The 48,735-nt window shown below is 73.5% G+C and carries 47 protein-coding genes (1 of these 47 cut by a window edge); 32 read left to right on the top strand and 15 right to left on the bottom strand.

The features are described 5' to 3' along the window. The first annotated feature begins 244 nt into the window (after positions 1–244). The 9 genes from ACIBQZ_RS36900 (at position 245) to ACIBQZ_RS36860 (ending at position 11,340) form a co-directional block, all read left to right on the top strand. Positions 245–1,231, top strand: coding sequence for a hypothetical protein (locus ACIBQZ_RS36900; RefSeq protein WP_396093532.1), 987 nt, complete (start codon positions 245–247; stop codon positions 1,229–1,231). An 85-nt stretch (positions 1,232–1,316) separates the two neighbouring features. Continuing rightward, positions 1,317–2,177: a dolichyl-phosphate beta-glucosyltransferase gene (locus ACIBQZ_RS36895; protein ID WP_396093531.1), complete on the top strand. Its 861-nt coding sequence runs from the start codon at positions 1,317–1,319 to the stop codon at positions 2,175–2,177. Continuing rightward, positions 2,140–3,522, top strand: a complete 1,383-nt coding sequence (locus ACIBQZ_RS36890) for a glycosyltransferase family 4 protein (RefSeq protein ID WP_396093530.1) — start codon at positions 2,140–2,142, stop codon at positions 3,520–3,522. The genes ACIBQZ_RS36895 and ACIBQZ_RS36890 overlap by 38 nt, the downstream gene beginning before the upstream one ends. Next, positions 3,519–4,991, top strand: coding sequence for a glycosyltransferase family 39 protein (locus tag ACIBQZ_RS36885; protein ID WP_396093529.1), 1,473 nt, complete (start codon positions 3,519–3,521; stop codon positions 4,989–4,991). The genes ACIBQZ_RS36890 and ACIBQZ_RS36885 overlap by 4 nt, the downstream gene beginning before the upstream one ends. Beyond that, complete coding sequence (locus ACIBQZ_RS36880; RefSeq protein WP_396093528.1) at positions 4,988–6,595, top strand: glycosyltransferase family 2 protein; 1,608 nt, start codon at positions 4,988–4,990, stop codon at positions 6,593–6,595. The genes ACIBQZ_RS36885 and ACIBQZ_RS36880 overlap by 4 nt, the downstream gene beginning before the upstream one ends. Continuing rightward, the gene (locus ACIBQZ_RS36875) at positions 6,592–8,823 is read left to right on the top strand and encodes a PIG-L family deacetylase (RefSeq protein ID WP_396093527.1); all 2,232 of its coding nucleotides are present in this window, start codon (positions 6,592–6,594) and stop codon (positions 8,821–8,823) included. The genes ACIBQZ_RS36880 and ACIBQZ_RS36875 overlap by 4 nt, the downstream gene beginning before the upstream one ends. Next, entirely contained in the window at positions 8,820–9,938 is a 1,119-nt protein-coding gene (locus tag ACIBQZ_RS36870) for a glycosyltransferase family 4 protein (protein WP_396093526.1), read from the top strand. Before ACIBQZ_RS36875 ends, ACIBQZ_RS36870 begins: the two co-directional genes overlap by 4 nt. Positions 9,939–10,016: 78 nt before the next feature. Then, a complete protein-coding gene (locus ACIBQZ_RS36865; protein WP_396093525.1) occupies positions 10,017–10,550 on the top strand; it encodes a serine hydrolase domain-containing protein in 534 nt (177 codons plus the stop codon). A gap of 187 nt (positions 10,551–10,737) precedes the next feature. Then, the gene (locus ACIBQZ_RS36860; RefSeq protein WP_396093524.1) at positions 10,738–11,340 is read left to right on the top strand and encodes a PAS domain S-box protein; all 603 of its coding nucleotides are present in this window, start codon (positions 10,738–10,740) and stop codon (positions 11,338–11,340) included. A gap of 878 nt (positions 11,341–12,218) precedes the next feature. Here ACIBQZ_RS36860 and ACIBQZ_RS36855 read toward each other — a convergent pair. Then, a complete protein-coding gene (locus ACIBQZ_RS36855) occupies positions 12,219–13,403 on the bottom strand; it encodes a hypothetical protein (RefSeq protein WP_396093522.1) in 1,185 nt (394 codons plus the stop codon). A gap of 218 nt (positions 13,404–13,621) precedes the next feature. Here ACIBQZ_RS36855 and ACIBQZ_RS36850 point away from each other — a divergent pair, with 218 nt between their 5' ends. The 10 genes from ACIBQZ_RS36850 (at position 13,622) to ACIBQZ_RS36805 (ending at position 21,645) form a co-directional block, all read left to right on the top strand. Further along, a complete protein-coding gene (locus tag ACIBQZ_RS36850; RefSeq protein ID WP_396093521.1) occupies positions 13,622–13,894 on the top strand; it encodes a DUF1876 domain-containing protein in 273 nt (90 codons plus the stop codon). An 84-nt stretch (positions 13,895–13,978) separates the two neighbouring features. Continuing rightward, the gene (locus ACIBQZ_RS36845) at positions 13,979–14,440 is read left to right on the top strand and encodes a hypothetical protein (protein ID WP_396093520.1); all 462 of its coding nucleotides are present in this window, start codon (positions 13,979–13,981) and stop codon (positions 14,438–14,440) included. Beyond that, a complete protein-coding gene (locus ACIBQZ_RS36840) occupies positions 14,437–15,369 on the top strand; it encodes a hypothetical protein (RefSeq protein ID WP_396093519.1) in 933 nt (310 codons plus the stop codon). The genes ACIBQZ_RS36845 and ACIBQZ_RS36840 overlap by 4 nt, the downstream gene beginning before the upstream one ends. Then, entirely contained in the window at positions 15,356–16,771 is a 1,416-nt protein-coding gene (locus ACIBQZ_RS36835; RefSeq protein ID WP_396093518.1) for a V-type ATPase 116kDa subunit family protein, read from the top strand. The genes ACIBQZ_RS36840 and ACIBQZ_RS36835 overlap by 14 nt, the downstream gene beginning before the upstream one ends. Next, a complete protein-coding gene (locus ACIBQZ_RS36830) occupies positions 16,756–17,166 on the top strand; it encodes an ATP synthase subunit C (RefSeq protein WP_396093517.1) in 411 nt (136 codons plus the stop codon). The genes ACIBQZ_RS36835 and ACIBQZ_RS36830 overlap by 16 nt, the downstream gene beginning before the upstream one ends. A gap of 2 nt (positions 17,167–17,168) precedes the next feature. Continuing rightward, positions 17,169–17,387, top strand: coding sequence for a hypothetical protein (locus ACIBQZ_RS36825; protein WP_396093516.1), 219 nt, complete (start codon positions 17,169–17,171; stop codon positions 17,385–17,387). Beyond that, a complete protein-coding gene (locus ACIBQZ_RS36820) occupies positions 17,384–17,902 on the top strand; it encodes a hypothetical protein (protein WP_396093515.1) in 519 nt (172 codons plus the stop codon). The genes ACIBQZ_RS36825 and ACIBQZ_RS36820 overlap by 4 nt, the downstream gene beginning before the upstream one ends. Next, the gene (locus ACIBQZ_RS36815; protein ID WP_396093514.1) at positions 17,899–19,635 is read left to right on the top strand and encodes a V-type ATP synthase subunit A; all 1,737 of its coding nucleotides are present in this window, start codon (positions 17,899–17,901) and stop codon (positions 19,633–19,635) included. Before ACIBQZ_RS36820 ends, ACIBQZ_RS36815 begins: the two co-directional genes overlap by 4 nt. Next, entirely contained in the window at positions 19,632–21,026 is a 1,395-nt protein-coding gene (locus ACIBQZ_RS36810) for a V-type ATP synthase subunit B (RefSeq protein WP_396093513.1), read from the top strand. Before ACIBQZ_RS36815 ends, ACIBQZ_RS36810 begins: the two co-directional genes overlap by 4 nt. After that, the gene (locus ACIBQZ_RS36805) at positions 21,019–21,645 is read left to right on the top strand and encodes a V-type ATP synthase subunit D (RefSeq protein WP_396093512.1); all 627 of its coding nucleotides are present in this window, start codon (positions 21,019–21,021) and stop codon (positions 21,643–21,645) included. The genes ACIBQZ_RS36810 and ACIBQZ_RS36805 overlap by 8 nt, the downstream gene beginning before the upstream one ends. Before the next feature lie 27 nt (positions 21,646–21,672). Here the strand turns inward: ACIBQZ_RS36805 and ACIBQZ_RS36800 are convergent, their stop codons facing one another. From ACIBQZ_RS36800 to ACIBQZ_RS36780, 5 genes are all read right to left on the bottom strand, one after another. Next, positions 21,673–21,927 (bottom strand): hypothetical protein, encoded by a 255-nt coding sequence (locus ACIBQZ_RS36800; protein ID WP_396093511.1) that lies wholly within the window; start codon positions 21,925–21,927, stop codon positions 21,673–21,675. Positions 21,928–22,054: 127 nt separating this feature from the next. Beyond that, on the bottom strand, positions 22,055–22,936 hold the full coding sequence (locus ACIBQZ_RS36795; RefSeq protein WP_396093510.1) for a universal stress protein: 882 nt from the start codon (positions 22,934–22,936) through the stop codon (positions 22,055–22,057). Continuing rightward, positions 22,933–23,151, bottom strand: coding sequence for a DUF1918 domain-containing protein (locus ACIBQZ_RS36790; RefSeq protein ID WP_396093509.1), 219 nt, complete (start codon positions 23,149–23,151; stop codon positions 22,933–22,935). Before ACIBQZ_RS36790 ends, ACIBQZ_RS36795 begins: the two co-directional genes overlap by 4 nt. A gap of 294 nt (positions 23,152–23,445) precedes the next feature. After that, entirely contained in the window at positions 23,446–25,329 is a 1,884-nt protein-coding gene (locus tag ACIBQZ_RS36785) for a DUF6345 domain-containing protein (protein WP_396093508.1), read from the bottom strand. A gap of 82 nt (positions 25,330–25,411) precedes the next feature. Next, a complete protein-coding gene (locus ACIBQZ_RS36780) occupies positions 25,412–28,045 on the bottom strand; it encodes a CHAT domain-containing protein (RefSeq protein WP_396093506.1) in 2,634 nt (877 codons plus the stop codon). Positions 28,046–28,171: 126 nt separating this feature from the next. Between ACIBQZ_RS36780 and ACIBQZ_RS36775 the strand changes: the two genes are divergently transcribed. Genes ACIBQZ_RS36775 through ACIBQZ_RS36765 form a run of 3 tightly spaced genes read left to right on the top strand, consistent with a single transcriptional unit; the run spans position 28,172 to position 30,523 of the window. Continuing rightward, entirely contained in the window at positions 28,172–29,458 is a 1,287-nt protein-coding gene (locus tag ACIBQZ_RS36775) for a S8 family peptidase (protein ID WP_396093505.1), read from the top strand. Then, positions 29,455–30,063 carry an RNA polymerase sigma factor gene (locus tag ACIBQZ_RS36770; RefSeq protein WP_396093504.1) on the top strand — a complete coding sequence of 203 codons (609 nt, stop codon included), beginning with the start codon at positions 29,455–29,457 and terminating at the stop codon, positions 30,061–30,063. The genes ACIBQZ_RS36775 and ACIBQZ_RS36770 overlap by 4 nt, the downstream gene beginning before the upstream one ends. Continuing rightward, a complete protein-coding gene (locus ACIBQZ_RS36765; RefSeq protein WP_396093503.1) occupies positions 30,041–30,523 on the top strand; it encodes a hypothetical protein in 483 nt (160 codons plus the stop codon). Before ACIBQZ_RS36770 ends, ACIBQZ_RS36765 begins: the two co-directional genes overlap by 23 nt. 96 nt (positions 30,524–30,619) lie before the next feature. On the opposite strand, the gene ACIBQZ_RS36760 is transcribed toward ACIBQZ_RS36765, so the two are convergent. Then, positions 30,620–31,663, bottom strand: coding sequence for a LacI family DNA-binding transcriptional regulator (locus ACIBQZ_RS36760; protein WP_396093502.1), 1,044 nt, complete (start codon positions 31,661–31,663; stop codon positions 30,620–30,622). A gap of 281 nt (positions 31,664–31,944) precedes the next feature. Here ACIBQZ_RS36760 and ACIBQZ_RS36755 point away from each other — a divergent pair, with 281 nt between their 5' ends. From ACIBQZ_RS36755 to ACIBQZ_RS36740, 4 genes are all read left to right on the top strand, one after another. Then, positions 31,945–33,306: an extracellular solute-binding protein gene (locus ACIBQZ_RS36755; RefSeq protein ID WP_396093501.1), complete on the top strand. Its 1,362-nt coding sequence runs from the start codon at positions 31,945–31,947 to the stop codon at positions 33,304–33,306. A gap of 66 nt (positions 33,307–33,372) precedes the next feature. Further along, positions 33,373–34,332, top strand: a complete 960-nt coding sequence (locus ACIBQZ_RS36750) for a carbohydrate ABC transporter permease (RefSeq protein ID WP_396093500.1) — start codon at positions 33,373–33,375, stop codon at positions 34,330–34,332. Next, a complete protein-coding gene (locus ACIBQZ_RS36745) occupies positions 34,329–35,189 on the top strand; it encodes a carbohydrate ABC transporter permease (protein ID WP_396093499.1) in 861 nt (286 codons plus the stop codon). Before ACIBQZ_RS36750 ends, ACIBQZ_RS36745 begins: the two co-directional genes overlap by 4 nt. A 23-nt stretch (positions 35,190–35,212) precedes the next feature. Next, complete coding sequence (locus ACIBQZ_RS36740) at positions 35,213–36,730, top strand: alpha-N-arabinofuranosidase (protein ID WP_396093498.1); 1,518 nt, start codon at positions 35,213–35,215, stop codon at positions 36,728–36,730. Positions 36,731–36,745: 15 nt separating this feature from the next. Here the strand turns inward: ACIBQZ_RS36740 and ACIBQZ_RS36735 are convergent, their stop codons facing one another. The 4 genes from ACIBQZ_RS36735 to ACIBQZ_RS36720 are packed head-to-tail and all read right to left on the bottom strand — an operon-like array spanning position 36,746 to position 40,579. After that, positions 36,746–37,210 (bottom strand): DUF3237 family protein, encoded by a 465-nt coding sequence (locus tag ACIBQZ_RS36735; protein WP_396093497.1) that lies wholly within the window; start codon positions 37,208–37,210, stop codon positions 36,746–36,748. Next, the gene (locus tag ACIBQZ_RS36730) at positions 37,207–38,904 is read right to left on the bottom strand and encodes a CocE/NonD family hydrolase (RefSeq protein WP_396093496.1); all 1,698 of its coding nucleotides are present in this window, start codon (positions 38,902–38,904) and stop codon (positions 37,207–37,209) included. The genes ACIBQZ_RS36735 and ACIBQZ_RS36730 overlap by 4 nt, the downstream gene beginning before the upstream one ends. Next, the gene (locus tag ACIBQZ_RS36725) at positions 38,901–39,353 is read right to left on the bottom strand and encodes a MarR family winged helix-turn-helix transcriptional regulator (protein WP_396093495.1); all 453 of its coding nucleotides are present in this window, start codon (positions 39,351–39,353) and stop codon (positions 38,901–38,903) included. Before ACIBQZ_RS36725 ends, ACIBQZ_RS36730 begins: the two co-directional genes overlap by 4 nt. Beyond that, positions 39,350–40,579, bottom strand: coding sequence for a flavin-dependent oxidoreductase (locus ACIBQZ_RS36720; RefSeq protein ID WP_396093533.1), 1,230 nt, complete (start codon positions 40,577–40,579; stop codon positions 39,350–39,352). The genes ACIBQZ_RS36725 and ACIBQZ_RS36720 overlap by 4 nt, the downstream gene beginning before the upstream one ends. A 123-nt stretch (positions 40,580–40,702) precedes the next feature. On the opposite strand from ACIBQZ_RS36720, the gene ACIBQZ_RS36715 reads away from it, so the two are divergent. Together ACIBQZ_RS36715 and ACIBQZ_RS36710 are read left to right on the top strand one after the other, a co-directional pair. Next, the gene (locus ACIBQZ_RS36715; protein ID WP_396093494.1) at positions 40,703–41,662 is read left to right on the top strand and encodes a sulfotransferase family protein; all 960 of its coding nucleotides are present in this window, start codon (positions 40,703–40,705) and stop codon (positions 41,660–41,662) included. A gap of 118 nt (positions 41,663–41,780) precedes the next feature. Then, a complete protein-coding gene (locus tag ACIBQZ_RS36710) occupies positions 41,781–42,221 on the top strand; it encodes a hypothetical protein (RefSeq protein ID WP_396093493.1) in 441 nt (146 codons plus the stop codon). A 103-nt stretch (positions 42,222–42,324) separates the two neighbouring features. On the opposite strand, the gene ACIBQZ_RS36705 is transcribed toward ACIBQZ_RS36710, so the two are convergent. Further along, positions 42,325–43,563, bottom strand: coding sequence for an NAD(P)/FAD-dependent oxidoreductase (locus ACIBQZ_RS36705; protein WP_396093492.1), 1,239 nt, complete (start codon positions 43,561–43,563; stop codon positions 42,325–42,327). Continuing rightward, positions 43,563–44,159: a GTP cyclohydrolase I FolE gene (folE, locus tag ACIBQZ_RS36700; protein ID WP_396093491.1), complete on the bottom strand. Its 597-nt coding sequence runs from the start codon at positions 44,157–44,159 to the stop codon at positions 43,563–43,565. Before folE ends, ACIBQZ_RS36705 begins: the two co-directional genes overlap by 1 nt. A gap of 103 nt (positions 44,160–44,262) precedes the next feature. Here folE and ACIBQZ_RS36695 point away from each other — a divergent pair, with 103 nt between their 5' ends. Beyond that, a complete protein-coding gene (locus tag ACIBQZ_RS36695; RefSeq protein WP_396093490.1) occupies positions 44,263–44,892 on the top strand; it encodes a helix-turn-helix transcriptional regulator in 630 nt (209 codons plus the stop codon). Positions 44,893–44,906: 14 nt separating this feature from the next. Here the strand turns inward: ACIBQZ_RS36695 and ACIBQZ_RS36690 are convergent, their stop codons facing one another. Further along, positions 44,907–45,623: an adenylate kinase gene (locus tag ACIBQZ_RS36690; protein ID WP_396093489.1), complete on the bottom strand. Its 717-nt coding sequence runs from the start codon at positions 45,621–45,623 to the stop codon at positions 44,907–44,909. A 322-nt stretch (positions 45,624–45,945) separates the two neighbouring features. Here ACIBQZ_RS36690 and ACIBQZ_RS36685 point away from each other — a divergent pair, with 322 nt between their 5' ends. From ACIBQZ_RS36685 to ACIBQZ_RS36675, 3 genes are all read left to right on the top strand, one after another. Next, positions 45,946–46,149: a cold-shock protein gene (locus tag ACIBQZ_RS36685; protein WP_203840614.1), complete on the top strand. Its 204-nt coding sequence runs from the start codon at positions 45,946–45,948 to the stop codon at positions 46,147–46,149. A gap of 154 nt (positions 46,150–46,303) precedes the next feature. Next, positions 46,304–46,585, top strand: coding sequence for a hypothetical protein (locus tag ACIBQZ_RS36680; RefSeq protein ID WP_396093488.1), 282 nt, complete (start codon positions 46,304–46,306; stop codon positions 46,583–46,585). An 85-nt stretch (positions 46,586–46,670) separates the two neighbouring features. Next, positions 46,671–47,528, top strand: coding sequence for a hypothetical protein (locus ACIBQZ_RS36675; RefSeq protein ID WP_396093486.1), 858 nt, complete (start codon positions 46,671–46,673; stop codon positions 47,526–47,528). 4 nt (positions 47,529–47,532) lie between these two features. Here the strand turns inward: ACIBQZ_RS36675 and ACIBQZ_RS36670 are convergent, their stop codons facing one another. Next, a protein-coding gene (locus ACIBQZ_RS36670) for a cellulose binding domain-containing protein (RefSeq protein ID WP_396093485.1) crosses the window boundary here: on the bottom strand, positions 47,533–48,735 show its 3' portion. Its footprint extends 486 nt past the window's final position; 1,203 of the gene's 1,689 nt are visible here — the last part of the coding sequence; its start codon lies beyond the right edge, outside the window — the gene reads right to left on this strand; it ends in the stop codon at positions 47,533–47,535.

The following is a 48,735-nucleotide window of genomic DNA, read 5'->3' as shown; positions in this document are numbered from 1 at the left end:
CACCCCCGCCGGAGGGAACTGCTCTTTCTGGTTGGGTTGACCTCTACCCCTGCTTTTCCCCGCCGGACGCCCCGGTCTGCTCCCCCGCCCCGGCCCCCCCCCCCCGGCGCCGGTGCGCCCGGGACCCGGCGCACCGCGAACGTGTCCTATGTAGGTGTTGCTCGGGACTGCCGGCTCTGTCGCTGCGGCCCGCCCGGGCATGTGCTGGAGGCAGGTGACGAGCGTCCCGGGGGGAGGATGGCCGATGCGATTCCCCGCCCTCCGGCACGTGGCGGCGGTGTGCCTGGTGCTGGTGCTGACGATCGTCCTGGGCGCGGTCACCGTGCCCGGGGACGACCCGGGGGTCACCGGCCCGTCGTCCCGGCCGCGGATCCTGTGGGGCATCGGCGATCAACTCGGGCCGGCGCTCGGCAGCTTCTTCTTCCGCGACGGCGTGGCCGGGATGGTCACGGCGTGGTTCAACGGACCGGCCGACCTGGACTGGATGCGGCAGGTCGAGGGCCCGGCGGTGGCCGAGGTGTACGCCGCGGGCGCGGCCGTCGAGCTGGTGGTCTGGCTGGCCGACGAGCCGCAGTACGCGATCAGTGATCGTTTCCAGTCCGACATCCGCCTGCTGACCCGGCTGCACAAAGGCCCCGGACCGCACTACGGTCCGCTGTACGTCGTGCTGTTCTCCGAGTTCGAGACCTACCGCGACGGTGACCCGGCCTACCGCGACGCCCTGATGACCGCCTATCAACGGGCGGTCGCGGCGATTCACGACGAGTACGACAGGGCGCGCGTGGCGCTCGGCTTCGGCGGCTACGCCTGGGACGGGGTGCACGACCGGGACATCGCGCGGTTCCGCGACGAGATCGCCGTCAGTGACTTTGTCGCGGTCCAGCAGATGCAGCCGTGCGACGACGAGGTCGGCGGCCGCAACATCGCGGTCGCCAAGGTCCGCGGCGCGGTGCGTCAGCTCGGCGGCTTCGGCAAACCGGTGATGGTCTCCCACTTCAAGTTGTGGGGCGACGCCGGCTGTCAGCGCACGGCGTTCGAACGGTTCGCCGCCGAGGTCTTCACCACCGCGTCGCTGGCGGACCTGGCCCGCGACGGGCTGTTCGCGTGGGGCTTCATGGCGGACCACTACAGCAACGACGCGAGCCCGGACGATGACGCCGTGCGCCGCGTCGAGAGCCACCGGGCGACGCTCCGGCACCGTGCCGAGCTTCCGTCGGCCGGCGTGCCTTAGCACGGTGCGGCACACGGGGAGGAGAACCATGGATCTACTGCGCAGCGGCGGTGTCCGGAGCCGGGCGCCGAGCGGTCGTGGTCGGGTGATCACCGATGTCGCCCGGTCGCCCGTTGATCTCGAGGTGGTGATTCCCGCCTTCGACGAGGAGGAGCGGCTCGGGGCCACCCTGCGGGCGACCGCCGAGGTCCTGTGGTCGCAGCCGTGGAGCAGCCGCATCGTGGTGGTCGACAACGGCAGCACCGATCGGACGTCCGAAGTGGCCGACGACGTCGCCGGCCGGGTCCCGGTGCTGGTGATCGGATGTTCGCGGCGGGGCAAGGGCGCCGCGGTGCGGCGGGGGGTCCTCACCTCCCCGGCCCGCTGGGTCGGGTACTGCGACGCCGATGCGGCGACCCCGGCGAAGCTGATCGCGCCGGCCGTGGACCTGCTGATCGCCGGGCACCCGATCGTGATCGGCTCGCGGTACTGCGCCGGCGGCCGGGTGATGGTCCGGCAGTCCCTGCTCCGGCGGCTCGGCGGCCGCGGCTTCCGCACGCTGAGCCGCCGCCTGGTCGGTGACCTCACCGACACCCAGTGCGGCTTCAAGTTCTTCGACGGCGACCTGGCCCGGCGGCTCTTCGCCGAGTCCCGCACCACGGGGTTCGCCTTCGACCTGGAACTGCTCGCCCTGGCGCACAGCGCCCACCTGCCCGTGGTTGAGCTCCCGGTCGACTGGTACGACCGGCGCGGCTCCACGCTGCGCAGCGTCCGGGACGGCATCCGGGCCTACCGGGAGTTGCGGGGGCTCCGGATGATCGCTGAGGAGCCGGTCGACATCCTGACCCTCGATCCGGGCCTGCTTCCCCCCTGCCCACCGGAGGCTCCGGCGGCGTCCGCCGGGCCGGCGACGACGGGGGAGGTGTGTGGTGAGCCGGATCCGGATTGCCGTTCTGAACTGGCGTGACTGTGCTCATCCGCGGGCCGGCGGTGCCGAGCTGTACTGCGAGCGCGTCGCCGCTGAGCTGGTCGAGCAGGGCGTCGCGGTGACCTACCTGACCGCCAGGGTCCCCGGGCGTCCCTCGACCGAGGAACACGACGGTTTCCGGCTGGTCCGCAGGGGCGGCACCCTGACGGTGTACGGGGCCGCGCTGATCTGGCTCTGGCGGCACCGCGGGGACATCGACGGCGTGATCGATTCGCAGAACGGCATACCGTTCTTCTCCCCGCTGGTCCTCGGCCGGAAGGTGCCGGTGGTGCTGCTGATCCACCATGTGCATCAGCGGCAGTTCCGGCAGTACTTCCCGTGGCCCGTTTCCGGCGTGGGCCGGTGGCTGGAGCGACGCGGCACGGCGCTGGTGTACCGCCGCCGGCCCATCGTGACCGTGTCACCGTCGTCCCGGCACGCCATCCGGCGCGAGCTCGGGCTCAAGGGACCGGTGTTCATCACCCCGTGCGGCACCGACCTGCCGGCCGGCGCGGCGGTGGCCCGCGCGCCGTCGCCCCGGATCGTCCTGGTCACGCGGCTCGTCCCGCACAAGCGGGTCGAGCTGGTGCTGGATGCGGTGGCCGAGGCGCGGCAAAGTGTGCCGGGCCTCGAACTGCACCTCGTCGGTGACGGTCCGTCCCGCGCGGCCGTGACCCGGGAGATCGAGCGGCGCGGCCTGGCCGACTGCGCCGTCGTCCACGGGCGGCTCGACGAGGCGCAGAAGTGGAGTCTGCTGCGGACGGCCTGGCTGACGGTCAGCGCCTCGGCCGGGGAGGGCTGGGGGCTGAGCCTGGTGGAGGCCGGCGCGCTCGGCGTTCCGGTCGTCGCGCTGCGCGTACCGGGGGTGCAGGACGCCGTCCGGGACGGCCGCACGGGTCTGCTCGTCGACGACGAGGCCCACCTCGCGCAGGCCATCGCCGACCTGGCCGAACGGCTGAGGGACGAGGCCGAGGCGGAACGGTGGCGGGCGCGGGCCCGGGCCTGGGCCGCCGGTTTCCACTGGTGGCGGACGGCGCAGCAGATCCGGCGGGTGCTGGAGGCGGATGCGCGCCACGTCCCGGCTGCCCGGGACAGGCGGACCGCGGGTGACGTGTCGACGGTGCTGGAGCTGACCGGCGCGGTTCCGGATCTGCCGCGGCTCCGCGGCCTGACCAGGCGCACCGACAGCTGGTCCCGGGAGGGTGACACCGTCGTGGGGCTGCTGCACGGCGCCGACGAGATCGACGCGCTGACCGTCGTGCGCCGGCTCGGGCTGTCCTCGCGCCCGGACATTCGCATCCGCCTGCGCCTGGCGCGCCCGTACGACCTGTTGAGGTACGCATGACCGGCGCAGCTCTTTACGTGCAAGCCGCGGCCGGCCAGAGCCACCGGCGGCGCCTTTCGTTCGACCACGCCGCCCTGGCCGTCGTGACTGTGGTGGGGGCGCTGCTGCGGCTGTTCCCGCTGCGCAGCGTCTGGCTCGACGAGGCGATCAGCATCGGGCAGGCCCGGCTGCCGTACGGCCGGATGCTGACCCAGTTCATGAACGACGACCTGCATCCTCCACTGTGGGGCAGCGTGCTGTGGCTGAGTCTCCGGGTGCTGGGTGACGGGCCGCTCGCCGTACGGATCCCCTCGGTGATCGCCGGAACGGCCTGCATCCCGCTGACCTACCTGCTCGGCCGGGAGCTCTACGACCGCCGGGCCGGCCTCGCCGCCGCCGTGCTCATGGCCGTCGCGCCGCTGGCGGTGTGGTACTCCGGTGAGGCCCGGATGTACGCCTGCTACCTGCTCTTCTCCGTCCTTGCACTGCTGGGCCAGGCGCGGGTGCTCAACCGCGGCGACCGGCTCGGGTGGACGCTGTTCACGCTCGGCTCCGCCGCCATGATCTACACCCACTACTTCTCGGTGCTGCAGCTGGCCGCCCAGCACCTGATCTTCGCCGTGGCCGCGACCCGGGGGCGGATCGGCGGCCACCGCACCGCCGGCTTGCGGCGACCGTGGATGCTGTCGATCGCCGCCACCGCCGTCCTCTGCCTGCCGCTCGCCCCGTACGCGATCCAGCAGCTCACGCACGCCGGCAGCCCCGGCGGCGCCGCGACCACCGGCGAGCCGGTCTCGGCGTACGTCGTCGCCGCGAACCTCGTCTGGAGCGTGTGGGGCTACCACGCGGACACGCTCATGACGCGGCTGGTGGCGCTCTGGCCGGCCGCCATGCTGATCGTGCTCGCGCTGCTGGGCAAGGGGCGATCGTGGGCGACCAACCTGCTGGTGGCCGCCGTGCTGATTCCCGTCCTGGGCGCCCTGGTGATCAGCGTGCGCGCCCGGACGTTCTTCGAGGTCCGGTACTTCATCTCGGTCCTGCCCGCGCTGCTCCTGCTGGCGGCACGGGCCGCCACCGGCTGGCTGTCGAGCACCGCCGCCCGCGCCACCGCGGCCGGCCTGCTCGCGCTGACGCTGCTGGCCGGGCTGGCGAACGAGCAGTTCAACCCCGGCAACCCCCGGCTGTACGACTACCGGAGCGCCTTCCAGTACGTCGCCGGGCACGCCCAGCCGGGTGATCTGATTCTCTACGCCCCGGACTATCTCAGCCCGGTCATCGACTACTACCGGCCGGAACCGCCCGCTGCCGCGGTGCGGGAGGACGCGCCGCTGCCGCCGTCGCCCGGCCGGATCTTCCTGATCGCCAGCTTCCTGAACGACCCCGGCACGGCCCGGCTGGCCGAGACGACCGTGTACACCCTGGAGCACAGCGGGCGGACCGTCCGGCAGACCAGACACTGGGACAACGTCACGCTGTGGGTCCTCGCATGAACGGCAGCGATCCCCGCACCGCGCCGCCGCCCTGGCAACCACAGCCGGCGAGCCGGGGCGAGGCCATGACGTTCCGGCTGCTCGCGGGGATCTCCGCCGTCTCGGCCCTGTGGTACTTCGGGTGGCTGCTGCAGCCGCACCGGGTCGGCAACCCGGTGCTGTACGGCCTGCTGGTCCTGGCGGAGCTGTTCAACCTGGCGCAGGCGCTCGGGTTCTGGTGGACCTGCGCCCGCCCGTCACCCCGCCCGAAGGCCGCGCCGCCGTCCCGCCGCGGGTGGGACGTCGACGTGCTCATCCCGGTGTACGGGGAGCCGGTCGACGTGGTCGAGCCGGTGGTCCGGGCCGCGGTGGCCCTGCGCGGCGCCCGTGTCCACGTCGCGCTCCTGGACGACGGCCACGCCCCGCAGATGGCGTCGCTCGCCGCCCGGCTCGGCGCGGCCTACCACTGCCGGCCGTCGCATCGGGGCGCCAAAGCCGGCAACCTCAACGACGCGCTGGCCCGCACCGACGCCCCGCTGGTGGCGGTGCTCGACTGTGACCACGTGCCCGGTCCGCTGTTCCTCGAGGCCACGGTCGGGCACTTCGCCGCCCCCGACGTCGCCTTCGTCCAGACGCCGCAGTACTACGCCAACGCCGCGCGGAACGAGACGGCCGGCGCGGCCTGGTCGCAGCAGGCGCTGTTCTTCGGCGGCATCGCGACGGGCAAGGCCGCGCTGGACGCCATGTTCTGCTGTGGCACGAACGTCGTCTTCCGGCGGGCGGCCCTGCGGGCGGCCGGCGGGTTCCCGGAGTCGTCGCTGACCGAGGACTTCGACCTCTCGGTGCGGCTGCACGCGGCCGGGTGGCGGTCGGTGTACGTCCCCCAGGTCCTCGCGCAGGGGCTCGGCCCGGAGGACGCCGCCTCCTACGTCAGCCAGCAGCTGCGCTGGTCGCGGGGCTGCATCTCGGCGCTCCCGCAGGTGCTGCGGGCGCCCCTGCCGTTCCGCATCCGCCTGCAGTACCTGCTGTCGGCGTCGTACTTCCTGTACGGCTGGACCCTGGCCGTGTACATGCTGATGCCCCTCGTCCGGATTCTCCTCGGCGCGCAACCGCTCTCGTCGACCAGCGCCTCGGCCTTCCTGCTGCACTTCGCGCCGTACTTCGTGCTGTCGATCGCCGGGGTGGCCCGGGCCGGTTCCGGTGCGTACACGTTCGGCGCGTTCGCGCTCTCGGCCGCGACCTTCTGGGTCGGCATCGTGTCCACGGTGCGGGCGGTGCTCCGCCGTCCCGCGGCGTTCGTGGTCACGCCCAAGAACGGCCACGGCGGCCGGCAGCCCCGCGTGGTCGCGCCGGCTCTCGCCACCGCGGGGCTGCTGATCGGGGTCTCCGCGTGGGGGATCGGGCACGACCCCAGCCCCGGCGTGCTCAACGGGGTGGCGTTCGCGCTCATCCACGCGGTCGTCCTGTTGCGCGGGTGCGCCCCGGCCCTCCGGGCGGGTCACCGGGGCCGCCGGCTCGGCGTACCGGTCCAGGGCCGCGCCGCGGTGGTCACCGCCGCGCCGCGACCGGTGGTGCTCACCGGCACCCGGGCGGCCGGGCCGGAACCCGTCCGGAGGGCGTCGTGACCGCGCTGGAGCCGGTGCGGGCGCCACGGTCGCCGGCGCCGCCCGGTGACACCGACGAGCTGCGCTCGGGGTCCCGGTGGTTGCTGCTGTCCACCGTCGCGGCCGGGGCCCTGAACTACGGATACGCGCTGGTGCTGCTCCGGCTGCTGCAGGCGGCGGACTACGCCACGTTCGCCGCCGGTCAGGCCCTCCTGCTGGCGGTGGGGGCGATGGCGCAGTGCGCCGTGCCGTGGGTGCTGGCGCACGAGCTGGCCTCCGCACGGTCGGACCGGCTGCGCCGCCGCGCCGCGGTGTCGTTCGCCCTGCTGGCCAACACCGTGGCCGGCCTGGCGGGCGCGCTGGTGGCCGCCGGGGTGGCGGGCCGGTTCGCGTCCGGGCCGGCCCGGCTGGTCATCGCCGGCTCGGTGGTGGCCATCTTCGTCTCGAACACCACGATCGGCTGGCTCCAGGGTGAACGCCGGTTCGGTCTGCTCGCCACCGTCGTCGTCGCCGAGGTGGTCGTGAAGATCGTGGTCGGCGTGGGCCTCATCGCCGCCGGCTTCGGCGGTGCCGGGGCGCTGGCCGGCTTCGGCGCCGGGGCGCTGTCCGCCGTGCTGTTCGGCGTCGTCTGCATGCGGCACGACCTGCGCCCGGTGCTGGCGCTGGAGCAGTTGCGGCGCTCGCTGCGCACCACGGTCGCGATGACCTCGATGCAGGGTCTGCTGGCCGCCCAGGCGAATCTGGACGTGCTGCTGGTGGCCGTGCTGCCGCTGCCGCTCGACGAGGCCGCGGGCTACCAGGCCGCCGCCGTGCTGGGCCGGGTTCCGGTGTTCGTGTCCACCGGCCTGTCGCTGGTCATGTTCCCGCTGCTCACCGAGAGCCGGGACCGGGCCGGCGTGCTCCGCCGGGCGATGAGCTGGTACGCGGCGATCGCGGCGGTCGTGCTGGCCGTGCTGTGCACCGCGCCGGCCGAGCTCGTCGCGATCGTCATCCCGGTGCGGTTCACCGGCTCGGCGGCCCTGCTGCCGCTGCTGGCCGTGGTCGGCATGGCGGTCGGTGTCGTCGGCCTGATCACCGCCTACCTGCAGGCCCTGCAGCGGTACCGGACGGCGATCCCGGTCCAGGTGGGCGGCCTGCTGGTGTCGGCGGCGGCCATCGCCGCAGGTTGGCGGGTCGGCGGCCCGGCCGGTGTCGCGGTGGGCGCGGCGCTGGCGGCGGCGGGAACGGCGATCGTGTTGCAGGTGCTCGCCCACGGTTCCGGGCGGCGCTGGAACCCCGTGCCGCTGAGGTCACTGGTCCTGCCGGCGGCACTGGCCGCGGTGCTCCTGCCGCTGCGGGCGTACCCGAAAGCCTGGCTCGTGGCGGCGGTCGCCGCCGGCTGCTGCTGCGGATACCTGCTGCTGCGGGCACGCCGTCCGGCCAGGGCGGCCGGCGCCGGCGAGCGCGCCGCGGCGGAGCCGGTGGCGTCGTTCCCGGGGCCGTACCTGTTCGTCTCGCCGCATCTGGACGACTGCGTGCTCTCCTGCGGTGCGCTGCTGACGGCGCTGCGGGACACCCGTCAGGTGACCGTGGCGACGCTGTTCACCGCGGCGGCGCCCGGCCCGGTGTCGCTGTCGGCCCGCAGCTATCTGCGGCAGTGCGGGGCACGCGACGCCCAGGCGCTGTACCGGGCCCGGCGCGAGGAGGACCGGAAGGTGCTGACGGAACTCGGCGTGGAGGTGGTGCATCTCGGCCTGACCGAGGCGCTCTTCCGCCGCCCGGAGCGGATGACGAGCGCCCGGCGGCTGGCCGCGCGGTGGTGGCCCGAGCTGGGCCTGACCTATCCGACGTACCGCCTGCACGTGATCACCGGGCGGCCGTCGCGGCGCGACGCGGCCGTGGTGCGGCGGGCCGCCGACGAGATCATGGCGCTCGTGGCCGCCCGGCGCCCGGCGACCGTCTTCCTGCCGCTGGGACTCGGCGGCCACGTTGATCACCTCATCGCCCGGTCCGTCGGCGAACGCTGTCCCGGCCTGGCGGTCTACTACGCGGACTTCCCCTACGCCACGCGGCACGCGGCGGACCCGGAGTTCGTCCGGCGGCACCACCTCGTAGCGGTCGAGCGGCACGAGGGGGTGGCGGGCAAGCAGCGGCTGATCCGGGGCTACCGGTCGCAGTTCACGGCGCTGTTCCCCGACGGCGCCGTGCCGAGCCTGCCCGAGCGCTACTTCGTGCCACCGCGGGTGCCGGACGGGGTGAATCCGCCGTGACCACGACACCGCGTCGAGCGCGGCGGCCCCGGATCGTCGTCTCCCTGTTCGACCACCCCGCGTACTCCGGTGGTGGCCCGGTGGTGGTGCGGCGGATCATCAACCGGCTGAGCCGGGACTACGAGGTCGTCCTGGTGACCACGGACCGCTGCGGGATCGACCTGCCGGCCGGCGTCAAGGTGATCGCCTTGCCGGTGGGCTGGGCCGGGCCCCGCCTCGGCCAGCTGCTCTACCACCCGCTGCTGCGGCTCGCGGCCCTGGTCGTCCGGCACGATCTGTGGATCGAGAGCTTCACGCCGCCGTTCTCGTCGAGCCTGCTGCCGATGGTGACGCGTCGTCCGGTCGTCGGCCTCGCGCAGAGCCTCTCCGCCCGCGGCATGGCCCGCAAGTACCGGCTTCCCGTCCTCGTGCCGATCGAACGCTTCGCGCTGCGTCGCTACCACCACGTGATCGTCCTCAATCCGCGCGACCGGGACCTGGTCCGCGCGTGCAGCCCGGCGGCGACCGTCCGCCTGATACCGAACGCGATCGAGATGCCCGGCGCGCCGCCGGCCCGGCCGGGAACCGGCTCGTTCTGCCTGTTCCTGGGCCGGGTGGAGGTCACCGGGAAGGGGCTTGATCTGCTGGTCGACGCGTACCGGCGGGCCGGCGCGTGCGCGCTGCCGCTGATCGTGGCCGGCGCCGGCACCCGGGCCGACGAGCTGCGCCTGGCGAGGCTCATCCGGCCGCTCGCCGGCCGGGTCCGTCACGTGGGGTACGTCCGCGGCGCCCGCAAGAGCGACCTGCTGAACGACGCCGCCTTTCTGGTGATGCCTTCACGCGAGGAGGCGTTCGGCCTCGTCGCCCTCGAGGCGATGGCGCACGGCAAGCCGGTCGTCCACTTCGACCTGCCGGAGCTGACCTGGATCCCGGCCGAGTGCGGGGTGAAGGTCGCGCCCTTCGACGTCGGGGGGCTGGTCCGGGCCGTCGAGGAGCTGTCGTGCGACACGGCCCGGCGCACCCGGCTGGGCCGCAACGCCCGCGCCTACGCCGAGCGGCACAACGCGGCGGCGACCGATGACGCCTACGCCACGCTGGTCGCCGAGGTGCTGACCGGGCGGACCGTCGGGACTTAGGGCCGATCGCCCCTTCCGGAACGGACACCCGCCGGAGAAACCTCGCCCTGACGGGAGCGGCGAGGGAGGGTGTCAGTGGTGGCGGCGGCCATCGCCCTGCAACGGCCGCTGTGGACGCCGGGCACCCGGCACGGCTATCACGCGATCACCCTCGGCTGGTACGAGAGTGAGCTGGTGCGCCGGGTGGACCCGGCCGGGCGGACGCTGGGGCGCTTCTTCGCCGAGGAGATCGCCGGGCCGCTGGGCGCCGACTTCTTCATCGGCCTGCCCGGCGGCTTCGACCCGGAGCGCCGGGCGGCAGTGCACGGCCGGCGGAGCCTGGCGATGCTGCTGCACCTGCGGGAGTACGCACCGCGGACGCTGCTGGCGATGCTGCGGCCGGGCAGCCTGACCCGCCGGTCGGTCAGCAATCCGCGGGATTTGATGGTGGACACCGCCCTGAACACACCCGAGCTGCTGCGGGTGGAGATTCCCGCGGGCAACGGTGTCGGCGACTCGACCAGCGCGAGATCGCCGTCCGGGACGCGCTCTTCAGGGGCGTGCTGGGCGAACGCCCGCAGCAAATCGCCGCTTCGTAACATTATTCCGATATGCGACACAAGGCACTTCTGAACCTTTCCGGTGTTCCGGTGTCCCAGCGGCAGCCTCCGTGTTGGACTGCAGTCTCGGCACCGTACCCATCGCGCCTCGGCCCGCTCTCGTGCGGTGCGCAGCTGCTCGACAGGTTCGACCTGGAGGGAAGATGGACAGCCGGGACCACGCTGTGCAGATCCACGACAGAACCGGTCAGACCGCCACGATGACGGACACCAGGCTGGCGGCGTTGCTGATCGACGCGGTCGACGAGTACGCGATCTTCATGCTCGATCCCGAGGGCCGGGTCGTGACCTGGAACGCGGGCGCACAACGGATCAAGGGTTATGAGACCGACGAGATTCTCGGGCGGCACTTCTCGCTGTTCTACCCGCCCGAGGACGCCCGTGCGGGCAAGCCGGACCGGGTGCTGCGGGACGCGGCCGAACGCGGCGTCGCGCACGACGAGGGCTGGCGGGTCCGCCGCGACGGCAGCCGCTTCTGGGCCGCCGTGACCGTCACCGCGATCCGCGGCGCCGCGGGCCGGATCGACGGCTTCGCGAAGGTGACCCGCGACGACACCGACCACCGGCGCATGGAGGAACAGGTCCGCCGGCTCGAACTGCTCAACGAGCGGGAACGGATAGCCAAGGCGGTGCACGACACGGTCGTGTACCGGATCTTCGAGGCCTCGATGATCATGGAGAACGCCCTGGGTCTCATCGGCAACCGGCTCGCCGTCCAGCAGATCACCGCCGCGGTGAACGTGCTCGACGCGACGCTCAAAGAGATCCGCGGTGTCGTCCTGGCCCTCGACGAGAAGAACTGAACGAGCGGCAACCGATCCCGCCGTCGCAGCCTCGGCGGCAGCCTTCCCGCAGATCTTGATGAGCTAAAACGTTCCAGAGTCTTTTGCATGGCTGGTGTGATGATCGATCGCCATCCCCCGGACGGGCGACACGCTTCTGCCGCGCCGAACGGCCGCGCCAAGCATTGCCGGAGGCCTGCCCGCCGCCGAACCTGCAGCACTGGGCCACATATTGAGCAGGATTCTCACATCGCAGGAACTCCTAAGAGAACAGAGGGCGTAAAAGTCACGAAGCGAGCAGCGAATTGTCGATCTTGTGGACTTAAGGTTCGGAGCTCACACCACATCAACAAGATCGAAATCTTGCGCGTCGGTGGCGGTCGGCGCGCGGCCCACGTCACTCCGGCGGGCCATTGCCATCGCCCGATACACCAACCACGCAAAAGACTCTGGAGCCGAACCACACCGCTACAAGGTCCACCACTCACGCCCCTTTCCTCCTGAGATGAACCCTTCAACCTTCAGGGGACAACCCGCATACCGGACGAACCCGGCAACGGGCTGAAACACGAGGGGCCGTGATCCAGGAATGGCGAGAGTCGAGCGGGCCGCCCTCGCCGGGATCGCAGGAGATGTGCGCACGCGGTCCACCGCGTCCGCCGCCGGATGAGACAACGTCGCCACCGGTGCCGAGGCCCCGTCACCGGGACCTTCGGTCCTGATGTCAGGGCCCCGGCATGCCGAACGCTGGGCGGAACGATGACGATGTGGGGCGACATCATGCGGGTGAGAGAAATCATGACCGTCGCGGTGCTCACCCGGACCGTGCCCGGCGTCGCCGCGCCCTCAGGCTGACCACGTCGGTGGCCTCCTGAGCCGTCGTCGTCGCCGGGCCGGGCTCAGTCCACGCCGCGGATCATCGCGACGGTGGTGTTGTTGAAGCTCACCGCTTCACTCAGGGGCGCGCGGCCGCCGCTGTCGCCGACGGCCCAGGACTCGATGTCGAGGTGCCCGGTGGTCATCGCGGGCGGGGCCCGGAACGCGTAGCGGTGGGTCGTCATGCCGCCCGGCAGGGGCGGGTCGATCGTCACCGTGAACGACACCTTGTCCTCGGTGACCGGCGGCCATCCCGTCCCGGCCCGCTCGAGACCGGACGGCGGGAAGAAGACGAGCTTGACGGCCCGCGGCCGGGTGCCCCAGCGGTGGCTGACCGTGACCTGCACCGTGCCGTAGCGGTGGTCCGCCACGACCGGCCCGAGGGTCAGTTCACCGGCGAAGATCCGGGTCTCGGTGACCGCGGGGTTGACCGGCATGCTCGTCGGGCCGCTGGTCTGCTCGAAGCGGCCGTCCTGCCACCGGTAGCCGCGGGTCTGCCAGGTCACCGGCGTCCGATCGTCGCAGCAGCCCTGGTAGTCGCCGACCCGGACGGTCACCGTGCCGGAGCGGGAGACCCGCGCGCTGCCGGTACGGAGGTCCCGGAGCTCCCCGGTCGTGCTGACGACCGTGCCCAGGGTGACGATCCGCCCGGCGCGGTCCCGGTCGAACGCGACCAGCTGCTTGCTGCCTCCCTCGATGAGGCAGCCGATCTCGGCCACGGTCTCCTGCGCGCCGTCCCGATCGACGTCGCCGTAGGTCACGGCGAGGATGACGACGTGTTCGGCGTACGGAGCACTTCCGGCCGGCACCTGACGGGACGGGATGTCCGCCTGCCCGTCGCGGAACCGGACTCTGCCCTGCACGCCCTGGAAGTTGTCGGCCGGCCAGCGCGGGATGTCCAGGGTGGCGTTCTTCAGCACCCGCAGGGAGATGCGCCCGTCGGGTGGCCGCGAGGGCGCCGCGGACGACGGGCTCGGCTCGGCCGACGGTGCGGTCGTCTCCGGGGTCGCGGACGGCGGCGCCGCGCCCGGCTGGGTGTTGTCGTCGGGAGCGCCCCGGAGCAGCAGGAACAGCGCGATCGGCAGCACGAGCACCAGCGTGGTCAGGGCGGCCAGCAGGGCGGCCCGAACGGCCGGGTGGCGGTGCCCGGCGGCGGGCGCGGGGTCTGCGGGCACCGGCGGGAACTGCAACGTGGGCTGGTCGGACATCGGACACCTCCAGTGGCGCGGCGGTCCGACGGAACTCTTCCTCCATGGTGTGCCGATGCCGGGCACAGCGGCAGAGTCCAAGGTCTCGGACCGCTTCCCGGGCCGTTGGGCCCGGGCGGTGCCCACCTCCGGCTCTGCCCCGGCGATCCGTCCGGCGCGACCATCGAACGGGGTGCGGACCGCGCCGCCCCCGGCAGGAGGACAGGAGGTGCCGTGCCATGCATACGCGTACGTGGACGGTCGAGATTCTTATCAGTGAGTACGACGACGAACGCCGGACCCGCGCGGAAGCACGTCTGCACACCGACGCCCGCAATCCGTTGCGGGGTGAGGGCGAGGCCCGGCGGAGCCCGGCGGACCGGGAGGTGCCGGAGATCGGTGACGAGCTGGCGACCGCGCGGGCCCTCGCCGACCTGGCGTACAAGCTGCTCGACGCGACGGCGGGCGACATCGAACAGTTCACCCACCGTCCGGTGCACCTGACGTCCTGAACGAGGGCCCGGGGTGCCGGGTACTTCGGCCCTGACCGGGACCACACCGCGCTGGCAACGTGGTTCTTCGGAAGGAGCGCGGCCATGCCGGGTCTGCGGGAACTGCTGAGCAGATTCCGGGCGGCCGGCGCGCCCGGTGCGCCGGGCGCGGCCGGGGTGCCCGTTGATCTGCGAGCCGGTGTGACCGCGGAGCTCGAACCGGTCTTCGCCGCGCTGGCCGAGACCGTCGCCGGGTGTGAACGACGGCGGGCCGACGGCGCCGCCGAGGCCCAGCGGTGTCTCGACGAGGCCCGCGGGCGGGCGGCGGCGCTGCTCACCCAGGCGAAAGGTGCGGCCCCGGCGGCGCGGGCGGCAGCGGCCGCGCGGACGCGCCGGCTCGCCGAGGCGGAGCTCGCGGCCATCGAGGCGGACTCCCGCGCCACCGCCGAGGAGCTCACCCGTCGTGCCGAGGGCCGGCTGCCGGACCTGGTCAACGAGGTCGTCGAGCGGGTCCGGCACGACATCGCGGCGCTCGGCGACGGCACCCGGATCGGATCGGCGCCATGACCGCCGGCTGGGTCGCGGGCAGCGTACGGGCCACCGCGATGGCCCGCCGGCGGATGGGCGCGAGCGCGGCCCGTGAGCTGGCCGGCTGCCCCGGGCTGCCGGCGGCGCTGGAGGTCCTGGCCGGCTCGCCGTACGGGGCCGGCGCGCACCCCGGCGATCAGCTCGCCGCCGCCGAGCACGCGGTGGCGGCCACGACGTTGTGGAACGTACGGGTGCTGGCCGGCTGGCTGCCCGTCGAGGGCGCCGAGCTGTTCCGGCGGCTCGCCGCCGGGTTCGAGATCGCGAACATCGACGAGCACCTGCGGGGTCTCACCGCCGACCCGCACGAGCCCGGGGTGCCGCCGTTCCGGCTGGGCAGCCTCGCCACGGCCTGGCCACGGCTGTCGACGACCACCTCACCCGCCGACCTGCGCGCCGCGCTCGCGGCCTCGGCGTGGGGCGACCCGGGTGCCGACTCACCCCGGGCCGTCACGACGTGGCTGCGCACCGCGTGGGCGGCGCGCGTCGGCGCCGATCCCGGACCCGCCCGGCCGTGGGCGGCCGGCGCCCTGGCGTTGCTGGTCGCCCGCGAGCAGATCGCCGCCCGCGTCCGCCTGCCCGACTCCGTCGTCGCGGTGGCCAGCCGGCTCCTGGGGACCGGCTGGCGCGATGCGGCCGACCTGGCCGGCCTCGCCGCTCGGTTGCCCGAGCCGGCCCGGTGGGCCCTGGACGGGGTGACGAGCACGGCGGATCTGTGGCTGGCGGAGACGCGATGGTGGGCCCGGTTGCGCCGCGACGGCACGGCACTGCTCCGGCGCGCCGAGGCCGGCCCGCAGCGGCCTCTCGGCGCCGTCGCCGTCCTCGCCGCCGACGCCTGGCTCGTGACCGCCGCGCTGGAGCTGGCGGCGCGGGGCGGCACCCTGCCGGAGGTGTGGGATGCGCTGGCGTGAGGCGTTGCGCACGACCCCGATGACCAGGGTGGCCGTCGTGGCGCCGCAAGCGTGCCTGCGGCAGGTGCTGGTCCGGGTGGCCGACGCCGGCGTGATCGAGTTCGAACGCACTGTCGCCCCCGGTGATGCCGCGGCCGGTGAAGCCGCCCGGCTGCTGCAGCGTGCGGGCGCGCCGACCGGCCCGGCCCGGCTGTCGCCGGCCGCACCGGACCTCGACGCGTGGGCCCGGGACGGGCGTACGGAGCTGCTCGCCGGCGAGGCCCAGCTGGCGGAGCGCTGCGCCGACGCGGTCGTCCGTGACGACGTCGCGGCCCTGCTCGGCTGGGCGCCGTCGGATCAGCTGCCCGGGCTCGGGGCGCGGCTCGCCGACGTCGGCGGCGCCGTGGTGCCGCTGCCGGCGCCGCGCGGGCTGGAACCGCCGACGGCGACGTCGCCGGACCCGGTGCGGTCGGACTTCGCGCCGCTGGTGACCACCTACGCCACGGTGCCGTACGCCGACGTCGATCCGACCCTGCCGGCGGGCCTGGCGTACCTGGTGATGTTCGGCGCGATGTTCGGTGACGTCGGGCACGGGGCCCTGCTGGCGCTCGGCGCGCTCGCGATCCGCTGGGCCCGGCCGCGGCGGCTCGCCCGGCTGCAGCCGTACTGGCGGCTCGTCGCCGGCGCGGGCCTGTTCAGCATGCTGTTCGGCCTGCTGTACGGCGAATGCTTCGGCCCCACCGGGCTCGTACCCACCCTCTGGCTGGCGCCGATGGCGAACCCCGTGCCGTTGCTGCTGGCCGGGGTCGGCCTCGGCGCGGTCCTGCTGGCGGGCGCGTACGCGTTGGGCACCGTCAACCGGGTCCGGGAGAGCGGCTGGCCGGTGGCGCTGACGGCCCCGTCGGGAGTGGCCGGCAGCGCGCTCTTCCTGGCCGTGGGCCTGGCCGTGGCGGGCTGGTACCTGTCGCTGACCGGGCTTGTCGTGCTCGCCGTCCTGCTGGCCTCGGCCGGTCTGCTGCTGGCCTACGTCGGCTTCCTGGCCGAGGCCGGTGGCGGGGTGTCCGGAGCGTTCCAGGCTTTCATCGAGTCCATCGACCTCATCGTCCGGCTCGGCTCCAACACCGTGTCGTTCGCCCGTCTCGCCGCGTTCGGGCTGACCCACGCCGTGCTCAGCGGGATCGTCTGGGCGGCGACGGCCGGGCTGTGGCCGCGCGGCCCCGCCGGCGCGGCGGCCGCGGTGGTCGTCTTCGTGGTCGGCAACACCCTCGCCTTCTCGCTGGAGGCCCTCGTCGCCGGGGTGCAGGCGCTGCGGCTGGAGTACTACGAACTGTTCTCACGCGTGTTCCGCCGGGAGGGTCGGCCCTTCCGCCCCTGGCACGTGCCCACCGATCTGATCGGAGAAGCGCCATGCTCGCCTGGCTGATCGCCCTGCCGGCCCTGGCCGCTGGTCTCGCATACGCCCTGGTGCTGGTGCGCCGCCGGAAGACCGGCATCCGGATCCTCGTCGCGACCAACGCCGTCATCCTGGCCGCTGCCGCCGCGGTGGCACTGACCGCCGGCTCGGCGGTCGCGGCCCCGGTCTCCGCCGCCCCGGCCGCCGACGGCGCCGGCGGCATGGCGTTGCTCGCCGCGGCGATCGCCGTCGCGGGCTCCTCGATCGGCGCCGCGATCGCGGTGGCGTACACGGGCGCGGCCGCCCTCGCCGCGATGAGCGAGCGACCCGAGCTGTTCGGCCGTGCCATGGTCATCGTCGGCCTCGCCGAGGGCATCGCCATCTACGGCCTCATCGTGTCGATCATCTTGATCGGGAAGGCCTGACCATGAGCTCCGTCGCCGTGATCGGCGCCCGGACCGCGGTGCAGGGTTACGGGCTGGTGGGTGCGCTGGTCCGCGTCGCCGAGGACCCGGAGGCCGTACGGCGGGCCTGGGCGACGCTGCCCGCCGACGTGGGCGTGGTCGTGCTGACGGCCGCGGCGAAGGCGGCGCTGCGCGGGCAGACCGGCGCGGACGACGGTCGGCTGATCGCGGTGATGACATGACCGTCCGGATCGACGAGCGAACGGCCGAGGCGTTGGCCCCGGTGCGGGCCGCCCTGCTGGCGGCGGCCCGGCGGGAGACGGACCAGCGCGTCACACGGGCCCGGGAGCAGGCGACCGGCATCGTGGCGGCGGCCGCCCGGGAGGCCGAACACATCGTCACCGCGGCGGGCGCCGCGGGCACCGCCGACGCCGAGGCCGTCACCACGACCGACCGGTCCCGGGCGCGGCGCGCGGCGCGTGCCCGCACGCTCCGGGCCCACCGTGCCGCCTACGAGCAGCTGCGCCGGCGGAGCCGGGAAGCCGCCGTGCTGGTCAGGGCCGAGCCGGGGTACGCCGCCCTCCGCGCCGCGCTTGATGCCGAGGCCCGCCGCCTGCTCGGGCCGGATGCCGAGATCGTCGAGGCGGACGGCGGCGGGGTCGTCGGCCGTGCCGGTGCCCGCAGCGTCGACCTGTCGCTGGCGGCGTTCGCCGAGCGCGCGGTGGACACGGTGGCGGCCGGGATGGACCAGCCATGACGACCGGTGTCGTGCGCCGCGTCAACGGCCCGCTCGTCGAGGCGGACGGGCTGAGCGGCGCCGGCATGGCCGAGATCGTCGAGATCGGTCCGCGCCGCCTGCCCGCCGAGGTGGTGTCGATGCGCGCCGGGACCGGTGCGGACGATCCGGGCACGGTGACGCTGCAGGCCTACGAGTACACCGGCGGGCTCCGCCCCGGCGATCCGGTGCGGGCGCTGGGCCGGCCGATCTCGGCGCTGCTCGGCCCCGGCCTGCTGGGCGGGGTCTTCGACGGGCTGCTCCGCCCGCTGACGGGCGCGCCGGTCTGGCTGGAACCGGGCGCCGCCCGCGCGAGCGGGAACCGGCGCTGGCCGTTCGTGCCGTCGGCCCGGGCCGGGCAGGAAGCGGCCCCGGGCACGGTGCTGGGAACCGTGCGCGAGGCCGGTGCGATCATCCACCGGTTGCTGGTGCCCGCCGGGGTCAGCGGCCTGGTGCGGTGGACTGCCGCCGCCGGCAGTTACCCGGCGGACGCCCCGGTGGCAAGAGTGGACGACGTCGACATCACGTTGGCGCACTGGTGGCCGGTGCGCACGCCGAGGCCGTACCGGGAGCGGTTGGAGGATCCGGTCCCGCTGCGGACCGGCCAGCGGGTCCTCGACGCCCTCTACCCGATGATCAAGGGTGGCACGGCCGCCGTGCCCGGCGGCTTCGGCACCGGCAAGACGATGCTGCTGCAACAGGTCGCCAAGTGGTGCGACGCGGACGTGATCGTCTACGTCGGCTGCGGCGAACGCGGCAACGAGATGGCCGAGGTGGTCATGGAGCTCGGCCGGCTCGCGGATCCCCGGACGGGCGGCGCGCTGGCCGACCGCACAGTGGTCATCGCCAACACCTCGAACATGCCGATCATGGCGAGGGAGGCGAGCATCTACACCGGTGTCACCGTCGCGGAGTACTTCCGGGACATGGGCTACGACGCGGTGGTCATCGCCGACTCCACCTCGCGCTGGGCGGAGGCGGTCCGCGAGTTCGCGTCGCGGGCCGGTGCGCTGCCGGCGGAGGAGGGGTATCCGGCGGGGCTGGCGTCGGCGCTCGCGGCCTTCTACGAGCGGGCCGCCCGGGTCCGGACGCTGGGCGACGGCGAGGGATCGGTCTCCATCATCGGCGCGGTGTCGCCGCCCGGCGGTGACCTGACCGAGCCGGTCACCTCCGCCACGCAGCGGTTCGTCCGGTCGGTGTGGACGCTGGACCGCGAGCTGGCGTACGCCCGGCACTATCCGGCTGTCGCCTGGACCGGCTCGTACTCCCGCGACGCCGACCGGGTGAGCGCCTGGTACGCCGCCCACGGCGATCCGGACTGGACCGTCCGCCGGACCCGGATGGTCTCGATCCTCGCCGAGGCCGACCGGCTGGCCGACCTCGCCGAGCTCGTCGGGGCCGGCGCCCTGCCCGGTCACGAGCGCATGGTGCTGCTCGCCGGACGGCTGCTGCGGGAGGGCGTGCTGCAGCAGAACGCCCTGTCACCCCACGACGCGCACTGCCCGCCGGACAAGTCCGCCGCGCTGATCGACGCGGTCTTCGACGTGCTCGGCGCGGCCGAGGAACGGGTCGTCGCCGGGGTGCCGGCGACCGCCGTGGAGGAGCTGGACTTCTCCGTGCTGCTGCGGGCCCGCGACGACACCGGGCCGCTCGACCTCGCCGGCATCCGGTCCCGGCGCGACACCGTGCTCAACGCCCTGCGGGAGCTGTCATGACCGCCGCCATCGAATACTCCGACATCGTCGAGGTCCGCGGGCCGCTGCTGGTGCTGCGCGGGGTGGCCGGGGTCGGCTGGGACGAGTTCGCCCGGATCCGGATGGCCTCCGGGGAGATCCGGCACGCCCTGGTCCTCGAGGTCGATCGGGACCTGGCCGTCGTGCAGGTGCTGGAGGGCACCGGTGGCGTCCAGCGGGTCGGCACCTCCGCCGCCTTCGACGGGAGCCCGCTGCGCATCCCGGTCGGTCCGGGCTGGCTGGGCCGCGTCTGCAACGGCCGCGGCGAGCCGGTCGACGGTGGGCCCCCGGTCCTGGCCGCGCGCACCGCGCCGGTCAACGGGCACCCGCTCAACCCGACCATGCGGGAGCCGCCGGCCGACCCGGTGGTGACCGGGGTGTCGGTCATCGACGGCTTGATGACCCTGGTACGCGGGCAGAAGCTGCCGGTGTTCTCGGTGGCCGGGCTGCCGCACCTCGAACTGGCCACCCAGATCGCCGCGCAGGCCACCGCCGGCGACGAGCCGTTCTGTGTGGTCGTCGCCGCGATGGGGCTCACCCACGCCGACGCCGACGCCGTCCGCGACGCGCTGGAGGAGCGGTCGGCAGCCGGCGAGCTGACCCTGTTCCTCAACACCGCCGATGATCCGGTGGTCGAACGCATCCTGGTGCCGCGCATCGCCCTGACCGTCGCCGAGCACCTCGCCTTCGACCTCGGCCGGCACGTCCTGGTGGTGGCGGCCGACATGACCAGCTACTGCGAGGCGGTGCGGGAGATCTCCGCGTCCCGCGGCGAGGTGCCCGCCCGGCACGCCTATCCCGGCTACCTCTACAGCGACCTGGCCTCGCTGTACGAGCGCTGCGGCCGGATCCGGGGCCGGCCCGGTTCGGTCACCGTGCTGCCGATGCTGACCATGCCGGGCGGCGACATCACCCACCCGATACCGGACCTGACCGGCTACATCACCGAGGGGCAGATCGTGTTGTCCACCGGGGTCGCGGCCCGGGGCGGGTACCCGCCGGTCGAACCGCTGGCGTCGCTGTCGCGGCTGATGCGGCACGGCGCCGGGCCGGGCCGGACCCGCGACGACCATCTCGACGTCGCGGCCCAGCTGCTGGCCGCGCTGGCGCGGGCCCGTCAGGTGGGGGAGCTGGCGGAACTGATCGGCGCGGCGGCGCTGAGCGCCACCGACCGGCGCTACCTCGACGTCGAGCGCGCGTTCGGCCGCGACTTCGTCGATCAGCGCGCCACCGAGACCCGCAGCATCGAGCAGACCCTCGACCGGGCCTGGCGGGTCCTCTCGCTGCTGCCCCGCCGGGAACTGGCGATGGTGTCGCCGGACGTGCTCGACGCCCGGTACGTGGCGGCGCGTGGGGGCGACGACCATGGCTGAGCTGCGGGTGCCGCCCGGCCGTGCGGGCCGGTTGTGGCTCGGCGAGCGCCTGGAGACCGCCCGCCGGGCGGCCACCCTGCTCGATCACAAGCTGCGTGTCCTGCGGATCGAGCAGGAGCGGCTCGCGGCGGCCGCCGACCGGACCCACGCGGAATGGCTGGCGGCGCGGCACGCGGCCGACGAGTGGCTCATCCGCGCGGCCGTGCTGGGCGGACAGCGCGAGATCCGGCTCGGTGCCGCCGACCGGCTCGCCGAGGTCGAGATCACCTGGGACGACCTGATGGGGGTGCGCTATCCCGGCCGGACGGTCTGCTCGCTGCCCGGCGACGCGGGCGGCGCGCGCAGCCCCGGCACCGCCGCGCTGATCGAGGCCACGACCGCCCATCAGCGGGCGCTGCGGGCCGCCGTCGCGGACGCCGCCGCCGCGGCGGCGTACCGGATCATCGAGACCGAGACGCGGGAGACCCGCCGGCGGCGGCGCGCGATCGCCGACCGGTGGATCCCGCGTCTGGAGGCCGCGCTCCGGGCGCTCACCGAGCGGCTGGACGAGGCGGAACGGGCCGAGGCCGTGCAGCTGCGATGGGCGGCGGCCAGGGCCGGATCGGCGGGCGCCGGATGACCGGCCCGCCGATCACGGCCGGACCCGTCAGCGGCGCTGCCGGTACGCGTCGATCGCCAGGCCCGCGCCGACCACGGTGACCACGGCACAGGTCAGCACCACGCCGGCGGCGCCCCAGGCCACCATCGCCACGGACAGCAGTCCCCAGAGCAGCCCGCCGCCGACGGCGGCGGTGATCAGGAACCGGCGGGATCGTCCCGGCCGCCGCGCCAGCGAGGGATAGTCGGCGGTCAGGCGGGCGACGATCTGGTCGAACTGCCGTTGCTTGTCGTTGGTTCCCATCGAGCCAACCTCCCGGCCAGGCTTCGTGCGCACACCGGCCGTGCCGGTCGATGCCCGCTTTACGACAGCGTAGGCCGGTCGCCGCGGCGCCGCCGGGGCCATTGGTCCCGTTCGGCCGTTCACCTTGTCACGGCGCGGGCCGGACCACCACGATCGGGCAGGCCGCATGGTGGATCAGGTGCAGGCTCACCGAGCCGAGCAGTGCCCCGGTCACGCCGCCGTGGCCCCGGCTGCCGACGACCACGAGCTGGGCCGTGGCCGACCGCTCCACGAGCAGGCGGCGTGCCGACCCGCGGACCACCTCGCGGTGGATCGTCAGGTCGGGGTACCGCGGCGCGATCCCGGCGAGGCATTCCGCCAGCACCCGGGCCTCCTCGCCGGCGTCGGACCCGGTCGCGGAACTCGCCGGCAGGGTGTCGTTGAGCTCGGTAGCGGCGTCACCGGTCCACGCGTGCAGGGCGAGCAGGTCCGCATCACGCAGCGCGGCCTCCTCGGCGGCGAACTCGAGGGCCCGCATCGAGACGGCGGAGCCGTCCACGCCGACCACGACGGGGCCCGTCCCGTGCCGGTCACCGTGCAGGACCAGGACCGGGCAGGAGCCGTGGACGGCGGCCTGCTCCGCGACGGAGCCGATCAGCAGCTCGGCGAAGCCACCGAGCCCGCGGTTTCCCACGACGATCAGGCCCGCCGTGCGGCTCTCGTCCCGCAGCACCTGCCCGGGACCGCCGTTCACGACCTCCGCGGTGATCGTGACCTCGGGCGCGACCTTCGCGGCGAGCAGCGCGGCCTCGCGCACGATGGCGTCGGCCTGATCACGCAGCGCCTGCAGGGAGGAGCCGGTCAGGCCCGGTGCGAACGCGAAGTCGATGACCGGCGAGACGAGGGCGTGCACGATGCGCAGCGGGCGGTGCCGCAGGGCCGCCTCCGCGGCGGCGGCCTCGACCGCGTCGAGGCCGCGTCGCGATCCGTCGGCTCCCACCACGACGGGGGCGGTGGGCAGGGCGGTCATGACGCGCGCTCCGGGATCTTCCCCGGCAACCGGGTGGTCTCGATGTGGGCCTCCGGGCCCGGGAAGATGAGGGTGGTGCGGCCGTCGTTGAGCCAGCGGACCTCGTACGGCGGTGAGCCGTCGCGGTGGCGCAGGGCGGTGATGACGGCGGTTCGCCGGGCGTCGCCGAGGTGGGTACCCTCGAGGACGAGCCGGTCACCGATGTGGGCCTGCATGGCGAGCCTCCTGCCGGGACGACGCGGATCGAACTCGATAGGACGCCCACCGGTGGCCCGCCTCGCGCCGGCCGGGTGCCCGTCTTGACGACGGTGGGTCTGGTGCCCCGAAGGCCACCTCGTTGTCCGTCGGCCGCCGCGGTGCTGGTTCGCATCCGGTGGGCGTCAAGACAAGCATCGTCGCGGCCACGGATGGCTGACAGGGTCCTTGGTCCCCCTTTGTCCTGGGTACGGCGACGGGCCGGAGCGTCACGCCCCGGCCCGCCGCTGGACTCTGTGGATCAGGTCGTGCCGTCAGACGGTGCCGGAGATGGACCACTGGCCCGTCGTGGAGGTCAGCGCGATGTCCGGTCCGGTCGAGCCCTGGCCCCAGAAGTGGTCACCGATGTTGGTGGTGCCGTCGGCGCGGATCAGGCCCATGGAGCGGTACTTCACGCCGGTCGGTTCCCGGTCGATCGCCATCGCCGCCCAGGCGCTCTGCACCCGGTACGCCGGCCGCAGCTCCCACCACAGGAACTTCTTCGGGAACAGGTAGCCGGCGAACGTCGCCCCGGTGCCCCCGCCGACGCAGTACGCGTTGGTGTCGAAGCCGTTGAGGATGTGCAGACCGGCGTACGCCTGGCGCCACCGGCCGAAGTAGTCGTGGCTGCCGTTGGTGTCCCGCAGCACCTGGCACGACTCCAGCTGGAGCCACTCCAGGTCCCGGTTGCCCCAGCGGGCGTCGGCCGGGGTGATCTGGGTGTCGGAGTTGTTGCCCTTGAACGTGAAGCCGCCGGACCAGCCGTGCCCGGTGTACCAGGTGGCGTCCACGTCGTCCACGTACGAGCTGTCCTGCCCGCCCAGCGACGGGTCCTTGAAGTCGCGTTCCCAGGCGCTGGCGCCCCGCCAGTCGAACTGGGTGCCGATCCCGTGGTTCGCCATCACGTTGCGGAAGCCGTTGGCGCTGTCCTGGGCGCACTGCCACTCGTTGATGGTCTGCTCGATGCCGACGTCGGCCGGGCCGACGGCCAGCGCGCCGAAGCCGCCACCGCCGGGCTTGAGTTCGGCGCTCGCGTCGCCGTCGCCGGGGAGCTCGACGGAGGCGGAGGCGGCCAGCCCGTCGGCGTCGGTGACCTCGACGGTGAGCTGCTCGGCGGCCTGCTCCGACCGCTCCCGCGGCGTCCGCCGGTACGTGATCGAGTCCTCGCCGCCGCCCTCGGACGGCAGCACCGTGCTCGACGACGACCACCGGTACGTGTACGGCGCGGTGCCACCGGAGACCGACACCGAGGCCTGCACGGTCTCGCCGCTGCGGCCGGCACCGATCTTGCCGGCCGGGGCCGCGCCGGCGACGGCGGGGACCAGGCGGTGCGCCTGCGCGCTCTCGCCGCCGACCGGGTTGCACGTGTACTGCGGCTGGATGCTGCGGACCGTGCCCTTGCCGTCCGCGTCGGTCGCGGTGAGCTCCGGGAACTGGTAGCCCAGCGTCGGGGTGTCCTGGCGGACGTCCGCGCCGTAGAGCCCGGCGCAGGCCTCCCGCGCGGCCTTCTCGCCGATCACCGGCACGTCGCCGCTGCGCTCGACGGCCCGCAGCGCGTGCGAGAGCTGGGTGACGGTGCCGTCCGGGCCGACGGTCAGGCGCAGCTTGGCGCCCTGACCGGTGACCGGCAGCCCGGCGAGGTCGAGCCGGTAGCTGACCACAGTGTCCAGGGCGTGCACCTGCGGCTTGCGGTTCGCGGCGTCGGTCAGGGTCAGCTCGGTGTGCGTCACCTCGGGCCGGGCGGTGAGGTCGGGGCTGAGCTCGCTGAGCTTCAGCAGCCGTTCGCCCTGGCCCAGCGCCTCCTCGTCGGCGACCGGCTGGAGCTTCTCCAGCGCGGCGGCGTCGATCGCCTGGGCCTGGGTGGCCCGGCCCGACTCGTCCTTGCCGGCGCGGCCCACGGCGGTCAGCGGCACCCGGCCGAACGCGGCGGCGTCGACGTAGCCGAAGTATCCGTTGCCCTGCAACGCGTTCGGCGTGCCGAAGACCTCGGCCAGGGCGGCGCCCTGCGCGGCCGTGAGCCCCTCCTGCACGACGGCGTACACGGGCACGGTCTGCGGTTCCTCGGCGGCGGCCGCCCCCGCGCCGAAGACCGGCGCGGCGAGCATGCCCGCGGCCCCCACCGCGATGATCCGGCGTCCGGCCGGCTTGTTGACGAACATCTGGTCCCCCTGTCGATGTCCGGGACGACGGTGGTCCCGTGTCCCGCACCACCTCAGAGGCGCCCACCCGGACGCAGATACGTCACCCCGGAAAATTGTTCCCGGCGCCGATGCAGTGGAACGCCGCGGCAGTCGCCTCGGACAGGGCGTCACCGCCGGCGCGGAGGTGCTGCTGGGCGCCGGCCAGCGCGGCGGCGGGCCCGGTGCCGCGGCGCAACCGGGCGTGCAGATCCAGCATGAGATCGGCGGTACGGCCGGCCGGCACGGGCAGCACGCTGGCGATGAGCGTACGGGTGCCCGCGCCCAGCAGCACGGCGGCGAGACCCAGCAGCTCGTCGCCGGCCTGCACCCCGGACAGCCCGGAGTCACACGCGGAGAGCACCACCACCGCGGGCGCCCGGCCCAGCCGCTCCAGCTCGTACGCGGTCAGCGGCCCGTCGGCCAGCTCCAGCGTCGACATCAGCGGCGCGTCGGCGCGGAAGACGCCGTGCGCGGCGATGTGCGCCAGCGGGGCCGCCCGCAGCGCCGCCGTGACCGCCGCGGCGCTCGCCGCGGCACCGGTCAGCACGGTCGCCGCCGGGTCGGCCGCGGCCAGCGCGGCCACCTCCTGCTCGCCCTCGGGCAGCCGCGGACCGGCGACCAGCACAGCCGGTCCGCCGGCCGGCGGGGCGCTCCGGCAGGCCCGCAGCCAGGCCGCGGCCGACGGCACCACCGTCACCGGGCGGCCCGCGCACGCCGGGAGCGCGGCCCAGGCCAGCCCGTGCAGGTCGCCGATCGGCGCGATCACCAGCGGCCGGTCGGCGATCAGCGCCCGCAGCGGGGCGAGCAGCTGGGTGTCGAGCCGGCCGGCGGCCTGCGCGGCGGCGGCCCGTGCGGCGGCCGGGTCGCCGAGGGTGACCAGGCGCCGCAGCGCGAACCGGTGCTGGCGGACGGCCTGCCGGGCCTGCTCGCGGGTGCCCAGCCGGTGCAGGCCGGCCCGGCCGTCGCGGACCACCACGGCGAGGATCGCCCCACCGTGGGCGATCAGCTCGACCAGCACGGCGTCGCCCAGCGCTGCGGCGAGTTCGCCGACCGACGGCGGGCGCCGCAGCTCGCCGGTGCCGTCCGCGTGCCGGGCCAGCTCGCGGACCCGCTGCTCCAGCTGGCTCTGCCGGCGGCGGTCCGCCGGGGCCGGCCGCCCGGCCAGCGCCGCCGCCTCCGCGGCGGCGGCCACCCCGCGCAGCTCGGTGAGCGCCGCGGACAGCTCCGGGTCGGCGGGCGGCACGACCGGCGTCATCCGCAGCGCGGTGGCCCGCCACAGCTCGGCCCAGGTGAGGATCAGCGTGGGCCGGCCGCCGCGCACCGCGAGGTCGAGGCCCTCGGCGGCCAGGTCCCGGCCGTGCGCGCCGCTGCTGGTGCGCAGCTCGGTGGCGCCGTACAGGGCCCGGTGGGCGTCCTGCACGGCGAGGCCCCGGCGCAGCGCCGCCCGGGCCTGCGCGGTGTTGCCGTCGAGGCGGTGGCGCAGGGCCGCGGCGTACCAGCCCTGGGCGCGTCGTTCGGCGGTGCCGCCCCGGCGGGCCCGGGCGGCGACCGTGAACAGCTCGCGGGCCTGGTCGGTGCGGCCCAGTTCGGCGCAGACCCGGCCGGCGTCGATCCGGGCCGCCAGCGCCGGGCCGGGCCAGCCGGTCGCGTCGAGCTGGGCGGCGGTGCGCAGCATGGCGGTCACCGAGCGGGCGGTGCGCGTACCGCTGCGGAGCTCCGCCCGGTGGGCGACGCCGCGGGCCAGCGCGGCCCAGGCGGGGCGGCCCTGCCGGCGGAACGCCGCACCCGCCCGCCGGGCGGCGGCGGTCGCGGCGGCCGGATCACCGGCGAGCAGGGCCGCCCGGGCCAGCCCGAGCAGCGCCTCGGCCTGATCCGAGGCCATCCCGCGCGCCCCCAGCTCGCGCACCGCGGCCTCGGCCACCTCGGTCGCCTCGGCCGGCAACGGCACGGCCAGCAGCAGTTCCAGGCGGTCGAGCTGCAGGGCCGGCCGCGGCACGTCCAGCTCGCGGTAGCGCCGGTCGACCTCGGCGAAGACCCGCAGCGCCTCGGCCACCTCACCCCGGCGGGCGGCTGCCGTGCCGAGGTTCCACCGGGTGTCGGCGGCCGCCAGCGGCAGCCCGAGCGCGGTGAAGAGCTCCTCGGCACGGCGCAGGTCGGCGGCGCCGCGGGCCATGCCCCGCCGGGTCTGCACCAGCCCCCGGTTGTTGCGGGCCCGCGCCTCCAGCAGGGCGTCACCCTCCTGCTGGGCGATCTCCACCGCGGCGGTGTAGTCGCGGGCCGCCTCCTCGTAGCGCCCGGCGTAGTGCAGGACGACCCCCCGCTGCATCCGCGCCCGCCCGGCGTCGAGCCCGGTGAGGTGGCGCAGCGCGGCGCTGACCTGGCCCAGGGCGGCGACGTTGTGCCCGCTGTTGGCGAGCACGTAGCCCAGGCTCATCCGGGCCAGCGCGGTGAGCTCGGCGGACCCGCTGCGCTGGGCCAGGCGGACGGCACGGCGCAGGTGCGTCACCGCGGTCCCCAGCTCGTTCAGCTCGCGGTGCGCCAGCCCCAGGGCCCGGGCGGCGACCGCGGCGGCGCGGGGACAGTCGGAATTCTCCCGGACCCGCTGACCGATCCTGATTGCCGCACGGGGATCGCGTTGTACCGCGTCCAACGCCTGCTGTGCGGCACTTTCCCAGGACTGTCCGCTACCCGCCACAACCGACATCCTGTCTGGTTTTTGCTAGTCTGAGTCGCCGGAACCCCCGTAGATTCCTCCCGATTCGCCCGTCGGCGCCCCGACGATGGGACCAGCCTCGCATCTCGTGGTCACCGCGGAGGACTTGTGGCACCTGACCGATTCACCACAGCGCCGGTGAGCCGGCGCGGCCTGCTGCGCTGGACGGCCGCGCTGACCGGTGCCGTCGCCCTGCCGGCCTGGGCGGCACCCGCCCGGGCGGAGGACGACGACGGCGCATCCTACCGGTCCGCGTTCGCCGCGGCGATCGCCGAGGACCCGCAGATCCGGATGTACGCCGAACCCGGCCGCGAGTTCTGGTACCGCCCCGGGCAGCTGCTGGCCGCGCGCGCCGACGTCCGGCGGGTGGCGCTCTGGCTGCGCACGGCCGGCGTGCCGTTCCGCACGGACAAGGGCTTCGGCAGCGTCGGCCGGTTCCTGCTGGCCGCCGACGCCGACATCCCGTCGCTGGTGGCGAAGCTCCGGGACCCGGGTCAGTGGCCGGGCGCCGCGCCGCCGGCCGTGCAGCCGCACCACGTGCTGATCGGCTACGACAACATCATGGGCAACCCCGGCAGCGGCCCGGTCGCGGCGGCCGCCCCGGCGCTGCCCGGCCACGACGGCGCCGGCAAGGGCGTGCTGGTCGGCATCTGCGACACCGGCATCTGGCGCGACGCCCCGCAGTTCCACGCCGACCGGCTGGGCGGGGCCTACCTGCCGGAGCCCGACGACGAGGACCCGCTCTACCTCCACGACGACGTGCTGGCGTTGCAGGGCGGGCACGGCACCTTCGTCGCCGGGGTGCTGCGCCAGGCCGCGCCGGACGTGGCCTTCGACCCCGAGGTGGCGCTGTCGGGCACGGGCGTCGGCGACGAGGAGATGCTGGTCGCGGCCATCGACCGGCTCGACCGCCGGATGGCCGTGCTCAACCTGTCGCTGGGCTGCCGCACCCAGGACGACGTGCCGCCGCTGCCGATCGCGGACCGCCTCGCCGCGCTCGACCGCCGGGTCGTGGTGGTCGCGGCGGCCGGCAACGCGGGCAGCGACCGCCCGGCCTGGCCGGCCGCGCTGCCGGGTGTGGTCGCGGTGGCCGCGGTCACCGGCGGTCCCGACGGTACGGCCGCGGCGCCGTACAGCAACTTCGGGTCCTGGGTGGACGCCTGCGCGGAAGGCACCCGCACCAGCACCTACGTGACCGGCCGGCTCGACGTGGGCAAGGAGCCGGAGCAGTTCAAGGGCTACGCCCGCTGGTCCGGCACGTCGTTCGCGGCCCCGCACGTCGCCGGCCGCATCGCGGCGCTGATGACGGAGAAGGGCCTGTCCGCCCCGGACGCGGCCGACGCCCTGCTGAGTCAGCAGCGCTGGCACCCGGACTACGGGGTGCTGATCACATGACCACCACCACGCCGCACCTGGTGCACGCCGCCGCCCACGGCGACGAGCAGGCCTGGAACGCCCTCATCGACCGGTACGGCCCGCTGGTGATGGCGGTCATCCGGCGCTTCACGCTGAGCCCGGCCGACGCCGCCGACGTCAACCAGACGGTGTGGCTGCGCCTGGTCGAGCACCTGGACCGGATCCGCGAACCGGAGGCACTGCCGGGCTGGCTCATGCAGACGACCCGCAACGAGTGCCTGCGCCTGCTCCGCGTCGACCGGCGGACCTGGCTGTTCGACCCGCTGGACCGCACGGCCGAGACGGTGGTCACGGCGGCCGCCCCGGGCCCCGGCGACCTGGACGAACAACTGCTGGAGGCGGAACGTCACCAGGCGCTGCGGGACGCGTACGACGAGCTGTCGCCGCGCTGCCGGGAGCTGGTGGGGCTGCTGCTCACCGATCCGCCACTGAGCTATGAGGAGATCGGCGCGCGGCTGGGCGTACCGGTCGGCAGCATCGGGCCGACCCGCGGCCGGTGTGTGCACAAACTGCGCACCTGTCCCGCGCTGATGGCCTTCCGGGGCGGCAAGGAGGTCCTCCGTGACGCAGCAACCGTGGGCTGACGATCCCGCCCTGGTGGCGGACCTGCGCGAGGCGCTCGCCGCCCGCGAGGCGCTGCCGGCGGCCTTCGCCGCGGCGGCCCGGGCCGCCTTCACCTGGCGCACCATCAACGAGGATCTGTTGCTGGCGGAGCTGTCGTTCGACAGCGCACTGCCACAGGGAGCGCTGGCGACCCGCTCGGGCGCGAACCAGGCGAGCCGGATGCTGGTGTTCGACGGCGGCGGCTACCGCATCGACGCGGAGCTGGACGGCGCCGGCGGAGTGATCGGCCAGATCACCCCCGCCGGCCCGGGGACGATGCGCTGCGAGACCCCGGAGGCGACGTTCGACGAGGGCCCGATCGACGAGGTGGGCTGCTTCTCGATCCGCGCGCCCGGCACCGGGGTGCTGCGCCTGCATGCCACAGTGGACGGCCGCCCGATAGCCACCGCCTGGCTGAACCTGGGCGGGCCCCGGCCCTGAGCGGGTGGGCGCACCACCGCTCAGCCGGTTCGGCGGGAATGCCGCGGCTGATCGCCTCGTGCCGGAAGGGTTGAAGTTGATCCATGGCCCGGCAGGCTATTGGCCGCCCGCAACCCCCGCAGCCGCGCGGCCCAGCGTGCTCTCCCTCGGGATGAGCCGGTGCGCCGCCCGGAGTTCCCTGCCGGGCACCGGTTTGGTGCTGCCGATCCGCATGATGAGCCGTTCGACGGCGAGCTGGGCGATCGCCTTCTTGTCGGGTGAGATGGTGCTGATCGTCGGGCGCCCGTACCGTCCGTCCTCGATGTCGTCGTACCCGATGACGGCGAGGTCCTCGGGTATGCGCAAGCCGCGCTGGAGCGCGGTGTGGATGGCGCCGGAGGCGACCAGGTCGCTGTAGCAGAACACCGCGTCCGGCGGGTCCGCCCGGTCGAGGAGGGCGGCCATGGCAGTGGCGCCGTCCACCCGGTTGAACCGGGTGGTGCTGATGATCAGCGACTCGTCGACCGGCAGTCCGGCCGCCGCCTGGGCGGCGCGGAAGCCTTCGGTGCGCAGCTGCGCCGCCTCGCCGGTGGGGTAGGGCTGGTCGCCGATCGCCGCGATCCGGCGCCGGCCGATGGTGATGAGGTGGCGGACCGCCTCGGTGGCGGCGGCCACGTCGTCGATGCCGACGTGGTCGAACGTGCCGTCGGAGGTGCGCTCGCCGAGGACCACCAGGGGCAGGGCGGGATCGCGGATCGCCAGGTCCGCCTGGGACAGGCCCAGCGGGCTGATGATCATGCCGTCGAACAGGAAGCGGCGTGACCCGCGGCCGATCAGTTCGGCTTCGTGCTCCCGGTCGCCGTCGGTCTGGTCGATGAGCACGTTGTAGCCGGCCTTGCGGGCGGCCGGGATGACCGCCTGGAGCAGCTCGGCGAAGTACGGGGTGTCCAGGTACGGCACCACGACGACGATCTGCCCGGACCGGCCGGTGGCCAGGTTGCGGGCGAGGACGTTCGGGCGGTAGCCGAGTTCGGCGATGGCGCGCTCGACCTTGCGCCGGGTGGGCTCGGTGACCCGGGCGTAGCCGTTCACCACGTTCGACACGGTGCGGGGCGAGACGCCGGCCAGCTCCGCCACGTCCCGCAATGTGCTTTCCCGCATGAGCAGCCTCCCCGCCTGAACGGGGCGAAGTGTCTCCCCGCGGCAACGATCGTATTTCCGTCACGTTGCCTCTTGCCAGAGCCAGAGGCCCGGTGCATAGTCCTTTGCAGCGCTGCAAAAGAATCTACCTCACACCTCCGCGGCGCCGTTCAGGTCCCCCATTTTCTGCCAACAGACTTTCCCAAAAAGCGCGTCGCCGCAGCTCGAGCCGCACGTCCAGGTGCGGCCATGTCGTGCTGCCCGTACTCCGACGCTCGACTCTCTTCAGGAGGCCCGGAGAAATGCCTATCAGCAGACGCCTGCCCGCAGTCGCCACCGCTGTGGCCGTCGTCCTCGGACTGTCCGCCTGCAGCGGCGGCGACGACGGCGCCGACCCGGCCCGCGCCAAGCCCACCAACTGCACCAACAAGATCGTGCACGAGGACGCGAACCGCGTGTCGGTCTGGGCCTGGTACCCCAACATGGCCAAGGTCGTCGACAACTTCAACAACGCCCACACCGACGTGCAGGTCTGCTGGACCAACGCCGGCCAGGGCCAGCCGCAGTACGCGAAGTTCCAGACCGCGATCGCGGCCAAGAAGGGCGCCCCCGACGTCATCATGCTCGAGTCCGACCAGCTGGTCGGCTTCGAGATCCAGGACGCGCTGGTCGACCTGGCGCCGTTCGGCGCCGGCGAGGTGAAGAAGAACTTCAGCGAAGGCGCCTGGAAGGACGTCTCGCAGGGCAACGCCGTGTACGCCATCCCGGTCGACGGCGGCCCGATGGCCCTGATCTACCGCACCGACGTCTTCACCAAGTACGGCATCAAGACCCCGCCGAAGACCTGGCCCGAGTACGCCGCGGCGGCGGCCAAGGTCAAGGCGGCCGGCGGACCGGTGTTCGGCGACTTCGGCAGCAACGTCCCGGCCGTGACCACCGCCCTGATGATCCAGAAGGGTGCCCAGCCGTTCGTCTACGACCTGTCCGACAAGCAGAACATCACCATCAAGCTGGACGACCAGGCCACCAAGGACGTCCTCACCTTCTGGGGTGACCTGGCCAGGCAGGGGCTGGTCGGCAAGGAGGACCAGTTCACCACCGACTACATCTCCGGCATGGTCGGCGGCAAGTACGCCACCTACGTCTCGGCCGCCTGGGCGCCCGGCTACCTGACCGGTGCCGGGGTCGGCAGTGGCAAGGAGAAGGGCACGTTCGCGGTGGCCCCGCTGCCGCAGTGGGATCCGGCCAACCCGGTCGCGGTGAACTGGGGCGGTTCCACCTTCGCGGTGACCAGCCAGGCCGGCGACAAGGCGGCCGCGGCCAAGGTCGCGATGGGCCTGTACGCCGATGAGCCGTCGCTGACCGACGGCTGGAAGACGCAGACCATCTTCCCGCTCAATCAGAGCGTGCTGACCTCCGCCGAGTTCGTCGGCGCCAAGAGCGCGTTCTTCAATGGCCAGACCGCCAACAAGGACATCTACATCCCGGCCGCGAACGCGTACCGGGGCGCGGTCTACAGCCCCTTCACCGTCTACTACTACGCCCAGCTCCAGGCCCAGATCGCGAAGATCAACGCGGGCCGGACGACCGGCGCGCAGGCCGCCACCGACCTGCACAACGAGATCGTCAAGTACGCGAAGACCCAGGGCTTCACCGTGCGCTGATCCGCCCCGGGCGGCCGCGTACCCGGGCGGCCGCCCGGACCCCATCCGCATGAAGGGAGACGTGCCGTGGCCGGCATCGTCGGCACCGAGCCGAGCGCGAACCGCGCCGGCGTAACCGATCCACCCGGCGTCGCGCCGGCCCGCCGCCGGTCCACCCGGCGCGGCGCCCTGGGCTGGCTGTTCATCCTCCCGTTCCTGGTGGTGTTCCTGGCATTCCTGGTGGCACCGCTGGCCTACGCGGGATACCTCAGCCTCTACACCAAGGGACTGGCGACCGGCACGACGTTCGCCGGCGTCGACAACTACACCCGCGCGTTCAGCGACCCGTCGTTCCTCAAGGGTCTGTGGTTCGTGCTGCGGTTCAGCCTCGTGGTGATCCCGCTGCAGGTGATCGTGGCGCTGGTCGCGGCGCTGGTGCTGGACGAGGTCACCGGCCGGCTGGCGCGCTTCTCCCGGCTCGTGATCTTCCTGCCGTACGCGATCCCCGCGGTCCTCGGCGCGTTGATGTGGGGATTCCTCTACAGCCCCAGCTTCGGACCGATCGAGCAGATCGCGACGTTGTTCGACGTGCGGGCGCCGTTCCTGCTCAGCCAGGGCAACATCTTCTACGGCCTGCTCAACGTCGTCACCTGGCAGTGGGCCGGCTACTACATGATCATCATCTATGCGGCGCTGCGCAGCATCGACACCTCGATCTACGAGGCGGCCCGGATGGACGGCGCGAACGCACGCCAGATCGCGTTCCGGATCAAGGTGCCACTGGTCTCCTCGGCGCTCACCCTCATCCTGATCTTCTCGCTGATCGGCACCCTGCAGTTCTTCACCGAACCGCAGATCCTCGGCCCGATCGCCAACGGCACCGTCACGCCGGACTTCACCCCGAACATCTACGCGTTCAATCTGGCGTTCAGTTACGCCCAGTTCAACTACGCCTCGGCGATCTCCTTCTCACTGGGCTTCGTGGTGTTCGTGACGGTCGCCGTCTTCATGGTCGTCACCCGCAAGAAGGGGAGCATCTTCACGTGATCGACGCGCGGCGCGGGCCCCGCCACATCTGGGCGAAACTGCTGCTACTGGCCATGGTCTGCTACTTCCTCGTGCCGGTCTGGTGGCTCGTGGTGGCCAGCACCAAGAACGCACAGGGCCTGTTCTCCGGCTCCGGCGCACTGTGGTTCTCCGGCTTCCACCTGTTCGACAATCTCGGCGACCTGTTCACCTTCAACAACGGCGAGTACCTGCGCTGGCTGGGCAACTCGGTGCTGTACGCGTTCGTCGGCGGCATCGGCTGCACGGTCGTGTCGGTGCTGGCCGGGTACGGCTTCGCCAAGTTCGGCTTCCGCGGCCGCAACGCGGTCTTCGCGCTTGTCCTCGGCTCGGTCATGGTGCCGCTCACCGCCCTGGTCATCCCGACCTTCGTGATGATGAGCAACGTCGGGCTCACCGACACGATCTGGGCGGTGATCCTGCCGTCGCTGCTCAGCCCGTTCGCCGTCTACCTCATGCGGGTCTACGCGGCCGCGTCCGTGCCGGACGAGCTGCTGGACGCGGCCCGGATCGACGGCGCCGGCGAGTTCCGGACGTTCTGGCAGGTGGCGTTGCCGCTCATGCGTCCCGGCGTGATCACCGTCCTGCTGCTGTCGGTGGTCGGCACCTGGAACAACTACTTCCTGCCGCTGACCATGCTGTCCAGCTCGAAGCTCTACCCCCTTACCGTGGGCATCGGGCTCTGGTCGCAACTGGCCAGCTCCAACAACGGCGGCGGCCAGTCGCTGTGGAACCTGATCATCGTCGGCTCGCTGGTATCGATCATCCCGCTGATCATCGCCTTCCTCACCCTGCAGCGGTACTGGCAGGGCGGGCTGGCCCTGGGCAGCCTCAAGTGACCCGCTCAATCCCTGGGAGCCCCGTGTTTTCCGCTTCGCTCAGCCTGGACCCGGCCTTCACCATCGCGCCGGTGTCCCGGCGCACCTTCGGCTCGTTCGTCGAGCACATGGGCCGATGTGTCTACACCGGCATCTACGAGCCGGGACATCCCAGCGCGGACGCCGACGGCTTCCGCCAGGACGTGCTCGCCCTGGTCCGCGAACTCGGCGTCTCCGTGGTCCGCTACCCCGGCGGCAACTTCGTCTCCGGCTACCGGTGGGAGGACGGCATCGGCCCGGTCGCCGACCGGCCGGTCCGCCGCGACCTGGCCTGGCACAGCCTGGAGACCAACGAGGTCGGCATCGACGAGTTCATGCGCTGGGCGGACAAGGCCGGCGTCGAGGTGATGTACGCGGTCAACCTGGGCACCCGCGGCGTGCAGGAGGCGCTCGACGTCCACGAGTACCTCAACCACCCCGACCGCACCCGGCTGGCCGAGTTGCGCCAGGCCAACGGCACGCCGAAGCCGTACGGGGTGAAGATGTTCTGTCTCGGCAACGAGATGGACGGGCCCTGGCAGACCGGGCACAAGACCGCCCGTGAGTACGGCCGGCTCGCCGTGGAGACGGCGCGGGCGCTGCGTTCCGCCGAGCCGGGCCTGGAACTCGTCGCCTGCGGCAGCTCCAGTTCCACGATGCCGACCTTCGCCGCCTGGGAGGCGGAGGTGCTGGAGCTGACCTACGACGCGGTCGACTACATCTCCGCGCACGCCTACTACGAGCCCGTCGACGGCGACCTGGCCAGCTTCCTGGCCTCCGCGGTGGACCTCGACCACTTCGTGCACAGCGTGGTGGCCACGGCGGACAGCGTCGGCGCGCGGCTCAAGAGCAAGAAGCGCCTGAACATCTCCTTCGACGAGTGGAACGTCTGGTACCTGCGGGAGTTCGAGGCGCGGCGGGACACCGAGGTCACCGAGTGGCAGGTGGCGCCGCGCGTCATCGAGGACTGCTACTCCGTCGCCGACGCCGTGGTGGTCGGCGGCCTGCTCATCGCGCTGCTGCGGCACAGCGACCGGGTGACCGCGGCCTGCCAGGCCCAGCTCGTCAACGTGATCGCGCCGATCCGCACCGAGCCCGGCGGCCCCGCCTGGCGGCAGACCATCTTTCACCCGTTCGCCATCACCTCCCGGCTGGCGAGGGGCGAGGTGCTGCGCGTCGAGGCGCGCTGCCCGACCTACGAGACCGCGCGCTTCGGTGCGGTGCCGACGCTCGACGCGGTCGCCACGCACGACACCGACAGCGGCGACGTGACCGTCTTCGTGGTCAACCGTGACCTGTCACAGGCCGCGGAGTTGACCGTGCCGGTGGCCGGCTTCGGCACCGGGCTGCGGGTCGCGGAGTCCTGGACGCTCGCCGACGAGGACCTCATGGCGGTGAACACCGCGGCGGCACCGGACCGCGTGGTGCCCCGCCCGGCGGACGACGCCCGGGTGGCCGACGGCGTCCTGCGTGCGACACTGCCGCCGGTTTCCTGGACCGCGATCCGGCTGAGCCGGCCCTGACCCGGCGATGCGGGATCAGGTGACCCGGTAGGCGGTGTAGCGCACCCGGTCGGCCTCGCGGATCGCGGAGGCCACGAAGAGGGACTGCTCCAGGGCCGCCAGCGCCGGGTCGGCGGTCTCCAGCCGTACGCCGAGCCGGAAGTAGTACTCCGACGGGTCGACCGGGTCGCCGCGCAGCAGGGCCTCGAGGATCTCCGGGCGCCCGGTGCGGACACCGGACGTACGGATGTAGACGTGGCCGCCGCCGGCGGTGCGCGCCGAGTAGCGGGTGTCGATCTCGATCGCGCCGTCCGGGCGGACCAGTTGCCAGTCGGCGCCGCCGGGCAGGATGTCGGCCGCGAACAGTCCGGTGACCCGGCCGCCGATGATCGGCACGACGCGGCGGTGGCCGGCGCGGGTCATGCCGTGGTCCTCCAGCGCGCCGAGCCGGGCCTCGACCTCGAACGCGGTCTCCAGGCCGGGCACCGCCGGCGCGCTCACCCGGGCTGCCCCGGCGACCAGACCGGCAGGTCGAGCCGGGAGGGGCGGAACTCGGCGTGGGAGATCTCCTGGGTGGCGCGGTGCAGGGTCGCCGCCTCGGCGGCCGGTTCGCCGGAGCCGGGGTTGCGGGCGTACCGCGGGTGGGCGCCGGAGCTGACCTGCACGCTGATCCGGTGACCGGCCGCGAAGCGGTGGAAGGCCGGCCAGAGCGGGACCGTCACCTCGCGGAAGCCGTCCTCGTCGGGTTCCGGGTCGGTGACGGCCGCCGCGATGCCACCGATCCGGCGGATGCCGTCGCAGACGGTCATCGAGCGGCCGTCGGGGTGCAGGTCGCAGACCCGGACGAAGACGTCGGCGCTCGGCTGCGACGACCGGAAGCGGATCCGGGCCAGCGGCTCGCCGGCGATCGTGACCGGGTCGGTGAGCGGGTCGCCGCGGAAGACGGCCACGTCGGCGCGGTTCTCGTGGGCGGCGTTGTCGATCGGGCCGGAGTTCGGCAGCAGGCTGGGGCCGCCGAGCGCGGGGGTGGGGTCGGCGGGGTCGTAGCCGTAGGTGGTCACCCCGCCGGTCGGGGGCTCCGGGGAGAGCCGGCCCTGCTCGTGCAGGTGCCAGGGCCGGTTGGTGACGCCCGGCGGCGGCCAGCACGGCAGGTCGTGCCACTGGTCCGCGCCGGTGCGGTACGCGCGGACGAGCGCCGGCCGGTCGTTCGGAGCGCCGGCGAAGTGTTCCTTGAGGAACGCGACGGTCTCGCCCACCGCCGGGCCGCCCATGCCCCGGGAGGTGTGCCCCCACGGCCCGACGGTGAGCCGGGGCGGCCGGCCGGCGGCGGTGAGCTGGGCGTGGTTGCGCAGCTGCCAGGGCAGGAAGATGTCGTACCAGCCGGTGATCATGTAGACCGGGGCGGTGACGTCGGGGACCGAGGCGGTGTGCGACTGCCGGGTCCAGTAGTCGTCGGTGAGCCGCTCGTGGCTGACCCAGTCCTGATACCAGTGCACCGCCCTGCCGGTGGCGACGGTGTCACCGGCGCTCAACGGCAGCACGCCGAAGGCCCGGCGCAGCTTGGGGTCGGGGCGCAGCAGGGCCAGTCCGAGCGGGAGCAGGTCCCGGCGGATCATCCGGTCCATCAGCTGCGTCCAGCCGAGCGCGTTGCGCAGCGAGAACGCGGCGTTGTCCCAGGTGATCGCGCCGAAGTCGGGCATCGTCACGAGCAGGCAGAGCGCGTCGGGGGCGTGTGCGGGGTCGTCGAGCGCCAGCCGCCCGGCCACGGCCCACTGGGTGTAGCCCAGATAGCTGGGCCCGAACGTGGCGACCGAGCCGGTGCACCATGGCTGCCGGCGTACCCAGCGGTGGGTGGCGATGCCGTCGGCCTGCTCGTCGAGCTGCGGGGTGAAGACACCGCCGGAGCCCGAGGTGCCCCGGCAGCTCTGGAACAGCACCGGGAACCCCTCCCGGGCGAGCGCGCGGGCCTGGCCGGCCACCGGGCCGCGGCGGCCGTACGGCCCCCGGATCACGATCGTCGGCAGCCGTGGGTCGGTCGGCCCGATCGGGGTGATCAGGTCGGCGAGCAGCTCGACGCCGTCGTCCATCGGCACGCGCAGGTCCCGGCGGATGGTGATGTCGTGCGGGCCGGGGGTGAGGCCGGCGAGGGTCCGTGCCTGCACCCATCGGGAGAACCGCTGTCGCAACGTCCTCATGAGACCTCCTTGGCGAGCGCGAGCGCGTCGCGCAGGCGTTCCAGTGCGGGCACCGCGGCGGCCAGGGCCGCCCGGTCCGCGGTGGACAGGGTGGCCGCGGCGCCGGCGACGAGGTTGCCGCTCGCGAGGTCGAAGCGGTCGAACAGGTCGAGGGCCTTCGCGGTGGCGAGCACCTCGACGTGGCGGCGGTTGCCGGGGCGCGGCCGGCGCTCGACCAGCCCGTTCGCCTCCATCGTGGAGAGCAGGTTGCTGACGGTCGGGCGGCTCAGCCCGAGCCGGTCGGCGAGCTCGCCGGGGCCGGCCACGGTGGCCCGGGGCAGCGCCCGGATGATCTCGATCTGCGCGTCCGGGATCTCCGGCAGGCGCTCGGCGGCCCGGGCGGCGGCCAGCAGCGTCCGGCGCAGCGGCGAGATCACCGCCGCCAGCCGGGCCGCGTCCAGGTCGGTCACGGCAGGATGCCCGAGCCGGACGGCGGAGTCAGCGAGGGGCGCTCGTTCAGCGCGGCGGGGTGGAAGCCGGCCGCCTTCTTGTAGCCGGTGGCGATCGCGGCGAGCTCGTCCGCCGGGACGACGTCGTGGATGTGCGCGAACCCGTCCGGCGCCCGCTCGTGGGCGAGCACCATCACCTGCTCCGGGCCCTGCCGCCGGTTGCTCAGCACGAGCGCGGTGGTCGCCGGCCGCCGGTCCGCCTCGTACGCGGCGAGCGCCCGCGCGACCGTCGGCGCGGTGGCGAGGTGGAAGGCGAGCGTACGGGCGTCCAGGATCGCCTGCGACGCCCCGTTCGAGCCGTTGGGATACATCGGGTGTGCCGCGTCCCCGAGCAGCGTGGTGGTCCCGTGGGTCCACGAGCCGATCGGATCCCGGTCCACCATCGGGTATTCGAGGATCTCGTCGGCGGCGGCGAGCAGTCCCGGCACGTCCAGCCACGGGAACCGCCAGTTCCTGAAGAGCGCGACGATCGGTGCGGGGTCGACCGCCCGGTTCCAGTCCGCGTCCGCCCCGGCGAACCCGGGACCGCGGCGCTCGGCGACGACATTGATCAGGTCCGGGCCGATCGGGTACGCGACGACCTTCTGCCCCGCGTCCCCGGCCATGATCATGGTCCGCCCGTCCAGGAACCCCGGCACCCGCGCCGTGCCGCGCCACAGGGTCAGCCCGTTCCAGACGGGCGCTCCCTCGCCGGGCTGTCCCTGCCGGCGCAGCGCCGAGTGGATGCCGTCCGCCCCGATGATCAGGTCACCCGCGACGTCGACCTCGCCGGCCGCCGTCGCGAAGCGCGCCACGCCGTGCGCGGCGCCGACGAGCCGGTGCCCGGTGTGCACGACGCCGGCCCCCAGCCGCTCCCGGACCGCGGCGAGCAGTTCCAGCTGGAACCGGCCGCGGTGCACCGACAGCTGCGGCCAGCGGTAGCCGGCGTCCAGGCCGCGCGGCTCGCGCCAGATCTCCTGGCCGTGCCGGTTGTAGTAGGCGAGCGTGCCGGGTGCGGTGCCCAGCGCGGCGACGCGCTCACCGAGGCCCAGCTCGGTGAGCTCACGGACGGCGTGCGGGAGCAGGTTGATCCCGACGCCGAGCGGCCGCAGCCCGGCGGCCCGCTCGTAGACGGCGATGTCGCGGAACCCGGCCCGGTGCAGGCTGAGCGCGGCGGTGAGCCCGGCGATGCCGGCACCCACGATCACGATCGTCAACCCGCCACCCCCGCTGCCGCGTACTTCCGCACAGTTTTGTGACAAACATGTTGCGCGTCAAGAGGGCCGGTTATCTCGTTGCGCGGGCGCGGCTCCGGGACTTAGCTGAACGCCATGTCCACCCCCTCACCGGTCTTCGTCGCGGGTACGGGTCGTTCGGGAACCTCGCAGCTCGCGGACATCCTCGGCGAGCACCCGCTGATCCACCGGATCCCGATCGAGACCCGGTTCATCGTCGATCCGGGCGGCCTGCGGGACCTGGCGGACGCTCTCACGATCCGGTGCGACCCCATCGTCGGGGAGGACGCGCTCCGCAGGCTGGGTGACATGCTGACGGTGCGGCTGCCCGGCCGGCTCGGCCGCGATCGGGGTTACACCGTGCCGATGGCGATCGGGGAGCGGCACTACTGGGACGCGGTGGGACGGCTGTGGTCGGAGCTCGTCGCCTGCACGTACGACGAGGCCGTGCCCGCGGCGGGGGCCCGGCACGCCGACTGGCCGGCCGGGCCGTTCGAGCCGCAGCGCCACCGGCGGGCGCTGCCGAGATACTTCAGCGATCGCCGCGACCTGCTCACGATCCTGCGCCGCGCCGTCGACACGATGTTCGGGGGAGCGGCCGCCGACGCCGGAAAGCCGGGCTGGTGCGAGAAGACCCCGTTCAACCTGCTGTGCATGGACTTCCTCTGGGAGCTGGTCCCCGAGGCGACCATCGTGCACATCAAGCGCCACCCGGTCGCGGTGGTCGCGTCGCACGTCGACCAGCCCTGGGCGCCGTCCACGGTCGACGGCGCGCTCGCCTGGCTCAAGCCGGTCTACGACCGATGGCTGACCTGGAAGACCACGGCCGACCTGACGGGCCGGCGCTACGTGGAGGTGCGGGCCGAGGATCTCGCCGCCGACTGGCCCGGGCAGCGCCGCGCCCTGTTCGCCCGGCTCGGCGTCGACGACCACGCGACCCGATCGACGTTCGAGCCGCACCGCCTGGACAACCGCAAGGACCAGTTCGACCCCGCAACCCGCGGGTACGTCGAACGATCACTCGAGGGGGTCATCCCCGCCATGGGATACGGGTAGCGCCCGATCGGTTACTGTCGCGCCCGGCCGCCGCGGTCTAGCGTGACGTTCTGACAGGTCACGCGGCTTTGCTGACAGCGCGGAAGTGATGACCATGCAACGGGTAGCGGTACAACGGGTGCTTCACCGGTTCGGCGGGCTGACCAAGGATCTCGACCTGACGGATCAGGTCGACGACGAGGTCCGCGCGGGACTGGAACGCCTCGACGGCGGCTCGCAGGACGACCGGGCCACCGCCCTGTTCCTGGCGGCCGCCCTCCGGACGGGCTCGCTGTCCCGGATCACGCTCTCCGTCGACGGCGGCGCCGATGACGCAGATATCTACGGCGACACGCTGCTGATCCGCGAGGCCCTGCGCGGCGACCCGGACCGGCTCGACACGGCGCTGCGCAACGCCGTCGCGGCCCACGGCACGGCCCTGTTCGAGCGGGCCACCGTGAAAGGGGCCGTCGCGGAGTCCGGCGACTGGCAGTGCGCGCTGACCTGCCTGGCCTGCTCGCTGTTCGACGTCGGCTGCGAGGCGTGCCAGGCGTGCAGCGACATCCCACCCCACGTCTGAGCCGTGCTGCAGAGGCTCCCGGGAGCAGGCGCCGGCGTGAGCCGCCGGGATCGCCGCCGCCTGCACGCCGCTCCCGCTGCCCGCACCTGCGGGCGAGAGCCGGTCATGAGCTGAGCGCCGCGAGCGGGACCGCGGGATCCTCCAGCGCGGCCCGGTCCACCCGGGTGCCGGCCAGCCCGGCGCGGATCAGGTCCTGGATCGGGTCGGTGACGTCCCAGACGTTGACGTTCATGCCCGCGGCCACCCGGCCGTCGATCGTCCAGAACGCCACGAACTCGAGCCGGTCGAGGTCGCCCCGGATCACCAGCTCCGTGGCGGCTCCGGGCGGGATCCAGCCCGCGTACTCCATGCCCAGGTCGTACTGGTCGGTGAAGAAGTACGGCAGCCGGTCGTACCGGATGTCCTGGCCGAGCATCGCGCGGGCCGCGGCCGGACCGGAGTGCAGGGCGTGGGACCAGTGCTCGACCCGGACCCGGGCGCCGAGCAGCGGGTGGGCGACGTTGGCGACGTCGCCGGCGGCGAAGATGTCCGGGTCGTCGGTGCCCAGCCGGCCGTCGACGAGGATGCCGTTGTCCACCGGCAGGCCCGCCCGCTCGGCCAGCCCGGTCTCCGGGGTGACGCCGACCGCGATCAGGACGACGTCGGCGTCCAGGACGGTGCCGTCGTCGAGGACGACCTGCGAGACCCGGTCGGTGCCGCGGATCTCCCGGGTACGGGCGCCGAAGTGGAAGACGACCCCGTGCCGGCGGTGCAGGCCGGCGAAGACGGCGGCCATCCGGTCGCCCAGCACGCGCTGCAGGGGCAGGTCGGCCGTCTCGACGACCGTGACCGTGGCGCCGCGCGCGCGGGCCGCCGCGGCGACCTCCAGGCCGATCCAGCCGGCGCCGATCACGACGAGCCGGGTGCCGTCGGCCACGGCGTCCGCGATCCGTGCGGAGTCGGCGAGGGTGCGCAGCTGCAGCACCCCGGGCAGGTCGGCGCCGGCCACCGGGAGGTCTCGCGGGGTGGCGCCGGTAGCGAGCAGGAGCTTGTCGTAGCCGAGTTCCTCGCCGCCGGTCAGCCGCACCCGCCGGGCCGCCCGGTCGATCGCGGTGACGGTGCAGGCGGTGCGCAGCTCGACGGCGTGGTCGGGATACCACGTCGTGTCGTGCACGTGGACGGCGTCGCGCTCGGTGGTGCCGAGCAGCAGGCCCTTGGACAGCGGCGGCCGCTCGTACGGGCGTTCCGGCTCGCTGCCGAGCAGGACCACCCGGCCGGTGAATCCCTCCGCGCGCAGGGTCTCGGCGGCGGTGGCGCCGGCGAGTCCGGCGCCGACGATGACGAAGGTGCGGTTGTCGGCCATCACCGGCCGCCGATCCCGGCGAGGGCGAAGAACTCGGCCCGGGAACGGCCGTCGTCGCGCAGGGTGCCGAGCAGCGTGGACGTGACGGTGCGGGCGCCGACGGCCTGTACGCCGCGCAGGCTCATGCAGAGGTGCTCGGCCTCGATGACCACGCCGACGCCGCGGGCGTGCAGGTGCTGGTCGAGCCAGCCGGCGATCTGCTTGGTGAGCCGTTCCTGCACCTGGGCGCCGTGCGCGAAGAGCTCCACCACGCGGGCGAGCTTCGACAGGCCGAGGATGCGGCCGCCGGGCAGGTAGCCGACATGCGCGACGCCGACGAACGGCAGCAGGTGGTGCTCACACAGCGACCTGATCGGGATCGAGCGGGCCAGCACGAGCTCGTCGTAGCCCTCGTCGTTGTCGAAGGTGGTGAGGTCGAAGGCGCGCGGGGTCAGCAACTCCGCGTAGGCGCGAGCCATCCGCGCCGGCGTCTCGGCCAGGCCCGGCGCCGTCAGGTCGAGGCCCAGGGCGCTCAGGAACTCCGCCGCCGCGCGTTCGGCGCCGCCCGGGTCGCGGCCGGTGCGGCGAGGAATGATCCGTTCTGCGGTGACCGTCATCGAGGGCCTTCCAGGGTTTTCGCTAGCGCCGATTGGCGTTATTGCCATCCTGGACCCTCGGCCGCGCAAATTCAATAGCGGCGGTTGGTGATAATCTGCGGGGGTGACCGACCCCTGGATCGCCGTGGCCACCCTGGTCGACGCTTCCCGCCGAGCCCTGTACGACTACGTGCGCCGGCAGGACCACCCGGTCGGCCGGGAAGAGGCGGCCGAGGCGACCGCGATGTCCCGCGGCCTGGCGGCGTTCCATCTGGACAAGCTGGTGGAGGCCGGCCTGCTCACCGCCCGGTACGAGGCTCCGGCCGGCCGGCCGCGCGGCCGTGGCCGCGCCCCGAAGGTGTACGAGCCGCTCGGCGACGGCCTGGCCGTCACGATCCCGCAACGGCAGTACGAGCTGATCGCGGACATCCTCGCCGAGGCCGCGAGCAGCGGCCAGGCCCCGGCCGAGGTGGCCGGTCGGCGTGGCCGTGACCTGGGCGCGAGCCTGCTCGGCACGAGCATCGCGGACGCACTCGAGCACCTCGGCTTCGAGCCCGACCGCCGGGCGGAGGGCATGCGGCTTGGCAACTGCCCGTTCCACGCGCTGGCCGCCCGGCACACCGCGCTGGTCTGCGACCTCAACCTCCGGTTCGTCACCGGGCTGCTCGGCGGCCTCGACGAGGTCGCCGAGGCGCGCCTGGCTCCCCGCCCCGGCTCCTGCTGCGTGGAACTGCTGCTCCCGCCGTCCGGCTGACCGGGGCGGGCGGGTCAGCCCCGGGGCGGGCTCTGGCCGAAGGCGGCGCCGAGGCCGGTCAGGTCCACCGAGCGGCGGGCGTGTTCGGGTACGTGGTCGATCAGGGGGCGCATCGCCTCCAGCGCGGTGAGGATCTGCCGCGCGACCCGGTCCACCGGCCGTACGGCGTCCACCGAGACCAGGATGCCGCGCCCGGCGTACCAGTCGATGATCGGATGGGTCACCTCGTGGTAGAGGGCGAGCCGCCGGCGGATGATCTCCTCGGTGTCGTCCGAACGGCGTTCCAGCGCCGCCCGGGCGAGCAGCCGGCGGGTCAGCTCCTCGTCGTCGGCCTTCAGGTGCAGGGCGACGTTCGCGGTCATGCCGAGGCTCAGGCCGATCTCGTACAGCGCGCGGGCCTGCTGCATGTTGCGGGGCATGCCGTCCAGGACGTAGCCGCCGCCGCTGTGCTTCGCGTCCAGGAACGCCGACCGCACCATGTCGAGCACGACGTCGTCGGGCACCAGCTCACCCTTGTCGAGCCGGTCCTGGACGGCGCGGCCCAGCTCGGTGCGCCGCGCCACGTGGTCGCGCAGCAGGTCACCGGTGGCGATGTGCGGGATGCCGAAATGCGTGGCGATCAGCGCGCCCTGAGTGCCCTTGCCTGCGCCGGGAGGAGCGACCAGTAAGACCCGCATCACGTTGCCCTTCCACCGGTGGGGCTCGTCCTGGCCGGCACGCAGCCCCGTCACCTTCGTCTGCCGTGCCCGCCGGGGGGCCGCGGCACGGTGACGATCGTAAGGCCGCGACCACGATCGGACACCCCGTGGTGTCCGGGGGTTCGTCACAAGAATGGATGACCCAAGGCGGTTTCAGCCGCCGCTACCGGGCCCGCCCAGGCTCATGTGCTACGGTCGTCTTGTTGCAGTTTTGATTTCCGTAGACGTTTTCCGGCGCCTGATGGGTTATCTGAAACCCATCCTGGCGCCTTTCGTTTTTCGTGTCGTTTCGACGCGGGTGATCAACGCGGCGGCGCCCGGGACCGCACAGTGCGGTCCCCACCAAGGAGCAGACATGACTACAGGTACCGTGAAGTGGTTCAACGCTGACAAGGGCTTCGGCTTCATCAGCCCGGACGACGGTGGCGCGGACGTCTTCGCCCACTTCTCCGCGATCTCGACGAGCGGCTACCGCAGCCTCGACGAGAACCAGAAGGTGGAGTTCGACATCACCCAGGGCCAGAAGGGCCCGCAGGCGGAGAACATCCGCCCGCTCTGATTCACGTTCTGCGAACGGCGGCCCGAGATTTCAGCGGGCCGCTGTTCGCCGTTTCACCCGCTTACCACCGCACCGCGAAAATGTCTGATCGGCAGAATGCCCGCCGTCTCGGTGTGGTGCCTGCACGGCGCTGCATCCTGAAGGGTTGACGACTATGACCACGACCTACTCGGGTCCCGCCAGGCTTATCCTGGTCGACGGCGCATGCATATCCGGCATGGCCTCCCTCAGCACCAACCAGCGCGGCGGGATCAACGGCTGGGGCGGCACGTTCCGCCCGGACGAGATCACGACGGACCTCCGCAACGCGGTCGACGGGCTGCAACTGGAACTGCCCTACGACCGGCTGGGCACGGTCTCCGTCACCGGCATGCGCAAGCTGCTCGCCTCGCAGGTGCTGATGTCGCTGGCAGGCCAAGGCCCCGCACCCTTCTGACGGCGCGCGGGGGCGGTGCCCGCGCGAACCACCCGGTGCGTACTGGACCTTGACCGGCGCCCCCGCGGCTCGTTTGGCTACGACCATGAGTGTGCCCTCCGCCCCGCGCCGCCTGTGGGCGCTGTTCGAGCCCCTGCACGCCGTCACCTACTTCACGCCGCAGGCCGCCGCCGCCTTCGGGGAAGCCGGGCTGACCGGCTTCTGGCGGCGCTACTTCGCCGGGCGGGCCGCGGCGCTCGGCGCGGTCGGCCCGGGGCCGGTGACGGCCGCGTTCTTCGGGTTCGCGCCGGCCATGGTGTCGCGGGCCCTGCCGGACGTGTGGACGCGGATCGCCCCGTCCGCGGCGATCGCCGCCCGGACCGCCGGGGCGCGCGCGGCGCTGACCGACCTGTTCCCGGACCTGCCGCCGTCCGCTGTGGCTGAGGCCGCCGACCTGCTCGGCTCGGCGGCGCGGGCGGCCGACCTGCCCGGGCGGGTGCTGGCCGCGGCCCACGCCGACCTGCCGTGGCCGCCGGACCCGATCGGCCGGCTCTGGCACGCGGCCACGATCCTGCGCGAGCACCGCGGCGACGGGCACGTGGCCGCGCTGCTCACGGCGGGCGTGGACGGGTGCGAGTCGCTGGTGTGGCGGGTGGGCCTGGACGGCGGCCGCCTCCGCGAGGTGACCCAGCCGGCCCGCGGCTGGACCGACGAGCAGTGGCAGGACGCCGCGCGGCGGCTCGAGAAGCGCGGGTGGCTCACCGCCGAGGGCGTGGCCACCCCCGCGGGACGCAACGCGTACGCCGAGGTCGAGGCGGTCACCGATCGGCTGGCCGAGACGCCGTGGCGGCACCTGGGCGACGCGGGCGCCGAGCGGTGCGCCGACCTGCTGGCGCCGCTCGCCGCCCGCGCCTGGACGGTGCTGCCGGACGACAACCCCATCCCGCTGCGCCGGCCGAGCTGAGCCGCTACAGGGTGAACACCACGGTGGAGATGCTGCGGGCCGGGACGGTGACGGTGACCTGTCCGCCGTTGACGCTGGTCGGCTGACCGGCCGCGTTGGCGTTCTGGGAGGTCAGGTAGTGCTCCGCCCGGGTGACGTGCTGCGGCGCCTGGAGCACGGCGTTGCTGACCGCGCTGGTCGAGCGGTTGAGGATCACCAGCGTGATCTTGCCGCCGCCCTGGTACGCGGTCACCTCCAGCGGCGCGGCCTTGGTGCTCTTGGTCAGGGCGACCCGCTGGTATCCGGGGCGGACGTACTTGGCGAACTGGGAGAAGGCGTACCCGCGCTTGAGCGGGGCTCCCGCGGTGGTGCCGTACGCGGACTCGCCGTCACCGATGAAGGAGTAGTAGCGCTTGCCGTACCACCAGATGTAGGCGCTCCAGTTGGACTCCATCGACTTGTGCACGGTGCGCATGATGTCGTCGAGGGTCTCGTCCCAGACCGCCTGGTTGCCCGGGTTGCCCCAGATGTTGGAGCCGCTGCCGTCGGCCTCGTGGAAGTTCCACTCGGTCATCCACACCGGCTTGCCGTGCTGGTCGGCCAGCGGGTACGGCTTCAGCCGCCCCGAGTCCTCGGTGCCGTACAGGTGGCCGCCGAGGTAGCCGACGTTGTTCCGGGCGCCCGCGTCGTTCAGGGTCGGATCGGTGTAGCCGTAGTTCAGGTTCACCGCCTCGGCGACCATCAGCCTGGTGTTCTGCACCTTCGCGCCCTGGTCGCGGACGAAGTCACGCAGCTCGGTGCCGCTCCAGTCCATCGAGTCGTAGGCCGGGTGCCAGTCCGGCTCGTTCTGCACCGAGGTCACGTCGATCGCCACGCCCTGGTTCTTCATGTACTGGACGTAGCTGTTCAGATGATTGGCATAGTCGTCGTAGTAGTCGGTCTTCAGCTTGCCGCCGTTGATCCGGCTGTTGTTCGTCTTCCACGCCGCCGGCGCGGTCCACGGCGACGCGAGGATCTTCACATTCGAGCCGTACGATTTTGCGGTCTTCAGCGCGTTCACCTGGGTCGGCCATTCACCGGAGACCGGCGATATCCCGGTACGCACGATCGACAGCCCGAGTTGACCGGCGCCCGTGCCGACCAGCGTCTGCGTCTCGGCCGTCGACCAGGCGCCGCCCCAGATCGACACCGCGGCGCCGAACCCGTCGACGGTCTGGTATCTGGTGGC

The organism is Actinoplanes sp. NPDC049599 (genome assembly GCF_044465625.1).
Classification (GTDB): Bacteria; Actinomycetota; Actinomycetes; order Mycobacteriales; family Micromonosporaceae; genus Actinoplanes.
The sequence above is the reverse complement of the archived record's forward strand: the minus strand, read 5'-3'. Positions and strand labels throughout refer to the sequence as shown.

Excerpts from the sequence above, each read along its gene's own strand:
- ACIBQZ_RS36900 (WP_396093532.1), top strand. The coding sequence starts at position 245 with ATGCGATTCCCCGCCCTCCGGCACGTGGCGGCGGTGTGCCTGGTGCTG.
- ACIBQZ_RS36885 (WP_396093529.1), top strand. The coding sequence starts at position 3,519 with ATGACCGGCGCAGCTCTTTACGTGCAAGCCGCGGCCGGCCAGAGCCAC.
- ACIBQZ_RS36880 (WP_396093528.1), top strand. The coding sequence starts at position 4,988 with ATGAACGGCAGCGATCCCCGCACCGCGCCGCCGCCCTGGCAACCACAG.
- ACIBQZ_RS36860 (WP_396093524.1), top strand. The coding sequence starts at position 10,738 with ATGACGGACACCAGGCTGGCGGCGTTGCTGATCGACGCGGTCGACGAG.
- ACIBQZ_RS36855 (WP_396093522.1), bottom strand. The coding sequence starts at position 13,403 with ATGTCCGACCAGCCCACGTTGCAGTTCCCGCCGGTGCCCGCAGACCCC.
- ACIBQZ_RS36850 (WP_396093521.1), top strand. The coding sequence starts at position 13,622 with ATGCATACGCGTACGTGGACGGTCGAGATTCTTATCAGTGAGTACGAC.
- ACIBQZ_RS36845 (WP_396093520.1), top strand. The coding sequence starts at position 13,979 with ATGCCGGGTCTGCGGGAACTGCTGAGCAGATTCCGGGCGGCCGGCGCG.
- ACIBQZ_RS36840 (WP_396093519.1), top strand. The coding sequence starts at position 14,437 with ATGACCGCCGGCTGGGTCGCGGGCAGCGTACGGGCCACCGCGATGGCC.
- ACIBQZ_RS36835 (WP_396093518.1), top strand. The coding sequence starts at position 15,356 with ATGCGCTGGCGTGAGGCGTTGCGCACGACCCCGATGACCAGGGTGGCC.
- ACIBQZ_RS36830 (WP_396093517.1), top strand. The coding sequence starts at position 16,756 with ATGCTCGCCTGGCTGATCGCCCTGCCGGCCCTGGCCGCTGGTCTCGCA.
- ACIBQZ_RS36825 (WP_396093516.1), top strand. The coding sequence starts at position 17,169 with ATGAGCTCCGTCGCCGTGATCGGCGCCCGGACCGCGGTGCAGGGTTAC.
- ACIBQZ_RS36820 (WP_396093515.1), top strand. The coding sequence starts at position 17,384 with ATGACCGTCCGGATCGACGAGCGAACGGCCGAGGCGTTGGCCCCGGTG.
- ACIBQZ_RS36815 (WP_396093514.1), top strand. The coding sequence starts at position 17,899 with ATGACGACCGGTGTCGTGCGCCGCGTCAACGGCCCGCTCGTCGAGGCG.
- ACIBQZ_RS36810 (WP_396093513.1), top strand. The coding sequence starts at position 19,632 with ATGACCGCCGCCATCGAATACTCCGACATCGTCGAGGTCCGCGGGCCG.
- ACIBQZ_RS36805 (WP_396093512.1), top strand. The coding sequence starts at position 21,019 with ATGGCTGAGCTGCGGGTGCCGCCCGGCCGTGCGGGCCGGTTGTGGCTC.
- ACIBQZ_RS36800 (WP_396093511.1), bottom strand. The coding sequence starts at position 21,927 with ATGGGAACCAACGACAAGCAACGGCAGTTCGACCAGATCGTCGCCCGC.
- ACIBQZ_RS36795 (WP_396093510.1), bottom strand. The coding sequence starts at position 22,936 with ATGACCGCCCTGCCCACCGCCCCCGTCGTGGTGGGAGCCGACGGATCG.
- ACIBQZ_RS36790 (WP_396093509.1), bottom strand. The coding sequence starts at position 23,151 with ATGCAGGCCCACATCGGTGACCGGCTCGTCCTCGAGGGTACCCACCTC.
- ACIBQZ_RS36785 (WP_396093508.1), bottom strand. The coding sequence starts at position 25,329 with ATGTTCGTCAACAAGCCGGCCGGACGCCGGATCATCGCGGTGGGGGCC.
- ACIBQZ_RS36770 (WP_396093504.1), top strand. The coding sequence starts at position 29,455 with ATGACCACCACCACGCCGCACCTGGTGCACGCCGCCGCCCACGGCGAC.
- ACIBQZ_RS36760 (WP_396093502.1), bottom strand. The coding sequence starts at position 31,663 with ATGCGGGAAAGCACATTGCGGGACGTGGCGGAGCTGGCCGGCGTCTCG.
- ACIBQZ_RS36755 (WP_396093501.1), top strand. The coding sequence starts at position 31,945 with ATGCCTATCAGCAGACGCCTGCCCGCAGTCGCCACCGCTGTGGCCGTC.
- ACIBQZ_RS36730 (WP_396093496.1), bottom strand. The coding sequence starts at position 38,904 with ATGAGGACGTTGCGACAGCGGTTCTCCCGATGGGTGCAGGCACGGACC.
- ACIBQZ_RS36715 (WP_396093494.1), top strand. The coding sequence starts at position 40,703 with ATGTCCACCCCCTCACCGGTCTTCGTCGCGGGTACGGGTCGTTCGGGA.
- ACIBQZ_RS36705 (WP_396093492.1), bottom strand. The coding sequence starts at position 43,563 with ATGGCCGACAACCGCACCTTCGTCATCGTCGGCGCCGGACTCGCCGGC.
- folE (WP_396093491.1), bottom strand. The coding sequence starts at position 44,159 with ATGACGGTCACCGCAGAACGGATCATTCCTCGCCGCACCGGCCGCGAC.
- ACIBQZ_RS36685 (WP_203840614.1), top strand. The coding sequence starts at position 45,946 with ATGACTACAGGTACCGTGAAGTGGTTCAACGCTGACAAGGGCTTCGGC.
- ACIBQZ_RS36680 (WP_396093488.1), top strand. The coding sequence starts at position 46,304 with ATGACCACGACCTACTCGGGTCCCGCCAGGCTTATCCTGGTCGACGGC.
- ACIBQZ_RS36675 (WP_396093486.1), top strand. The coding sequence starts at position 46,671 with ATGAGTGTGCCCTCCGCCCCGCGCCGCCTGTGGGCGCTGTTCGAGCCC.